At 47.1% G+C, this 42,089-nt stretch carries 39 protein-coding genes, 4 tRNA genes, 2 rRNA genes and 2 pseudogenes; 32 read left to right on the top strand and 15 right to left on the bottom strand.

What is annotated here, in order from left to right:
- From VIC_RS00630 to VIC_RS00620, 3 genes are all read left to right on the top strand, one after another.
- A 23S ribosomal RNA gene (locus VIC_RS00630) occupies positions 1–1,293 on the top strand; the annotation flags it as partial.
- A gap of 163 nt (positions 1,294–1,456) precedes the next feature.
- A 5S ribosomal RNA gene (gene rrf, locus VIC_RS00625) occupies positions 1,457–1,572 on the top strand.
- 31 nt (positions 1,573–1,603) lie between these two features.
- A tRNA-Asp gene (locus VIC_RS00620) sits at positions 1,604–1,680 on the top strand.
- 391 nt (positions 1,681–2,071) lie between these two features.
- Here VIC_RS00620 and argE read toward each other — a convergent pair.
- Complete coding sequence (gene argE / locus VIC_RS00615) at positions 2,072–3,208, bottom strand: acetylornithine deacetylase (RefSeq protein WP_006957172.1); 1,137 nt, start codon at positions 3,206–3,208, stop codon at positions 2,072–2,074.
- A gap of 154 nt (positions 3,209–3,362) precedes the next feature.
- Between argE and argC the strand changes: the two genes are divergently transcribed.
- The 4 genes from argC to argH all read left to right on the top strand — a co-directional run bounded on the left by argC (position 3,363) and on the right by argH (position 8,618).
- Entirely contained in the window at positions 3,363–4,367 is a 1,005-nt protein-coding gene (argC, locus tag VIC_RS00610; protein ID WP_039951085.1) for an N-acetyl-gamma-glutamyl-phosphate reductase, read from the top strand.
- A 23-nt stretch (positions 4,368–4,390) separates the two neighbouring features.
- The gene (gene argB, locus VIC_RS00605) at positions 4,391–5,185 is read left to right on the top strand and encodes an acetylglutamate kinase (RefSeq protein WP_006957170.1); all 795 of its coding nucleotides are present in this window, start codon (positions 4,391–4,393) and stop codon (positions 5,183–5,185) included.
- Positions 5,186–5,281: 96 nt separating this feature from the next.
- The gene (locus tag VIC_RS00600) at positions 5,282–6,496 is read left to right on the top strand and encodes an argininosuccinate synthase (RefSeq protein ID WP_006957169.1); all 1,215 of its coding nucleotides are present in this window, start codon (positions 5,282–5,284) and stop codon (positions 6,494–6,496) included.
- 247 nt (positions 6,497–6,743) lie between these two features.
- The gene (argH, locus tag VIC_RS00595; protein WP_006957168.1) at positions 6,744–8,618 is read left to right on the top strand and encodes an argininosuccinate lyase; all 1,875 of its coding nucleotides are present in this window, start codon (positions 6,744–6,746) and stop codon (positions 8,616–8,618) included.
- A gap of 195 nt (positions 8,619–8,813) precedes the next feature.
- Here the strand turns inward: argH and VIC_RS00590 are convergent, their stop codons facing one another.
- Positions 8,814–9,068 carry a DUF3624 domain-containing protein gene (locus tag VIC_RS00590; protein ID WP_039951089.1) on the bottom strand — a complete coding sequence of 85 codons (255 nt, stop codon included), beginning with the start codon at positions 9,066–9,068 and terminating at the stop codon, positions 8,814–8,816.
- A 64-nt stretch (positions 9,069–9,132) separates the two neighbouring features.
- Here VIC_RS00590 and VIC_RS00585 point away from each other — a divergent pair, with 64 nt between their 5' ends.
- A complete protein-coding gene (locus VIC_RS00585; RefSeq protein WP_006957166.1) occupies positions 9,133–9,480 on the top strand; it encodes a RidA family protein in 348 nt (115 codons plus the stop codon).
- A 56-nt stretch (positions 9,481–9,536) separates the two neighbouring features.
- On the opposite strand, the gene VIC_RS00580 is transcribed toward VIC_RS00585, so the two are convergent.
- The gene (locus tag VIC_RS00580) at positions 9,537–10,994 is read right to left on the bottom strand and encodes a dihydrolipoyl dehydrogenase (RefSeq protein WP_006957165.1); all 1,458 of its coding nucleotides are present in this window, start codon (positions 10,992–10,994) and stop codon (positions 9,537–9,539) included.
- Positions 10,995–11,144: 150 nt separating this feature from the next.
- The gene (locus VIC_RS00575; RefSeq protein ID WP_006957164.1) at positions 11,145–11,873 is read right to left on the bottom strand and encodes a redoxin family protein; all 729 of its coding nucleotides are present in this window, start codon (positions 11,871–11,873) and stop codon (positions 11,145–11,147) included.
- A 174-nt stretch (positions 11,874–12,047) separates the two neighbouring features.
- Between VIC_RS00575 and oxyR the strand changes: the two genes are divergently transcribed.
- A complete protein-coding gene (gene oxyR, locus VIC_RS00570; protein WP_006957163.1) occupies positions 12,048–12,938 on the top strand; it encodes a DNA-binding transcriptional regulator OxyR in 891 nt (296 codons plus the stop codon).
- Between the two features lie 60 nt (positions 12,939–12,998).
- Here the strand turns inward: oxyR and VIC_RS00565 are convergent, their stop codons facing one another.
- Positions 12,999–15,521 (bottom strand): penicillin-binding protein 1A, encoded by a 2,523-nt coding sequence (locus VIC_RS00565; RefSeq protein ID WP_006957162.1) that lies wholly within the window; start codon positions 15,519–15,521, stop codon positions 12,999–13,001.
- 139 nt (positions 15,522–15,660) lie between these two features.
- Between VIC_RS00565 and pilM the strand changes: the two genes are divergently transcribed.
- The 12 genes and pseudogenes from pilM (at position 15,661) to trpS (ending at position 26,454) form a co-directional block, all read left to right on the top strand.
- Positions 15,661–16,578, top strand: coding sequence for a pilus assembly protein PilM (pilM, locus tag VIC_RS00560; RefSeq protein ID WP_006957161.1), 918 nt, complete (start codon positions 15,661–15,663; stop codon positions 16,576–16,578).
- Positions 16,568–17,125, top strand: a complete 558-nt coding sequence (locus VIC_RS00555; RefSeq protein ID WP_006957160.1) for a PilN domain-containing protein — start codon at positions 16,568–16,570, stop codon at positions 17,123–17,125. The genes pilM and VIC_RS00555 overlap by 11 nt, the downstream gene beginning before the upstream one ends.
- The gene (pilO, locus tag VIC_RS00550; RefSeq protein ID WP_006957159.1) at positions 17,118–17,708 is read left to right on the top strand and encodes a type 4a pilus biogenesis protein PilO; all 591 of its coding nucleotides are present in this window, start codon (positions 17,118–17,120) and stop codon (positions 17,706–17,708) included. The genes VIC_RS00555 and pilO overlap by 8 nt, the downstream gene beginning before the upstream one ends.
- Positions 17,698–18,210: a pilus assembly protein PilP gene (locus VIC_RS00545; RefSeq protein ID WP_006957158.1), complete on the top strand. Its 513-nt coding sequence runs from the start codon at positions 17,698–17,700 to the stop codon at positions 18,208–18,210. The genes pilO and VIC_RS00545 overlap by 11 nt, the downstream gene beginning before the upstream one ends.
- A 12-nt stretch (positions 18,211–18,222) precedes the next feature.
- Positions 18,223–19,587 carry a type IV pilus secretin PilQ gene (locus tag VIC_RS00540; protein ID WP_006957157.1) on the top strand — a complete coding sequence of 455 codons (1,365 nt, stop codon included), beginning with the start codon at positions 18,223–18,225 and terminating at the stop codon, positions 19,585–19,587.
- Positions 19,588–19,763: 176 nt separating this feature from the next.
- Positions 19,764–20,282 (top strand): shikimate kinase AroK, encoded by a 519-nt coding sequence (aroK, locus tag VIC_RS00535; RefSeq protein WP_006957155.1) that lies wholly within the window; start codon positions 19,764–19,766, stop codon positions 20,280–20,282.
- Between the two features lie 31 nt (positions 20,283–20,313).
- The gene (gene aroB, locus VIC_RS00530) at positions 20,314–21,402 is read left to right on the top strand and encodes a 3-dehydroquinate synthase (protein ID WP_006957153.1); all 1,089 of its coding nucleotides are present in this window, start codon (positions 20,314–20,316) and stop codon (positions 21,400–21,402) included.
- 41 nt (positions 21,403–21,443) lie between these two features.
- The gene (locus VIC_RS00525; RefSeq protein WP_006957151.1) at positions 21,444–22,946 is read left to right on the top strand and encodes an SPOR domain-containing protein; all 1,503 of its coding nucleotides are present in this window, start codon (positions 21,444–21,446) and stop codon (positions 22,944–22,946) included.
- 69 nt (positions 22,947–23,015) lie between these two features.
- Positions 23,016–23,843 carry a Dam family site-specific DNA-(adenine-N6)-methyltransferase gene (locus tag VIC_RS00520; protein WP_006957149.1) on the top strand — a complete coding sequence of 276 codons (828 nt, stop codon included), beginning with the start codon at positions 23,016–23,018 and terminating at the stop codon, positions 23,841–23,843.
- A 102-nt stretch (positions 23,844–23,945) separates the two neighbouring features.
- A complete protein-coding gene (rpe, locus tag VIC_RS00515; RefSeq protein ID WP_006957145.1) occupies positions 23,946–24,617 on the top strand; it encodes a ribulose-phosphate 3-epimerase in 672 nt (223 codons plus the stop codon).
- Between the two features lie 4 nt (positions 24,618–24,621).
- Positions 24,622–25,301: pseudogene (locus tag VIC_RS00510) on the top strand (phosphoglycolate phosphatase).
- Between the two features lie 115 nt (positions 25,302–25,416).
- The gene (gene trpS, locus VIC_RS00505; protein WP_006957143.1) at positions 25,417–26,454 is read left to right on the top strand and encodes a tryptophan--tRNA ligase; all 1,038 of its coding nucleotides are present in this window, start codon (positions 25,417–25,419) and stop codon (positions 26,452–26,454) included.
- 71 nt (positions 26,455–26,525) lie between these two features.
- On the opposite strand, the gene trmL is transcribed toward trpS, so the two are convergent.
- The 4 genes and pseudogenes from trmL to VIC_RS00485 all read right to left on the bottom strand — a co-directional run bounded on the left by trmL (position 26,526) and on the right by VIC_RS00485 (position 29,850).
- A complete protein-coding gene (gene trmL / locus VIC_RS00500) occupies positions 26,526–27,002 on the bottom strand; it encodes a tRNA (uridine(34)/cytosine(34)/5-carboxymethylaminomethyluridine(34)-2'-O)-methyltransferase TrmL (protein WP_006957142.1) in 477 nt (158 codons plus the stop codon).
- 86 nt (positions 27,003–27,088) lie between these two features.
- Complete coding sequence (locus tag VIC_RS00495) at positions 27,089–27,706, bottom strand: superoxide dismutase (RefSeq protein WP_006957140.1); 618 nt, start codon at positions 27,704–27,706, stop codon at positions 27,089–27,091.
- A gap of 73 nt (positions 27,707–27,779) precedes the next feature.
- Positions 27,780–29,165 (bottom strand): envelope stress sensor histidine kinase CpxA, encoded by a 1,386-nt coding sequence (gene cpxA, locus VIC_RS00490; protein WP_006957139.1) that lies wholly within the window; start codon positions 29,163–29,165, stop codon positions 27,780–27,782.
- Positions 29,165–29,850 (bottom strand): annotated as a pseudogene (locus VIC_RS00485) (response regulator). The gene cpxA and the pseudogene VIC_RS00485 overlap by 1 nt, the downstream one beginning before the upstream one ends.
- Before the next feature lie 189 nt (positions 29,851–30,039).
- Between VIC_RS00485 and VIC_RS00480 the strand changes: the two are divergent.
- The 3 genes from VIC_RS00480 (at position 30,040) to pfkA (ending at position 32,804) form a co-directional block, all read left to right on the top strand.
- Positions 30,040–30,537, top strand: coding sequence for a CpxP family protein (locus VIC_RS00480; protein WP_006957137.1), 498 nt, complete (start codon positions 30,040–30,042; stop codon positions 30,535–30,537).
- Positions 30,538–30,645: 108 nt separating this feature from the next.
- Positions 30,646–31,554 carry a CDF family cation-efflux transporter FieF gene (fieF, locus tag VIC_RS00475; RefSeq protein WP_006957136.1) on the top strand — a complete coding sequence of 303 codons (909 nt, stop codon included), beginning with the start codon at positions 30,646–30,648 and terminating at the stop codon, positions 31,552–31,554.
- A gap of 287 nt (positions 31,555–31,841) precedes the next feature.
- Complete coding sequence (gene pfkA / locus VIC_RS00470) at positions 31,842–32,804, top strand: 6-phosphofructokinase (RefSeq protein ID WP_006957135.1); 963 nt, start codon at positions 31,842–31,844, stop codon at positions 32,802–32,804.
- Between the two features lie 42 nt (positions 32,805–32,846).
- On the opposite strand, the gene VIC_RS00465 is transcribed toward pfkA, so the two are convergent.
- The 3 genes from VIC_RS00465 to epmB form a co-directional block, all read right to left on the bottom strand.
- Positions 32,847–33,362 carry an MgtC/SapB family protein gene (locus tag VIC_RS00465; RefSeq protein WP_006957133.1) on the bottom strand — a complete coding sequence of 172 codons (516 nt, stop codon included), beginning with the start codon at positions 33,360–33,362 and terminating at the stop codon, positions 32,847–32,849.
- A gap of 82 nt (positions 33,363–33,444) precedes the next feature.
- Entirely contained in the window at positions 33,445–33,936 is a 492-nt protein-coding gene (locus VIC_RS00460; RefSeq protein WP_039951081.1) for a type II secretion system protein, read from the bottom strand.
- Between the two features lie 2 nt (positions 33,937–33,938).
- Positions 33,939–34,961 carry an EF-P beta-lysylation protein EpmB gene (gene epmB, locus VIC_RS00455; RefSeq protein ID WP_006957129.1) on the bottom strand — a complete coding sequence of 341 codons (1,023 nt, stop codon included), beginning with the start codon at positions 34,959–34,961 and terminating at the stop codon, positions 33,939–33,941.
- 33 nt (positions 34,962–34,994) lie between these two features.
- Between epmB and efp the strand changes: the two genes are divergently transcribed.
- The 3 genes from efp (at position 34,995) to rraA (ending at position 37,188) form a co-directional block, all read left to right on the top strand.
- Entirely contained in the window at positions 34,995–35,561 is a 567-nt protein-coding gene (efp, locus tag VIC_RS00450) for an elongation factor P (RefSeq protein WP_021458016.1), read from the top strand.
- A 114-nt stretch (positions 35,562–35,675) separates the two neighbouring features.
- Positions 35,676–36,593, top strand: a complete 918-nt coding sequence (locus VIC_RS00445; protein ID WP_006957126.1) for a 1,4-dihydroxy-2-naphthoate polyprenyltransferase — start codon at positions 35,676–35,678, stop codon at positions 36,591–36,593.
- Positions 36,594–36,669: 76 nt separating this feature from the next.
- On the top strand, positions 36,670–37,188 hold the full coding sequence (rraA, locus tag VIC_RS00440) for a ribonuclease E activity regulator RraA (protein WP_006957124.1): 519 nt from the start codon (positions 36,670–36,672) through the stop codon (positions 37,186–37,188).
- Between the two features lie 46 nt (positions 37,189–37,234).
- On the opposite strand, the gene VIC_RS00435 is transcribed toward rraA, so the two are convergent.
- Positions 37,235–38,578 carry an MATE family efflux transporter gene (locus tag VIC_RS00435; RefSeq protein ID WP_172974068.1) on the bottom strand — a complete coding sequence of 448 codons (1,344 nt, stop codon included), beginning with the start codon at positions 38,576–38,578 and terminating at the stop codon, positions 37,235–37,237.
- Between the two features lie 110 nt (positions 38,579–38,688).
- The gene (gene tpiA, locus VIC_RS00430; RefSeq protein ID WP_006957121.1) at positions 38,689–39,459 is read right to left on the bottom strand and encodes a triose-phosphate isomerase; all 771 of its coding nucleotides are present in this window, start codon (positions 39,457–39,459) and stop codon (positions 38,689–38,691) included.
- 286 nt (positions 39,460–39,745) lie between these two features.
- Here tpiA and VIC_RS00425 point away from each other — a divergent pair, with 286 nt between their 5' ends.
- Together VIC_RS00425 and VIC_RS00420 are read left to right on the top strand one after the other, a co-directional pair.
- Positions 39,746–40,093, top strand: a complete 348-nt coding sequence (locus VIC_RS00425; protein WP_006957120.1) for a 5-carboxymethyl-2-hydroxymuconate Delta-isomerase — start codon at positions 39,746–39,748, stop codon at positions 40,091–40,093.
- Positions 40,094–40,118: 25 nt separating this feature from the next.
- Positions 40,119–40,544, top strand: a complete 426-nt coding sequence (locus VIC_RS00420) for a DUF805 domain-containing protein (protein ID WP_039951080.1) — start codon at positions 40,119–40,121, stop codon at positions 40,542–40,544.
- A 49-nt stretch (positions 40,545–40,593) separates the two neighbouring features.
- Here VIC_RS00420 and coaA read toward each other — a convergent pair whose 3' ends face one another.
- Positions 40,594–41,517, bottom strand: coding sequence for a type I pantothenate kinase (coaA, locus tag VIC_RS00415; RefSeq protein WP_006957118.1), 924 nt, complete (start codon positions 41,515–41,517; stop codon positions 40,594–40,596).
- Positions 41,518–41,725: 208 nt separating this feature from the next.
- On the opposite strand from coaA, the gene VIC_RS00410 reads away from it, so the two are divergent.
- The 3 genes from VIC_RS00410 (at position 41,726) to VIC_RS00400 (ending at position 42,030) form a co-directional block, all read left to right on the top strand.
- Positions 41,726–41,801 (top strand) — tRNA-Thr (locus tag VIC_RS00410).
- A 34-nt stretch (positions 41,802–41,835) separates the two neighbouring features.
- Positions 41,836–41,920: transfer RNA gene (locus tag VIC_RS00405), tRNA-Tyr, on the top strand.
- A 35-nt stretch (positions 41,921–41,955) separates the two neighbouring features.
- Positions 41,956–42,030 (top strand) — tRNA-Gly (locus tag VIC_RS00400).
- Positions 42,031–42,089: the final 59 nt, after the last annotated feature.

The following is a 42,089-nucleotide window of genomic DNA, read 5'->3' as shown; positions in this document are numbered from 1 at the left end:
GACACAGGTGGTCGGGTAGAGAATACCAAGGCGCTTGAGAGAACTCGGGTGAAGGAACTAGGCAAAATGGTACCGTAACTTCGGGAGAAGGTACGCTCCTGTCGGTGAAGTCCCTTGCGGATGGAGCTAACGGGAGTCGCAGATACCAGGTGGCTGCAACTGTTTATTAAAAACACAGCACTGTGCAAAATCGTAAGATGACGTATACGGTGTGACGCCTGCCCGGTGCCGGAAGGTTAATTGATGGGGTTAGACGTAAGTCGAAGCTCTTGATCGAAGCCCCGGTAAACGGCGGCCGTAACTATAACGGTCCTAAGGTAGCGAAATTCCTTGTCGGGTAAGTTCCGACCTGCACGAATGGCGTAATGATGGCCACGCTGTCTCCACCCGAGACTCAGTGAAATTGAAATCGCTGTGAAGATGCAGTGTACCCGCGGCTAGACGGAAAGACCCCGTGAACCTTTACTACAGCTTGGCACTGAACATTGACCCTACATGTGTAGGATAGGTGGGAGGCTTTGAAACCGGTACGCCAGTATCGATGGAGCCGTCCTTGAAATACCACCCTTGTAGTGTTGATGTTCTAACTTAGACCCATTATCTGGGTTGAGGACAGTGCCTGGTGGGTAGTTTGACTGGGGCGGTCTCCTCCCAAAGAGTAACGGAGGAGCACGAAGGTGGGCTAATCACGGTTGGACATCGTGAGGTTAGTGCAATGGCATAAGCCCGCTTGACTGCGAGAATGACAATTCGAGCAGGTGCGAAAGCAGGTCATAGTGATCCGGTGGTTCTGTATGGAAGGGCCATCGCTCAACGGATAAAAGGTACTCCGGGGATAACAGGCTGATACCGCCCAAGAGTTCATATCGACGGCGGTGTTTGGCACCTCGATGTCGGCTCATCACATCCTGGGGCTGAAGTCGGTCCCAAGGGTATGGCTGTTCGCCATTTAAAGTGGTACGCGAGCTGGGTTTAGAACGTCGTGAGACAGTTCGGTCCCTATCTGCCGTGGGCGTTGGAAGATTGAAGGGGGCTGCTCCTAGTACGAGAGGACCGGAGTGGACGAACCTCTGGTGTTCGGGTTGTCATGCCAATGGGCATTGCCCGGTAGCTAAGTTCGGAATCGATAACCGCTGAAAGCATCTAAGCGGGAAGCGAGCCCTGAGATGAGTCTTCCCTGACTCCTTGAGAGTCCTAAAGGGTTGTTCGAGACTAGAACGTTGATAGGCAGGGTGTGTAAGCGTTGTGAGGCGTTGAGCTAACCTGTACTAATTGCCCGTGAGGCTTAACCATACAACACCCAAAGGGTTTTGATGGACTCAAAGCAAGAACTTTGAATGTGTAAATACAGAACTTAAAAACAGCTTTCCGAATTATTCGATTTGCAAGCAAATCTCACCCTAAAGGGCCGCACTAAAGTGCGTTTGAATTTGCGAGCAAATTGATAAAGAATTTGCTTGGCGACCATAGCGTTGTGGACCCACCTGATTCCATGCCGAACTCAGAAGTGAAACGCAATAGCGCCGATGGTAGTGTGGGGCTTCCCCATGTGAGAGTAGGACATCGCCAGGCTTTAAATTTAGACTTTAAGTCTAACCAGTGCGGAGCGGTAGTTCAGTTGGTTAGAATACCGGCCTGTCACGCCGGGGGTCGCGGGTTCGAGTCCCGTCCGCTCCGCCACTTATTCAGAGAAAGCCCTAACAGCGATGTTAGGGCTTTTTCGTATCTGCAGTATTGTTTTTTGGTCTGTGGCCAACGAGCCCAGTTTAAGTGCAAATCCGAACTCAGTTATCACTTATACGGTGTCTCCACCTTCTGCTACTTATTGAGAAACCCAGTCTAAGGACTGGGTTTTGTCGTTTAGGAGCAAAGCTATTCCCCTCAAGGGAACAAATCCAACTTGCGTTTGGTTGTAGGAATCTACAAACTCAATCGAACCGATGTTTATATAGAAGCCCAATCTCCAGATCGGGCTTCGTAGTTTCTAGAATATGAAATCTAAAGCCCGCTGCTGGCGCAACGGGCTTGTTTATATCTGGAGATGAGTGCTGAAGTACTCGTCTTAGGTTGGCTAGAAGCAATATTTATATATAGCTTTGGAAAGTATCTCGACAGTAGGGTCGATAAACTCAAACGCCAGAAATTCATCCGGTTGGTGAGCTTGGTCAATAGACCCCGGGCCAAGTACTAGCGTTGGACATAGCTGTTGAAGGAAGGGAGCTTCAGTACAGTAATTGACAGTTTCTGAGTCAGTGCCACATATCTCTTCCACGCCTCCTATAAAAGGATGATCATGCTGACATTCGTAACCAGGAATCGGTTCGTGTAGAGGTGTTATATCAATCCGGCCAGGCCATTTGGTCTCGATTTCTTTTAAGGCGCCACGAAGCATGTTGTCCAAGCCATCAAGGCTTATCCCAGGCAGAGGGCGTACGTCATAATGAAGCTCACAACAACCACAGATGCGGTTAGCGCTGTCTCCACCATGAATGTGGCCAAGGTTAAGTGTTGGGCTTGGAATCGCGAACCCAGGATGGTGATACTCTTTGATGAGCTTGTCACGCAACTGCATCATGGCAAAAAGGATTTCATGCATGATTTCAATGGCGTTGACTCCTAAAGCCGGATCTGACGAATGGCCAGATTTGCCTGTGACTCGAATAGCATTGGCAACATGGCCTTTATGGCCTCGTATCGGAACCAAACTAGTAGGCTCCCCGATAATGCAATAGTCTGGCTTGAATGGTGCGTTATCGGTAAAATGACGCGCACCGAGCATGGTCGTCTCTTCATCACAAGTCGCTAAGACATATAACGGCTTACTTTGTTTACTCCAGTTAACCTTCTTTACAGCTTCAAGAATGAAGGCAAAGAAACCTTTCATATCAGCCGTTCCTAGACCGTAGAAGCGGTTATTCGCTTCCGTGAGGGCATGAGGTTCGTAATTCCAGCGACCTTCATCGAAAGGTACTGTATCGCTGTGACCAGCCAGCAACAGCCCTCCTTCACCGCTTCCTATTTTACCTAGCAGATTAAACTTCCCGGGTTCGACTTCGATAATGTCGACTTCAAAACCTATGTCTTGCATCCAACTGGCAAGCTTTTCAATGACTTTTGCATTCCCTTCATCCCAACTCGGATCGGTTGAACTGATGGAAGAGGTAGAAATCAGGCCTTTGTAGACCTCAAGAAAACTGGGTATTTGCATATTAAGTTCGCTTTGCCTGTTGACATAAATCAATAATGAAGGTAAAACACATAATAAATCAGTTTTAATGAATAAAAAACCATTAAAAGCTAAGTTTATTAAATTTATAGTCACTGGTTGGGTGACGATTTTAAGGTCTTAATGGATGTCTGAGATGCTCAAAACTACAATTATTGGCGCCAGCGGTTATACCGGAGCTGAGTTAGCACTTATGGTGCATAAACACCCACAACTTACGCTATCAGGTTTATATGTCTCCGCCAATAGTGTTGATGCCGGTAAATGTATCTCTGAGCTACATGGAAAACTGGCGGGTATTATCAGTCAGCCTGTAGAGCCTTTGAAAGATATCAATGCTGTAGCGGCGGAATGCGATGTAGTTTTTCTTGCTACTGCCCATGAGGTCAGCCACGACATTGCGCCTACGTTTTTGAAACAAGGTTGTCAGGTATTCGACTTGTCGGGCGCTTTCCGAGTTAAGAAACACGGCTTCTATAACGAATTTTATGGTTTTGAGCATCAACATGAAGATTGGCTAGATAGCGCAGCTTACGGTCTTGTTGAATGGAACCACAGCGCCATTAAACAGAGTCAGCTCATTGCTGTACCAGGCTGTTACCCAACAGCCTCACAGCTTGCGATTAAACCTTTGGTCGAGGCGGGTTTGCTGGATTCTGTTCAGTGGCCAGTAATCAACGCAACCAGTGGTGTCTCAGGAGCTGGTCGAAAAGCATCGATGACCAACAGTTTCTGTGAAGTGAGTTTGCAGCCTTATGGTGTGTTCAGCCACAGGCACCAACCTGAGATCGCGACTCATCTGGGGACTGAGGTAATTTTTACCCCTCACTTAGGTAACTTTAAACGTGGCATCCTTGCGACCATCACTATGAAGTTAGCTAGCGGAGTGAGTGAGCAGCAGATCTCAAAAGCATTTAATACGGCATATGAGAATAAACCTGCGGTGCGCCTGCACCAAGCGACGTTACCCAGTATTCAACATGTTGAAAATACACCTTTCTGCGATATTGGTTGGAAGGTACAAGGCGAGCATATCATTGTCGTTTCTGCGATTGATAACTTGCTTAAAGGTGCATCGAGTCAAGCGATGCAATGTTTAAATATCCACTACGGATTTCCAGAGTTAACTGCCCTTGTATAAGCAAGTTGGTAAAGGGAAAAGTAATGACAGATAACAAACCAACTCCATTAGTGATCAAATTGGGCGGTGCTGCCCTTTCGTGTACTGAGACGTTAAGTCAGGTTTTTAGTGCAATTGCTGACTATCAAAAGCAGGCTCAGCGACGAATCGTGATCGTCCATGGAGGAGGTTATCTAGTGGACGATCTTATGGCTCAGCTTCAGATTGAAACGCTGAAAAAAGACGGGCTTCGTGTGACTCCCTATGAGCAAATTCCCTTGATAGCAGGTGCTTTAGCCGGTACGGCGAACAAGATGCTTCAGGGGCAGGCGATCAAAGACGGTTTGAATGCTGTCGGGTTATCCCTTGCTGATGGTGGCTTGTGTCAGGTTGAAGAGTTGGATCCAGAACTAGGCGCTGTTGGTAAAGCGACACCAGGTAACTCTACCGTGTTACAGGCGATTTTATCCGCTGATACATTACCTATTATTAGCTCAATTGGCCTGACTGCAGAAGGTCAGATGATGAACGTCAATGCTGACCAAGCGGCGGTTGCCGTTGCAGGTGCCTTGGATGCCGAGCTTGTTCTATTGTCAGACGTCAGTGGCGTTTTGGATGGCAAAGGCCATCTGATCAAAAGCTTAGATGAGCAAGAAGCACAAAGTCTGATCAATGCGCAGGTAATCACTGACGGCATGATCGTCAAAGTCAATGCAGCACTGGAAGCGGCTAACGATTTAGGCCGACCAATAGAAGTGGCTACCTGGCGTTATCCAGAAAAGCTCGCAGAGCTGTTTGCTGGGCAAAGCATCGGGACACAATTTTTACCTAAGAATTAGTCGCTTGTGTTAAGGCACGAGCACAACAAAAAGAACGAAAAAGTCACCCGTAGCACTGACCGCCACGCGCAGAGCCGGGATTTTGGAGAAAAGAAAATGAGCAAGTTAAAAGTAAATAAAGTAGTAGTCGCATATTCTGGCGGTCTGGATACTTCAGTGATTATCCCTTGGTTGAAAGAAAACTATGATTGTGAAGTGGTCGCGTTTGTGGCCGATGTTGGTCAAGGTGCAGAAGAATTAGAAGGCATCGAAGCAAAAGCGAAGGCTTCAGGTGCATCTGAGTGTTATGTCGCTGACCTGAAAGAAGAAATGGTCGCAGACTACATCTACCCGACGCTGAAAACAGGTGCTTACTACGAAGGCAAATACTTGTTGGGTACATCGATGGCTCGCCCAATCATTGCGAAAGCTCAGGTTGAGGTTGCGCGTAAAGTAGGCGCCGATGCCCTTTGCCACGGCTGTACAGGTAAAGGTAACGACCAAGTACGTTTTGAAGGCGCTTTTGCCGCTTTGGCCCCTGATCTTCATGTGATTGCCCCTTGGCGCGAATGGGATCTGGTTAGCCGTGAAGAGTGTCTGGACTACCTTGCTGAACGCAACATTCCTTGTACGGCTTCACTAACGAAGATTTATTCACGTGATGCTAATGCATGGCACATCTCAACAGAAGGTGGTGTTCTGGAAAATACGTGGAATGCGCCTAATGAAGACTGCTGGGTTTGGACAGCCGATCCTGAGCAAGCTCCGAATGAAGCTGAATACGTTACGCTGAAAGTCGAAAAAGGCGAAGTGGTTGGCGTGGATGGTGAAAACATGACGCCATACAACGCACTTGTTTACCTGAATGAAAAAGGTGCTAAGCATGGTGTTGGCCGTATCGATATTGTAGAAAACCGTCTGGTTGGTATGAAGTCTCGTGGTTGTTATGAAACTCCGGGTGGCACGATTATGATGGAAGCGCTGCGTGCTGTTGAGCAGCTGGTACTGGATAAGACCGCATTTGAATTCCGTGAAGAACTAGGCGTTAAGGCTTCTCATCTTGTATACGACGGCCGTTGGTTCACACCATTGTGTAAATCCATTCTCGCAGCGTCAGAAGAACTGGCTCAAAATGTAAACGGTGAAGTCGTGATTAAGTTGTATAAAGGTCAAGCTACGGTGACCCAGAAGCGCTCAGTGAACAGCCTTTATTGTGAAGAGTTTGCTACTTTTGGTGAAGATGAAGTTTACGATCAAAGCCATGCAGAAGGCTTCATTCGCCTTTACTCACTGTCTAGCCGTATTCGTGCGCTGAATAGTCAGAAAAAGTAACCCTTAACTTATCTAGCTGACGAGCCCATTTGCTTAGCAAATGGGCTCGTTGTTTTTTGGTAACCAAAACAACAGCGCTTAAAATGCCCATGAATAAATATGTAGAAATAATGAATTAATACTTTATTTTTGGTTTGAATTGCCGTAAGTTTGAACCATCAGAAAAATACTGGGTTTCACCCAGAAATAGCAATAGATCAAAAACTGTTCGCACTGACAGTGAGCACCGGTAATCAGGAGATACGCAATGGCATTATGGGGCGGAAGATTTACCCAAGCAGCAGACACGAGATTCAAAGAATTTAACGATTCATTGCGCTTTGATTACCGATTGGCAGAACAAGATATTGTGGGCTCAATCGCTTGGTCGAAAGCGTTGTTATCAGTGGATGTGCTTAATGAAGAAGAGCAACAGAAGCTAGAACTGGCGTTGAATGAACTTAAGCTAGAAGTGATGGAAGATCCTCATCAGATCCTTCGTTCTGACGCGGAAGATATCCATTCATGGGTTGAGCAACAACTGATTGGCAAAGTGGGTGACTTAGGCAAAAAACTGCACACAGGCCGTTCTAGAAACGATCAGGTCGCGACTGACCTTAAACTCTGGTGTCGTCAGCAAGGTCAACAGCTACTGATGGCATTGGATCGTCTGCAATCTCAAATGGTATCGGTCGCGAAAGAGCATCAGGCAACGGTTCTGCCAGGCTACACACACTTGCAGCGTGCCCAGCCGGTGACGTTTGCCCATTGGTGTTTGGCTTATGTGGAAATGTTCGAGCGGGACTACTCGCGCCTTCATGACGCCATCGAACGTTTAGATACTTGCCCGCTTGGTTCCGGTGCTTTGGCAGGAACGGCTTACCCTATCGACCGGGAGCAGCTGGCGCATAACCTTGGTTTTCGCCGCGCGACACGGAACTCACTGGATTCGGTTTCCGACCGTGATCATGTCATGGAGCTGATGTCGGTAGCCTCTATTTCTATGCTTCACTTGTCGCGTTTGGCAGAAGATATGATTTTCTACAACTCGGGCGAGTCTAACTTTATCGAATTGGCGGATACTGTGACCTCAGGATCGTCGTTGATGCCACAAAAGAAAAACCCAGATGCGCTGGAGCTGATACGTGGTAAGACAGGGCGGGTCTACGGCTCACTGGCTGGCATGATGATGACGGTGAAAGCATTGCCGCTCGCTTACAACAAAGATATGCAGGAAGACAAAGAAGGGCTGTTCGATGCGCTAGACACCTGGAACGACTGTATGGAAATGGCGGCGCTTTGTTTCGATGGCATCAAAGTAAACGGCGAGCGTACATTGGAAGCTGCGAAACAAGGCTATGCGAATGCCACTGAGTTGGCAGATTATCTGGTGGCTAAAGGCATCCCATTCCGTGAGGCACACCACATTGTGGGTGTTGCAGTAGTGGGAGCCATTGCGAAAGGTTGTGCGTTAGAGGAACTGTCGATTGCGGAACTGAAAGAGTTCTCCTCAGTCATAGAAGAAGATGTTTACAGCATACTGACGATAGAATCGTGCCTTGAGAAGCGTAGTGCTCTGGGCGGGGTTTCGCCAAAGCAAGTCGCTCATGCAGTCGAGCAAGCGGAAGGGCGCCTTATCAAACGGGATACCTCTGCGGTGAATGTTCGTCCTGCGCGTTTGACGGATATTGAAGCGCTAGAAGGTATGGTGACTTACTGGGCCAATATGGGGGAGAACTTACCTCGTTCTCGCAGTGAACTGGTGAGAGATATTGGCTCTTTCGCCGTTGCAGAGCACCATGGCGAGGTGACTGGATGTGCGTCGCTCTATGTCTATGACTCTGGGCTGGCCGAGATTCGTTCACTGGGTGTCGAAGCGGGCTGGCAAGGGCAAGGTCAGGGAAGCGCGATTGTACAATACTTGGTGGAAAAAGCGCGCCAGATGGCGATCAAGAAAGTGTTCGTTCTGACTCGTACTCCAGAGTTCTTTATGAAGCAAAGTTTTCTACCGACATCGAAGTCGCTATTACCGGAGAAAGTGCTTAAAGATTGTGATCAGTGCCCTCGCCAGCACGCTTGTGATGAAGTTGCGTTAGAAGTGAATCTGGTTGAGAAATCTATCGCGCGAGCAAATGTTGCTTAACGCATTGATGGTTAAGGTTTTCGAAGAAAGATCAAAAAAGATCGAATGTTTTTGGGAACCTTATTCAAAAGGCAGGGTCTATTAAAGTACCACTGCTTTTTCTTAGAAGAATCTAAGAGAGCCCCAGAATCGACGTTGATTTTGGGGCTTTTTTCTTTTCTCGTACCGAGAATGTTTCCCCAAAACCCATTACCTCTAACCTTTTTTGTTTCTGCGCCGCCAAGGTAAAATGACAAAGCGCATCCAGAGGTGAAGGAATAACAAGCTGTTAAATGCGAACCCTGCGATGATCAAAGCGATAGACTCTATGCTTAGAGGGTTATCTCTGAAGGCAAACCACCAGATAACCCAGCACAATACTGATAGCACAGTAAGCTGATCCATACATCGCTGACAACGGCCTATTTTTTTCCAGAACCAGTTGCTATTTTTACAGTAGTCGCATGTCATGAGCATCGTTTATTGGGTAACATGTGCTTTGATAATATCTCAAGCTAACGTGAAAGTGATAAAAATGATCGAACGTCAACAAACTAAACAACGTATGAGCCGTATCGTGAAGCATAACGGCACGATTTACCTATGTGGGCAAGTGTGTGCGGATGCGACGAAAGGCATTACTGAACAGACGCAAACTATGTTGGATAAAGTTGAAGAGCTGCTGCTTGAAGCGGGCAGTGACAAGGAGCATATGTTGTCTGCGACGATTTATTTGAAGGACATGAAAGACTTCCAGGAAATGAATGCGGTATGGGATGCATGGGTTCCTGAAGGTCACGCTCCAGCTCGAGCATGTGTTACTGCTGATATGGCGCGTGAAGCCTTGTTGGTGGAGATCTCTGTGATTGCAGCTGAGAAATAATGAGTCTATATGATAAAAAACGAGCCAATTGGCTCGTTTTTATTTTTTGTTTAGGGTTAGCAACCCGGTCCACAATCAAGACAGTGTTTAATCATCTCTGGGCCTAAGTGCAGTTTCGCATTCAGGTCCCGCAGAGCAGTGCGAACTCCTTCTTCAATCACTGGGTGATAGAAAGGCATATCGAGCATTTCTGAAACGGTCATCTTATTTTGATGTGCCCACGCCAGTAAGTGTGCAAGATGCTCAGCATTAGGTCCTATCATTTCAGCCCCTAGGAAACGCCCGGTACCTTGTTCACCATAGACATGCAAGATGCCTTTGTTGCGTAGCATAACGCGTGAACGACCTTGACCTTCAAATGACACCTCTCCTGTCGCAAAGCAGCCACAGTTACCTAGACGGGTTTCAAGTTGTTTAAAGGATTCACCTACCATTGCAATCTGAGGGTCAGAGAATACCGCTGAGATTGACGAACGACGTAATCCTGCTCGGATATCTGGATAGCGACCTGCATTGTCACCGGCAATTCGGCCTTGATCTGCCGCCTCATGGAGCAACGGAATCTGGTTACTGGCATCGCCGGCGATAAAAATATTGTCTACTGATGTTTGCAGTGTGTAATGGTCGGCTGTTGGTACGCCGCGTTCATCAAGGGCAACTTGGGTATTTTCAATTGCCAACTGATCGACATTTGGACGGCGACCCGTCGCAGCAAGTACATAGTCAACAATGAAGGTTTCCAGCTCGCCATCGTGATTGATGAATTGGATCTCGACTTTATCTTCACCTTCTACGCGTCGCATGCTTTCGACTTTCACGTCAGCATCAAGATAGAACTCTTCTTTAAACGCTTTGTCGGCATAGGCCATCACTTCAGGATCTGTTATCGGCCCTACTTGACCGCCGAGGCCAAACAGTTTGACCTTAACGCCGAGCCGATGCAGTGCCTGCCCCAGTTCAAGGCCGATCACCCCCGGGCCAAAGACGGCTACCGATTCAGGCAGATCATCCCAATCAAACACATCATCATTAATGACCAAACGATCCCCTAGCTCATTCCAGACACCCGGATAAGCCGGGCGAGAGCCTGTTGCAATCACAATACGTTTGGCCGTGATCTGGGTATGGTCATCCACCATCAATGTGTTGTTGTCGACAAATTTAGCGTAGCCCGCGATTTTGTCTTCAGCTGGGATCTCATCCACGCCTTCAAGTACAAAGCCAACGAAGCGATCACGCTCTCTCTTGACGCGATCCATGACTTCACGGCCATTGATGACAACCTCACCTTGCGGATGGATACCAAAGCCCGGTGCTTTTTCTATCTGATGCACGCTTTCTGCAGCCGCGATCAGCAGCTTAGATGGCATGCAGCCCACTCGAGCACAGGTTGTTCCGTATGGCCCACCTTCAATCATAACGACACTAGAGGTATGCGCTTTGGCTGAGCGATATGCGCCTAGACCGGCTGTACCACCACCAATAATAGCAACATCGACATTGAGCTGTTTCATTGTGAGTTCTCGCTTTGTCTTTCCAGGCTTCCTAGCCAACCTGGGGGATGAATTTGATTCCGCTGCCAGAGTAAAATTAAGATAGCGGCTTGGTTCTGCAATAGATTCTCCGACCTTAGGGAAAGCCGGAGAATCGAGGTAGCGATACAATTAGCCTAGGTAAGATTCAAGCTCTTCGCTGCCACCAATGTGCTTACCACCGATGAAGACCTGAGGTACCGTTGTACGGCCTGAAATAGCACGCAAACTTACTGTTGTTGCATCTTTACCCAGAATCACTTCCTCATACTGAAGACCGTGGTCGATAAGATTTTGTTTCGCCTTGGCACAGAAAGGACAGCCTGGTTTAGTGAATACAGTGATCGATTCCTGTGTTTTGTAGTTAGGTGCGATGTAATTCAGCATAGTATCTGCATCAGACACTTTGAACGGGTCGCCTGGCTCGTTTGGTTCAATGAACATTTTCTCAACCACGCCATCTTTAACCAGCATGCTGTAGCGCCATGAGCGTTTGCCAAAGCCAAGATCGTTCTTGTCAACCAGTAGCCCCATACCATCCGTGAATTCACCGTTACCATCTGGTAGGAAAGTGATGTTGTCTGCTTCCTGGTCATTTTTCCAAGCGTTCATCACAAAAGTGTCATTCACAGAGACACAGATAATTTCGTCGACGCCGTGGTCTTGAAAGACAGGGAACAACTCGTTGTAGCGAGGTAGGTGACTCGATGAACAGGTTGGTGTAAATGCACCTGGTAGACTGAAAAGGATCACTGTCTTGCCTTTAAACAGCTCATCGCTGGTGACACTAACCCAAGCATCACCTTGACGAGTTGGGAATGTAACTTGTGGAACGTTTTGACCTTCTTTTGACGCAAACATAGTAGTGTCCTTTGGTAGATTCTGATTAATTCGTATTAGAGCTTAGCGTGTTTTTGCTAAGTGACTTTGTTTCGATGAGGTTATTATTCTAAATTTCCTTTGATAGCTCTAATCGTTTAATGCTATGGTTTTGATAGATGTTTTCTATCGTATCGAGATAGGTAAATTAGCAAGATGAATATCCGTGATTTTGAGTATCTGGTAGCGCTCGCTGAGCACAACCACTTCCGTAAGGCCGCTGAAGCCTGCTTTGTCAGCCAGCCGACACTGAGCGGACAGATCCGTAAATTGGAAGATGAATTGGGTACTGCCTTACTGGAACGTAGCAGCCGAAGAGTATTGTTTACCGATGCTGGTCTACAGCTGGTGGATCAGGCCAAACGTATTCTGTCAGAAGTAAAAACCTTTCGTGATATGGCGAATGGTCAAGGTGAAGCCATGACAGGGCCAATGCACATAGGTTTTATTCCAACAGTTGGTCCTTATCTATTGCCGAAAATCGTACCGACGTTGAAGGAACAGTTCCCAGAGCTAGAACTGTTCTTGCATGAAGCACAGACTCACCAGTTGGTACGTCAGTTGGAAGATGGCAAGCTCGATTGTCTGGTTTTAGCATCGGTAGCAGAAACGGCCCCATTCAAAGAGATTGCAGTATATGAAGAGCCATTGAGCGTGGCCGTACCGTGTGATCATGAATGGTCTGCTCTTGAAGAGATCGACATGCTGGAGCTGAATGGCAAAACCGTGCTTGCACTGGGTGATGGGCACTGCCTGCGTGATCAGGCGCTGGGTTTTTGTTTTGCCGCTGGGGCAAAAGATGATGAGCGTTTTAAAGCGACGAGTCTTGAAACTCTGCGTAACATGGTTGCTGCAGGGGCAGGTATCACTCTGTTACCCGAGTTATCGTTACCGAAAGAAAAGCAAAAAGATGGTGTGTGTTATGTCCGAGCGACTAACCCAGTGCCTTCTCGTAGCATTGTACTGGCGTACCGCCCTGGTTCGCCGCTGCGTGCTCGTTTCGAACAGCTGGCTGAAGCAATAAAGCATCAGCTTGAAGCTAAGTAAATCTTAGCTAATAAAAAAGGGCGGATGTCATGACATCCGCCCTTTTTGTTTTGATGCTGGTTAAAACAACTCTTCACTTTCAGCAGAGGTATAGATGCTGTCAGTAATTTCATCAGTGACGTATTCAGTCGGCTCCGTCCCTTCAAGGAAGTACTCAAACATCGAGCTTGAGTCGAACTTGTTGGTCAATAGCCCTGAATCACGGTCAATTCTTACGCGAACAATATTCGGCGGTATGACTTTCTGCTGAGCAGGTACACCCGCTAGGGCGGTGTGCATGAAGTCAACCCAAGCTGGCTGAGCGGTTTTCGCGCCGGCTTCGGCGCCGGAAATTTGCCCTTTGCCCAAATTGCTGTTTGGCTTGGTGCGGCCGAGCTTACGGTTGTGGTCATCAAAACCGACCCAGGATACGGCAACCATGCCTGGTCCATAGCCGTTGTACCACGCATCTTTCGAGTCATTAGTGGTACCCGTCTTGCCGCCCACATCGCGACGCTTCAGTGCTTGTGCTCGCCAGCCGGTACCGTTCCAGCCAGTACCATCGCGCCAGTTACCACCACCCCAAATGTTGCTGTACATCATTTCACGCACGAGGAAGGCGGTCTGCTCAGAGATCACCTGTGGCGCGTATTGAGGTGTTTGACCATCTTGAGGATCAACGTCTTGTTCCTGGAACTCGTTAGTGACGGTTTCTGTCGCCGTTTGTTCACAGTCTTGACGACAGATGGATTTCGGTGTCGCTTCAAACTCTACATCACCAAATGGGCCTTCCACTTTACTGATGTAATGTGGTTCAACGTAGTAGCCTCCATTGGCAAACACTGAGTAGCCTTGTGCCATCTTCATTGGTGTCAGACTGCCAGCACCAAGAGCAATTGTCTCAGAGCGTGGTACCTGATCAATATTGAAGCCAAATCGAGTCAGATACTGGCGCGTTTCATCTAAGCCCACTTCACGCAGCACGCGCACTGCCATGACGTTTTTAGATTGCGCTAAGCCGATTCTTAATCGAGTTGGGCCGATATAAGTTGGAGGCGAGTTTTTCGGGCGCCATGCTGTCCCTTGACTCTTATCCCACTGGTTAATCGGTGCATCATTGACCAATGTTGCCAGAGTCAGACCTTTATCGATAGCCGCCGAGTAAATAAACGGTTTGATACTGGAGCCAACCTGACGCACGGATTGCGTCGCGCGGTTGAACTTATTGTGAACGAAGTTGAAACCGCCAACCAGAGACAAGACTGCGCCATTTTCTGGGTCCATGGCAACAAACGCTGTATTGGCATTTGGCACCTGGCTTAAGTGCCAAGCAGTTTGTGTTTCGCCATCTTCAACAGGTGTCTCTACCTGACGGACCCAAATTTGCTCACCTTCTTCCAGTACATCCGTGGCCGCTTTTGGTGCTGGGCCTTGGCGGTCATCGGTGAGGAATTTACGCGCCCACTTGATGCCATCCCATTCGAGCGTTTTGACGCCTTGGTTTTTCACCCAGACAGTCGCTTGTCGGGCTGTGACTTGTGTGACGACCGCAGGGAGAAGGGAGCCGTAAGTTGGCACTCGGTCCAAAGTGTCGTCAATTTTTTCTTCATCGAATGCTGTCTGACCTGCTTTCCACAGGACTTTTTCAGCGCCGCGGTAACCGTGACGTTCATCGTACGCTAGCAGGTTATTGATGGCAGCTTCATTGGCAGCAGACTGCAGCTTAGAATCCACGGTGGTGTAGACATTCATTCCTGAGCTGTAAGCTTCTTCACCGTAACGCGCGACCATCCATGCACGAGCCAGCTCTGCTACATAAGGTGCACTCAGTTCAATCTCTGCGCCATGGTAGCGCGACATGATCTCTTCAGCACGGGCCTGTTGATACTCATCTTCAGTGATGTACTTTTCATCCAGCATACGCTTAAGGACAACGTTGCGACGGCTGGTGGCACGCTGAAGCGAGTAGATAGGGTTCATGGTTGACGGGGCTTTTGGCATGCCTGCCAAGGTGGCAATTTCACTCAACGTTAGGTTCTGTAGATCTTTGCCAAAATAAGTCTGTGCTGCTGCGCCAAAGCCATACGAACGGTAACCTAAGAAAATTTTATTCACGTACAGCTCAAGGATCTCTTCTTTACTCAGCAGTTGTTCAATGTGAATAGCGATAAAGATCTCTTTGATTTTTCGCATGATCTTTTTGTCATTGGACAAGAAGAAGTTACGTGCCAGCTGCTGAGTGATCGTACTCGCACCTTGCTTGGCCGAGCCTGAAAGAGCAACGACAACAGCAGCACGTGCGATACCAATAGGGTCGATACCGGGGTGATCGTAGAAACGGCTGTCTTCTGTCGCGATCAGCGCTTCAATCAGGTGTGGGGGAATTTCATCATAGGTGACCGGAATACGTCGCTTCTCACCAAACTGTGAGATCAGCTTGCCGTCTTGAGTGAATATCTGCATTGGTGTCTGCAGTTTGACATCTTTTAAAGTCGCCACATCGGGCAACTCTGGTTTTACGTAGAAGTAGAAACCAACAATGGTCCCGACCCCAAGTACCGTGCAAACCAATACGAAAATAAACAATCGCTTTATGAACTTCACCGGAGAATCCCTGATTAATTAAGCTTACGTTATGCAAACCTAGGTAGTTTAAGCTAAAACGTAGCTCAAATCTGTTTATGTGCTTACTAAATCAACGATTTAAGCCTAAGCGCTAAGCAAGTTTATGGAGCTGAGCTATATGGGTAAATCACTAATTACAGGCATAGATATCAGCCACCAGAGTATCAAAGCGGTGGTCTTAAAACCTGAAAAAGACACTTTTGCACTTGTTGGTTATCACCAAATGCCAGTCGAAGCGGACATTTTCACTGATAACTACAGGTTAAATTATCAGAAAATTGTAAAGAAACTCAAAGAACTAAGAAAGGCTTTGCCACTATTTAGTCGCAAAGTGTGTCTGAGTGTTCCTGATAGTTCAGTAATAAGTAAGCAATTACAAATAGATAGCAATTTGAGTGACGCCGAATGCCAGTTCGCGATTACTCAAGCTTTTGCGAGGCAGTCGTCTGTGGATGTGGAAGCGCTGTATTTGGATTTTACCTCACTGTCCCACGATAAGGCGCAAGACTATCAAGTCTACGCGGTGAGAAAAGGGTGTGTGGATAGTCGGGTTGCGCCATGCCTTAAAGCGGGTATGGAGCCTGTTCTGATCAACCCCTATTCACATAACCTTGCTCAGTTATGGCGACGTGCTGCAAAACAATATCAACAGTCAAATTGGTTACTGATTGACTTCAACTGGCACAGTATCGCGTTGTATTGTGAAGCTGAGCCATTACGCCTGATAGACAAAACGTTCAGCTTGGAAAGTCTGGAACATGACGTTATTTGCAAAACGTTAGAAAAGTTAGTTCTCCATATTCGGCTACTGGATATCAAACCTGACGGGATTTGGTTAAGTGGTGAAATCCATTTTTTCTCTTCGTTTATCCAAACAATGCAGTCCGATGCGGGACTGGCGTGTATTCCGCTTAAGCTGGGTGATTTGTTCTGCTGCAAGCAAGAAACGAGAGCAGACTTCGGTCCTCAATTCTCCCAAGCACTTGGGCTAGCGTTAAGTGGTGCTTCTTGGTTGGAGAAGCATAATGCAGCTTAATATTAATCTGCTGCCTTGGCGTGAAAGACAACGTCAGATGCAAATCCGTCGATTCCTGCTGAGTCTTTTTGCAGTAAGTGTTGTTGCTGTGCTTAGCATCGCGAGCGTGAGCCGATATTTGCAGTTACAACTGGATATTCAACAGGGGAGAGTCGAGCAACTGACAAGGTGGGATAGCAAGCTCGGGCAGCAACAAGCTCAGTTAAGTGCCATCGAAAAAGAGATAGAAGAATTGAACAGTGAGTTTGCTGCTTTGCGCAATCTGGATGCTAGACGCTATCTAATCGCCCAGCTAGAGAGCCTATTGCCTAGCGTACTTCCAAACCACGTCTATCTAGAGCAGATGCACACCACAGGAAAACAGGTCAGGCTTCATGGCATTGCATCCACAACAGAGCAGTTGTCTACGCTGTTAGCGCAACTTGATCGGACGCCTATAGCTGAGTCGGTTGCCATGCAATCGGTGTTACACCATCAGTCACAGAGTCAGCAAAACTATCAGGTTTTCACATTGACCTTTGAGCTAGTGGAACCAAAACATGATTGATCTACGTGATATTGACCTGGTGACGCTAGCTCAGTTACCTAAGCTCCAGAAGCGTATCATGTTAGGTGCTTATCTATTGGTATTGTTGTTATTGGGCTACGCCCTTTTTCTGTCCTCACAACTCGCGCGATTGGATTCGCAACTGGCCAAGGAGAAACAGCAACTAAGTGCTATTCAGTCTAAAAGTCACAATGTGTCGTCTCTAGAACAACGTAAAAGTGAGCTAGACTCTCTGCGGAAAAGAAATAACTTGCTGGAAAAACAAGTACTGCAGCCGATGGAATTACCCCAAGTTTTGAGTGATCTTCATCGGATTGCGGAGCAACATGATTTGGTGTTTCCACGCATAGTTCAGGGAAGTCAAACACATGCAGATTCCTACCTACAACGCTCGCTGCAATTTGAGCTCACAGGGCGTTACCGTCAAATTACGGCCTTCTTTCGATCAATCTTAACGTTATCTTATCCGGTTCACTTTGATGCCTTGCACTGGCGACGAGTACAGGCTGGCAGTAATAGACTGCATGTCAAAGGCCGCATCTATCTCTTTCAATCTAACCATGAGGTGAGTGATGCCAACTAAGTTCGCCATGCTATTCATTATATTGGTATTGCTAGGATGTAGAGCCAATCAACAGCCTATTGAACTGCTTGTGCCTAAAGCTGCTCAGCACCAACAGGACGAGAGCTCGGACTTTATCTCTACTATTGATAAACCTCATCTACTAGTGGTTTCTGATTTTCAATCAGAGCGAGATCCTTTTGCATTACCTGAGAGCATTTCACACGTTCGTACCGAGAAGCCACTTTGTCAGTCGAACCCTAACGTCGCTTCAAAGGGTGAGCTGGTAGGTTATCCTCTTCAGCAACTGCGACTGGCCGGTACGATGGGCAAAGAGCGTGAGCAAACTGCACTGATCGAGCTTCCTTCTGGGAACATTATAAAATCTAAGCTCGGGCACTCAATCGGTGTCAATAAAGGCACCATCACCAGCATTTCCTCAGATGTGATTCAAATTCGTGAGATGGTGAAAGATCATCAAGGGTGCTGGACTGCCAGAAATGTCAGGTTAGCGATGAACTAGGTGATATCGAAAATGGTTTTTAAGAAAGCAAGGTTGCTCGGTGTGCTGCTGTTTAGTTTGGTGATTACGCTTAATGCTGCAAGCAGTGAGGAGATGAAGCATGAACTTGAGATAGAGGGAAAGGTGTCAGACAAGCTTTCCGTCAATTTTCAGGATATTCCGGTGCGCCAGGTATTGCAGCAGATTGCGGATTACAACGATTTTAATCTGGTTGTGTCAGATGCCGTGTCTGGCAATCTGACCCTAAGAGTGAAGGAGGTTCCGTGGCCACAGTTACTCGATATCATTTTGCGTATGAAGGGATTAGAGAAGCGCATGGATGGCAGTGTGTTGCTGGTGGCAACGGCGGCTGAAATTGCTCAGTTCAGACAACAAAAGTTGGAACAGGAGAAAGTCACGGCTGAGCTTCAACCGTTAGAATCTGAGATTATCGCTATGAGGTTTGCCAAAGCGGCAGATATTGCGGCATTACTGAGCGATAGCGCTGCGACGCGGATGTTGTCTGAACGAGGGGCGATTTCAATCGATACTCGAACCAATAGCCTGTTAATTCGCGATGTTGCTATCAATATTCAAGCGATGAAGGCGATCATTACGGCATTAGATGTGCCGGTGAAACAAGTACAAATTGAGGCGCGCATAGTCAGCTTGAATGAAGGTGATTTACAGGAGTTGGGTGTGCGTTGGGGGTTCAGTTCGACCAACGGCAGTCACAGTGTGGGAGGCTCGATAGAAAATAACTTAGCCAATCTCAATCTGTATGGGGATTCGGACTCGTCACTGGACGATTTTCTCAACGTCAACTTAGCGGCGACGTCCGTGAACGCTTCGACGATTGCTTTTCAGGTCGCTAAGCTGGGCAGTGACACTTTACTGGATTTAGAATTGTCAGCGTTGCAAAGGGAATCGAGAGCAGAAGTTATATCCAGTCCGCGTCTGATTACCACCAACAAGCAACCTGCTTACATTGAGCAGGGGACTGAAATTCCTTATTTAGAGGCGGCCTCAAGCGGTGCAACCAGCGTGAATTTTAAAAAAGCAGTGTTAAGTTTAAAAGTCACCCCGCAAATCACATCGGATAACCGTTTGATTCTGGATCTGAATGTCACCCAAGATAGGCCGGGTCAAGTGGTCAAAACCGGCACTGGGGAAGCTGTTGCGATAGACACGCAACGTATCGGTACTCAGGTACTGGTCAATAATGGCGAAACCATTGTTCTGGGAGGCATTTATCAGCACAGTGTTTCGGATACGGTCGATCAGGTTCCGTTGTTAGGCGACATTCCTTTGCTAGGTGGGCTTTTTCGACGAACTTATCAGCAAATGGGTAAGAGCGAGTTGTTGATTTTTGTAACGCCAACAGTGGTTGCGCCTTAATCAATCAACAAACAGGCAAAAATAAATTTGCATTAGTGTCACCTTATCTAGATAATTTCGGGTCTTATCACGAATTATCTGTGAGGAATAGGTGCCACAAGCATATCTTTGACCAGAGAAATCTTGGTTTTCTTGTGGCGATGTCATTGAATTAACGTTGTAAATTACTGCTGAACATGGCTGAAAAACGCAATATTTTTCTTGTTGGCCCAATGGGTGCCGGCAAAAGTACAATTGGTAGACACTTGGCTCAACAACTTCATATGGAGTTTGTTGACTCGGACACTGTGATTGAAGAGCGCACTGGCGCAGATATCGCTTGGGTATTTGACGTTGAAGGCGAAGAAGGCTTCCGTGTCCGTGAAGAAAGGGTGATCAACGACCTGACAGAAGAACATGGTATTGTTCTGGCAACAGGCGGTGGCTCTATCAAGAGTAAAGAAAACCGCAACCGTTTATCGGCTCGCGGTATCGTCGTTTATTTAGAAACAACGATTGAAAAGCAACTTGCACGTACCAACCGTGACAAGAAACGTCCTCTGCTACAGACGGATAACCCTCGTGATGTGTTGGAGTCACTGGCTGGTGAACGCAACCCTCTTTACGAAGAAATCGCGGATTACACAGTACGTACTGACGATCAAAGTGCAAAAGTGGTAGCCAACCAGATCGTAAAAATGCTAGAAGAACGTTAATACGTTAAATTTTAGCAACTGGAGAATACCCATGGAACGGATTACGGTCAGTTTAGGTGAGCGTAGCTATCCAATCTCAATTGGTGCCGGATTATTCAATGATCCGGCCCACCTTTCATTTTTATCAGCGAAACAAAAAGTTGTCGTGATTACCAATGTCACGGTAGCGCCTTTGTATGCCGATAAAATCTTATCTCTTCTTGAGCAAGTGGGCTGTGAAGCCTCAGTTCTTGAGCTACCAGATGGCGAACAGTACAAATCGCTGGATACTTTCAATACCGTGATGAGCTACCTTCTCGAAGGTAATTTCGCTCGCGATGTTGTTGTCATTGCCCTTGGTGGAGGTGTGATTGGTGATTTGGTTGGCTTCTCTGCAGCGTGCTATCAGCGTGGCGTCGACTTTATCCAAATTCCGACCACTTTGCTGTCTCAGGTGGATTCGTCGGTTGGCGGTAAAACAGCGGTGAACCACAAGCTGGGTAAGAACATGATTGGTGCCTTCTACCAACCAAAGTCAGTGATCATTGATACCGACTGCCTAGCGACGTTGCCTGAGCGCGAGTTTGCTGCTGGCATTGCTGAGGTAATCAAGTACGGCATCATCTACGATCAGGACTTTTTTGTCTGGTTAGAAGAGAACCTTAACAAGCTGTACGAACTCGACGAGCAGGCATTGACTTATGCCATTGCACGCTGCTGCCAAATTAAGGCGGAAGTGGTGGCTCAGGATGAAAAAGAGTCCGGCATTCGTGCATTACTGAACCTAGGTCATACATTTGGTCATGCGATCGAAGCTGAGTTAGGTTATGGTAAATGGCTACATGGCGAAGCGGTTTCTTCCGGCACTGTGATGGCAGCAAAAACTGCGCAGCTTCAAGGGCTTATCACAGAGCAGCAAGTAGAGAGAATTCTCTCTATACTGAAGAGAGCACATTTGCCTGTGCATACACCAGACACTATGACTTTTGACGACTTCATGAAACACATGATGCGCGATAAAAAAGTGCTCTCTGGTGAACTGCGTTTAGTGTTGCCAACCAGCATCGGCAGCGCAGAAGTAGTTAAAGGTGTGCCTGAATCGGTCATCAAGCAAGCGATCGATTTTTGTCGCGATATCTAAGTTCTTTTCTTTAGACAGTGGACTGTCATTAGGATGGTTGAATGAGTTTGACGCATGAATCCCGTGTGTTGGAGTTAGATTCTCAAGTAGAATTGCTTGAGCGAATGCAATTGCTGACTAACTTCGGGTCAAACTTAGTCACTGTTGGCGGTGCATCAGGAGCCGGTAAATCTTGGCTCGCCCAACGATACCTTGAAGCGTGGGCGTCAGATAAAAACCAATCGCTCCTGATGTGTCATCCAAGTCAGGATGACCAACAACGCCGCACCATGATTCTGACTCAGCTCTTTTCTGAGCCGATGTTCAATCCTGCCGACCCATTAGCCGAAAGTTTTGCCCGCCAGATGGAAGGGGAAAGCTGCGATGCTGTTATCGTCGTTGATGATGCCGATTTACTGCAGGAATCCTTTGTCTCTGAATTGTGGATGTTGATTCTCGAAGCGCAGGAAAATCCGGCTTGGACAATCAACGTGGTTTTGTTCGCTCAGTCCAATAGTCTTGATGTGTTGTTGACCCGCCTTAGCTATGGTCAGGATCACAAGCCGATTGATTTAGAGATTGAAGCGCTGACCCAGGCTGAAGCGGATCGATTCTTTGAACACCTGGTGATTCGCTTTGTCGAAGATGAGAGAGAGAAGCGTGTACGTAACGCATACCGAACTGTTGCCCGTCGTCCGGGTGAGATTATGGCTTTAGGGGATCATAAAGTGGAAAAAAGGATCATTATCCGCTCAATCATTGGTTCACCAATCAATATTGCATTGGTGGTGATTACGTTGCTGGTGCTGATAGGTGGTGGTTATTGGTGGATGATGGGCCAACCTTCGCCAGATGACAAAGCGCAACAGATGACAGACTCTATCGAGCAGACTGTGATTCCAACGTTACCGGTTGATGCTCAATCTGATACTGAACAGCAAGGCTCAATAAGTGAAGAGCCGATTTCTGATCCTATGTTGTCTTCGGCAGAAGATGATTCGGAATCCCTTCCTCCGGCAGTGACCGAGCAAACTTCGAGTGTAGGTAATGCTTCGGATGATCATCAGCGCGTTGTGATTACCTCAGAAGTCGTAGATGCACTGTTGGAAGGTAAGCCTGAGAAAGTCGACACGACAACGATACAAGAAGTGGTTGAGCAATCAGTCCCTAAAGTGGATGTACCTGACACAACAGCGAGTGCGGTGGCTGAGCCTGCCGCACAAACTGAGGTTGCCACTCAGGTAGAAAAGCCGATTGTGAAGTTTTCTTTCACGAAAGATGAGCTGAAGAGCTTCTCCCCTCGCAGTTATACCCTTCAATTAGCCGCTGTGCGTTCTCTGGAGGATGTACAAGTCTTCTTAGATAAGCATAATTTGGCTGACAATGTGTATATATACCCGACTGTTCGCAACGAAGTAGAGTGGTTTATCATCACTTATCAAAACTATCCAACCATTCAGGTGGCGAGAGATGCCGTTGAAGCGCTTCCAGCTGATATACAGCAGCTGGATCCTTGGGCTAAATCTCTCAGTCAGGTCCACCGTGAAATTGATCGAGTGAAATAACGCTGAGCTTAGCGGGAAAATATGTTACATTCCGCAGCCTTAATTTGTGGTTGATAGATAGAGCAGTAGATGAAGAAGCAGCGTGCCTTCCTGAAATGGGCAGGTGGAAAATACGGACTTGTCGAAGATATCCAGCGATACTTGCCTGAAGGGCGTAAGCTGGTTGAACCGTTCGTTGGCGCTGGTTCGGTTTTCCTGAATACTGACTATGAGCAGTACCTACTTGCAGACATCAACCCAGATTTGATTAATCTCTACAACTTACTCAAAGAGAGCCCGGAAGCGTATATTTCCGAAGCAAAGCGTTGGTTTGTGCCTGAGAATAATCGCAAAGAAGCTTATTTGTCGATCCGAGCGCAGTTTAATGCGACGGACGACGTGATGTACCGTTCTTTGGCTTTTCTGTATATGAACCGTTTCGGTTTTAACGGCCTCTGTCGCTACAACAAGAAAGGTGGTTTTAACGTTCCTTTTGGCTCGTATAAAAAGCCATACTTCCCTGAAGCTGAGCTGGAATTCTTTGCCAAAAAAGCCAAGAAAGCGACGTTTGTATGTGAAAGCTATACCGATACCTTTAAACGTGCTCGTAAAGGCAGTGTAGTGTATTGCGACCCGCCGTATGCGCCACTGTCTAATACCGCCAACTTTACCTCCTATGCCGGTAACGGTTTTACGTTAGATGATCAGGCAGCCTTGGCGGATGTAGCTGAAAGAGCGGCGAAAGAGCGCCATATTCCGGTGTTGATTTCTAATCACGATACCACGCTCACCCGCCGCTTGTACCACGGTGCGGAACTCAATGTTGTTAAAGTGAAGCGCACCATCAGCCGCAATGGCGCTGGGCGTAATAAAGTGGATGAACTACTGGCATTGTTTAAGCCAGACGATCAGCACTAACGACATTTCTCTTATCTCATCTATCTTCTGGCCTTTAGCTTCGGTAGAATTGCGCTCAACTTGTATTCAATGGTTTTGCCCAATAAATTCTAGAGGTCAGGTATGAAAGATTTCCTTATCGCTCCATCCATTTTGTCTGCAGACATGGCTCGTCTTGGTGAAGATGTTGAAAAAGTGCTCGCAGCGGGTGCAGATGTGGTTCACTTCGACGTTATGGATAACCATTACGTTCCTAACCTGACTTTTGGAGCTCCTATCTGTCAGGCTCTGCGTGATTACGGTATTACTGCACCGATTGATGTGCATCTGATGGTGAAGCCAGTCGATCGTATTATTCCGGATTTTGCCAAAGCCGGTGCGTCTATGATTACCTTCCACATTGAAGCGTCTGAACACGTTGATCGCACACTGCAACTGATCAAAGAACATGGTTGTAAAGCGGGTGTGGTACTAAACCCAGCAACACCACTTTCTCACCTTGAATACATCATGGATAAGATCGATATGATTCTTTTGATGTCAGTGAACCCAGGTTTTGGTGGTCAATCTTTCATCCCTAAAACATTGGATAAGCTACGCGCAGTGCGCAAGATGATCGATGAGTCTGGCCGCGATATCCGTCTGGAAATTGATGGTGGTGTCAAAGTGGACAACATTCGAGAAATCGCTGAAGCGGGTGCGGATATGTTTGTGGCGGGTTCCGCGATCTTCAACCAACCTGACTACAAAGAAGTCATAGACCAGATGCGTGCTGAATTAGCAAAGGCAGAGTAATTGAATGAGCAATATTAAACTTATCGCGTTTGACTTGGATGGAACGTTATTGGATAGCGTGCCTGACCTAGCCGTGGCTGCTGACCAGGCTGTACAAGCACTAGGTTACCCAGCAGTAACGGAAGAGCAAGTTCGTGACTACGTAGGGAACGGCGCTGATGTTCTTATTGGGCGCTCGCTGAGTCGCAGTCTAACGGTATCGCCTGATTTGGATCCAGAACTGCATGCCAAAGCTCGTGTTCTTTCGATGATTATTATGAGCAAAGCGGGCACAAGCTAAGCCACCTTTACCCTGCGGTTAAAGAAACCTTGGCCGAGCTGCACAAAGCGGGTTTTACAATGGCGCTGGTGACCAACAAGCCTTCGAAGTTCGTACCTGATGTGTTGGCAAAGCACGGCATTGATAAGTACTTTGTTGATGTGATTGGTGGTGATACTTTCCCAGAGAAAAAACCGAACCCAATGGCATTGACCTGGTTGCTTGAGAAACATGGTTGTCAGCCACAAGAAATGTTGATGGTGGGCGATTCCAAGAATGACATTCTGGCAGCGAAAAATGCGGGTTGCGCTTCGTTCGGTTTGACTTACGGATACAATCACGGCGAGCCAATTTCGCAGTCTCAACCGGATTTTGTTGCAGACACAATCGCAGATCTAGTGGATGTGGTAGCGGTTTCCGCTTAGTGGCAACAAAAGATCTTCCAAAATACTCGTTAATGAGTACACTGAGTGAACCGTGTGGCTAGAATCCACACGGTTTTTTTCATTTTTTAGATAAGAAGTCAAAGGAACTATTCCCATGAGCAAACCCATTGTATTGAGTGGTGTTCAACCATCAGGTGAACTAAGTATCGGTAACTACTTGGGTGCTCTACGTCAATGGCAACAGATGCAAGACGATTACGATTGCCAATATTGTGTTGTAGACCTTCATGCGATCACGGTTCGTCAGGAGCCGAAAGCACTGCATGAAGCGACTCTAGACGCATTAGCGATCTGTCTGGCAGTTGGTGTTGATCCACAAAAGAGCACGCTATTTGTTCAGTCACACGTACCAGAGCATGCTCAACTTGGTTGGCTTCTTAACTGTTACACCCAGATGGGCGAGCTGAGCCGTATGACTCAGTTTAAAGATAAGTCTGCCCGCTATTCGAAAGACAGCTCAAGCCAGTTTGGCGACGTGAACGTTGGCCTGTTCGATTACCCTGTACTAATGGCAGCGGACATCCTGCTATACGGTGCACACCAAGTACCTGTGGGTAGTGACCAGAAACAGCACCTTGAGCTAGCTCGTGATATCGCTAACCGATTCAACAATATCTACTCGCCTGAGCAGCCAATCTTCCAAGTGCCAGAACCGTACATTCCGACTGTGAATGCACGTGTTATGAGTCTTCAGGATGCGACGAAGAAGATGTCGAAATCAGACGATAACCGTAAGAACGTGATTACTCTGCTCGAAGAGCCTAAATCGATCATCAAGAAGATCAACAAAGCTCAGACAGATGCAGAAACGCCACCACGTATTGCCCATGATTGGGATAACAAAGCGGGTATCTCTAACTTAATGGGTCTTTACTCGGCAGCAACAGGTAAGAGCTTTGAAGAGATCGAAGCGCAATACCAAGGTGTTGAGATGTACGGTCCATTTAAGAAAGATGTGGGTGAAGCGATTGTAGCGATGCTCGAGCCTATTCAAGCTGAATATCATCGTATTCGTGCAGATCGCGCATACATGGATCAAGTGATGAAGCAGGGTGCTGAAAAAGCCTCAGCTCGCGCAGCTGAGACACTAAAGAAAGCATACGAAGCGGTTGGTTTTGTGGCTCGCCCATAGACCTGTCTGAATTTCGGTAAATATAAAAAACGGACTCATTTGAGTCCGTTTTTTATATCCAATTTTTGATGCTATTGAGCACCTTCAAAGCCCATCTGACGCCAAGCTTCAAAAGCGATAATGGCGACTGCGTTAGATAAATTGAGGCTGCGAGCATCGGGCATCATTGGGATGCGAATGCGCTGTTCCATTGGCATACTCTCAATCAACTCTGCTGGCAGGCCACGGGTTTCTGGGCCAAACAATAGAACATCGCCTTGTTGAAAATTTGCGTCGACGTGATGACCAGTTGTTTTTGTCGTACAGGCAAAAATGCGGAAGGTTTGACGCTCTTTTTCTAGGTACTCAACAAACGCTTGATAGTTTTTATGGCGAGTGACACGTGCTAAGTCATGGTAGTCTAGCCCAGCGCGGCGGACTTTTTTCTCTTCTAAATCAAACCCTAATGGCTCAATTAAATGCAGGTTTGCACCACAGTTAGCACACAGGCGAATGATGTTTCCTGTATTTGGGGCAATTTCAGGCTCATAAAGGGCGATATCGAACATAGTGTTAATTTCTTATCATCTGCTGGGAAGCTAAGCAGTATAAGGCGGCTTTAAAATGCCGCCAAGCCTGAAATGGTGAGTTTTTGCTATGCGTTTTGCGCTAGTGCTACTGCATAGTTCTCGCTAACCACATCCCAGTTAACCACATTCCACCAAGCGTCAATGTATTCAGGGCGACGGTTTTGATAGCTGATGTAGTAAGCGTGTTCCCATACATCCAGCGCTAAAATAGGCTCACCTTGAACGCTCGCAACATCCATTAAAGGGTTGTCCTGATTGCTGGTGGATGCAATGTGCAGCTTGCCATCTTTGACAACTAGCCAGGCAAAGCCGGAGCCAAATGTATTGATGGCTGCTTCGGCAAACAGAGATTTAAACTGCTCGAAGCCACCGAAAGTAGCGTCAATTTCCTTGGCTAATTCACCTTCAGGTTCACCACCTGCACCGGGTGCCATGCAATTCCAGTAAAGGATATGGTTGTAGTAGCCACCACCATTGTTGCGTACAGCAGGAGAGTGCTGAGATATATTGGCGAAGATGTCGCTTAGTGAGGCATCTTCCAGCTCCGTCCCTTTGACCGCAGCAACGAATTTGTCGAAGTAAGTGCGGTGATGCTTGCTGTAATGGACTTCCATGGTTTTAGCATCAATGTAAGGTTCGAGTGAGTCGTATGCGTAAGGTAATTCTGGGAAAGTGTGAGACATAGTAAATCCTCCGTAATTGAAGGATTTACTTTAAGTGATAATGAGATCCATTATCAACTGTGTTTTTATAAGGTTATTGCATGGGTACGAGTGGTAGACGAATTTCTACTCTCAAGCCTCCGAGCTCACTGCGCAGTGCTTGTATGGAGCCACTGTGCTGTCGAATCGCGTTTTCGGTGATCGCTAATCCTAAACCTGTACCGCCGCTGTGGCGATCTCGTGCGGTCGAGACCCGATAGAAAGGTCGGAAAATGGCTTCCAGTTCTTGCTCGGGAACACCTTCGCCATTGTCATCGACAGCAATTGTGAGCTGATCAGAATGGATGCTCAGTGACACCTGAATGACGTCTTTACCGTAATAAATGGCGTTACGCACAATATTGTCAACAGCACTCATCAGTAATTTAGGATTGCCCGAAATGGTACGCTCTGGAATAGCATCGTAGCGGAGTGTTTTGTGCATCTGTTCGGCTTCAAATTGCGCATCAGAGAGTATCGCTTCCCACAGGCTACCAATAGGTTGTTGTTCACGCTCAACATGGCTGTCGACTTGCATTCGAGACAGCTCGAGAAGTTCGCCGATCATCTGTTCTAATCGCTGTGCCTCGGTATCAATTCGATTGAGTTCAGGGCTCTCTCCTTGCTTGCGTGACGCTAAGGCCGTGGCCATTCTCAATCGAGTCAGTGGAGAGCGTAACTCATGTGAAATGTCGGATAACAAGCGCTGTTGACCAGAGATCATCTGATTTACTGCTTCAACCATCTGGTTAAAGCTTTTACCAGCCTGACGGAATTCAGACGTGCCTTTTTCCAGTTGTGGGTCGACAAAAAATTCGCCTTTCGCGACCCGTTTAGCAGCGCGCTCCAACTTACGAGCGGGTTGACTTAACGCCCATGCTAACCAAAGCAGTAGAGGAGTGCTGACCAGCATCACTGCGAACAGCAGCTGAAATGGTTTATCAAACAGGCGAATCAAAAATGGTGATGGTTGATTCCACTTCATGCCGACGTAGAGCAGAAGATCTCTCTTAGCCAGAGTAATGGGAAGTGGGCCTGCCACCATATAGTGGCCATACAATCTTTGCTTAGGATGTTCAGGGTTTTCGATACTGGTGATAAAGTTCTGTACGGCTTTGAGTTTGAAATCTTTGCGGTCACGCGTGGTCAGAATATTGCCTTCCAGATCTGTCAGAACAAAGCGAGGGTGGGGATCGCGTGGTGAACGCTTTGGACCTTCAAGCTGGAATATAATCCGGCGAAGATCCTGTTCGCGCGCAAAGTTCTTCTCTATCTTCTGTTTGATCCCGATGAGTTTTTTATAATGATCGGTCGGAATATCCCTCGATTTTCTTGGATCCAAATGAGGTAACGACAGCACGGCGATCAGCACCAAAAACATGGTAAACCAGAAGATGGCAAAGATACGCCCGTATAGGCTGGTGATCTTAGGCAGACGCATCAACTTTCCTCAACCAGCAAATAGCCGCGTCCGCGCAGCGTTTTAATACGAGACTTGCCATCTTCGCGCTCAGGCAGTTTTTTGCGTAGGTTGGATACGTGCATATCAATGGCGCGGTCAAATGCTGCTAAGCGTTTGCCCAGAACATCTAAGCTGAGCGTTTCTTTGGTCAGCGTTTCGCCTGGATGCTGGACAAAGTGGCTCAGGAGTGCGAACTCCGTGGTGGTCAGATCTAGGTACTGCTCTTGGCAGTAGGCTTCCTGCTGCCCGGATAGATTTTGATGTCCTGATACTGAATACAATCACTGTTTTTGTTGCCGCCTTTCGATTGAGTGCGACGTAAAATAGCACGGATTCGGGCCAGCAATTCACGGTCACTGAAAGGTTTTGGTAGATAATCGTCAGCGCCTAGTTCCAAGCCAATGACACGGTCAATTTCTTCGCCTTTCGCAGTCAGCATCAAGACAGGGGTTTCCCAGTGTTCACGCAAGCGCTTAAGGGTTTCCATTCCATTCAGCTTAGGCATCATGACATCGAGCAGCACTAAATCTATGCTGTCGTTAATGGCTTCAAGCCCTGCTTCTCCGTCGTTGGCTTCAGATACGCGATAACCTTCAAATGTCAGTACTTCTTTGAGCAGGCTGGTCAGTTCGGTGTCATCGTCAATCAATAGGATGTTGGCCATGGAATACGTCTCTCAATCATATCGGTTACACTAATATTACTGATTATTCGTCGAGAGCTTTAGTTTAATTTTTGCTCTTTACGATTCTTTACGCTCTCTAGACGTCACTTTACGTTGCAGTTCGTAATCTACACTCAAGCGCTGTCGAGACAGCTTGATTCCATCCCTCTGGATATGAAAGGTACGATTATGAAAACTGCAAAGAAACTGGTATTGGCTGCCGTTGTTCTTCCCCTCACATTAGGTACCGCGAGTGCATTTGCTTACGGTGGTAAAGACCACAAGAAAGGCCCACATGGTGAATTTGGCTTTGACCGCGGCATTATGCGCCAGCTGGACTTGACCGATGCGCAAAAAGATCAACTGAAAGAAATGCGCCAAGCCAACAAAACGGAAATGAAAGCGAAGTTCAAAGATAACTTTGAAAGCCATCATGCAGAGATGCAGGCTAATAAAGAAAAGGTTCAGGCGTTGCTACTCGCTGATACATTCGATGAAGCAGCAGCCAACGAGCTGGCTAAGCAAATGGTTGAGAAGCAGACTGAGCGCAGAGTGAAGATGCTTGAAAAGCAACATCAGATGCTGAGCATTCTGACACCGGAGCAGAAAACCAAATATGTTGAGCTGCAGAAAGAGCGCTCTGAAAAGCGTTTAGAGAAGATGCAGGAGCGTTTTAGCGACAGCTGATATTTGTATGCAGATTCAGGCGGCCAATTGGCCGCCTTTTTTTGTATCATTTTTATTCAATAATTTGCGGGTTATACTTAAGGTAATGTTTTTCAAACGCTTTACTTTATGAAACACGAATATGCGCGCTTGGTGACACTGGCTGCTTGGACAGCTACGATTGTCGCGACGTTACTGCTGGTGGTAAAACTGGCGGCGTGGTGGGTAACGGGCTCGGTCAGCTTACTCGCCTCATTGATTGACTCTATGCTTGATATTGCCGCTTCTCTGGTCAACCTTTTTGTCGTCAGGTATTCACTGCAACCTGCCGACAGGGAACACACCTTTGGCCACGGCAAAGCGGAGTCTCTGGCTGCATTGGCTCAGGCGATGTTTATCTCTGGCTCTGCGGTATTTCTTATTCTCAATGGTGTTGAGCGCTTCTTCAGGCCTCATGAATTGCAATCTCCCGAGTACGGGGTGTACGTCAGTATGTTTGCCATTGCGGTCACTTTCGCTCTGGTGCAGTTCCAGAAACATGTTGTGAGGAAAACGGGCAGCCAGGCCATTGCTGCGGACTCTTTGCATTATCAGTCCGATTTGTACATGAACGCTGCGATTATGTTGGCGCTTGGTTTGAGTTGGTTCGGTGTAACTCAGGCAGATGCCGTGTTTGCAGTGGGCATTGGTCTGTACATTCTTTATAGCGCTGTGCAGATGGTACGGGAAGCGATTCAGACCTTACTGGACCGTAAGTTGCCAGATGAAGAGCTGGAAGCGATCAAAGCATGCTGCCTGTCTGTCGATGGAGTCTTAGGAGTTCATCAATTGAGGACCCGTATGTCAGGTCCAACACGTTTCATTCAGCTGCACTTGGAGCTTGAGGATCAGATTCCTTTGATTGAAGCACATCGCATTTCCGATCAGGTTGAGAATCAGCTACTTGAGCTATTCCCCCATGCCGATGTATTGATCCACCAGGATCCTTATTCAGTAGTTTTCGGGCCAGAGAAAGAGCAAAAAATCCAAGATTGGTAAACCAGGATTAGGAAGGGGTAGCCCGCAGCGACAAAACCGCGCTTATTGACTATCTTTTCATCGGGACGACAATTCACTGTGATCCTGATATGTATCAAATCAGTGAAAGCGCAAAGCTGTAATACTCTTACATAAGTAGAAAAGTTACATAATTTCGTGCAAATAAAAGTAGTATTCCTTGCCCGTCAAGGTAACATATTGCGCAGCTATAAGAATCTTGTCAGTAATTTGGCTGAAAATTGCTGACGTAAAAATTGAAATAAGATTCCCAAAAATCGAGGGTGAGCATGATTAAGAAGATCGGTGTTTTGACAAGTGGCGGTGACGCACCAGGCATGAACGCGGCAGTACGCGGCGTGGTTCGCACAGCTCTATCGGAAGGTTTAGAAGTTTTCGGCGTTTATGATGGATACTTGGGCCTGTACGAAGACCGTATCAAGAAGCTTGATCGTTCAAGCGTATCTGATGTGATCAACAAAGGTGGTACTTTCCTAGGCTCTGCACGTTTCCCTGAATTCAAAGACGTTGCTGTGCGTGAAAAAGCGATCGAAAACCTTAAAAAACATGGTATTGAAGCGTTAGTTGTTGTTGGCGGTGACGGTTCATACATGGGTGCGAAGAAACTAACAGAAATGGGTTACCCATGTGTTGGTCTACCAGGCACCATCGATAACGATATTGCTGGTACTGATTACACTATCGGTTACCTGACGGCGCTCAACACTGTTATTGATGCGATTGACCGCCTGCGTGATACCTCTTCATCTCACCAGCGTATCTCTATTGTAGAGATCATGGGTCGTCATTGTGGCGATCTGACTTTGATGTCTGCGATTGCTGGCGGTTGTGAGTACATCATCACACCAGAAACGGGACTGGATAAGCAGAAGCTGATCAACAATATCCAAGACGGCATCAAGAAAGGTAAGAAGCACGCGATCATTGCTCTGACTGAGCTGATGATGGACGCCAATGAGTTGGCTAAAGAGATTGAAACGGCAACAGGCCGTGAAACTCGTGCGACAGTATTGGGTCACATCCAACGTGGTGGTCGTCCAACCGCATTTGACCGTGTATTAGCTTCTCGTATGGGTAACTATGCTGTCCACCTACTGATGGATGGTAAAGGCGGCCGTTGTGTCGGTATCCAGAAAGAACAACTGGTTCATCACGATATTATCGACGCGATTGAAAACATGAAACGTCCAGTACGTGAAGACCTTTACAAAGTTGCGGAAGAGTTATTCTAAGCAGCAATGAATAAAAGAAAACCACCCAATTGGGTGGTTTTTTTATGTCTCGCGCGAGGGGGAATTCTCTTTGATGTTTGAGCTCCTGCGCCGCTGAATTTTCTGATGCACGCCACGACGTAGGGCCTGAATTCGATTCTCGGCTTTATCGACCCCGAGCAAAACAATCAGTGCCAATACTGTAATGACAACAGATTGCTGCAAATAGCCAAGACCAATCATAAGTCCCAAGGCTGCCAGCAACCAAATCACGGCAGCTGACGTTACGCCATGGATTTTACCGTCCAATGTCATCATCACTCCAGCGCCTAAGAATCCAACACCAGTAATGATCTGACCCAGCACTCGCGCTTGATCTAAGGTGTTAGGCGAAAGAGAGGCTGCCATTGACATAAACAGATAAGTACCAGCGATGATCAGAATGGAAGTTCTTATACCGACTGGTTTGCCCCTTGTTTGACGTTCGACACCAATGAGAAGGCCATTTATCGCGCAGCACAGGAGGGCATGCCAATCAAAGGGGCCTAAGTCGAGCAAGGAATCTTGCAAAATGTACATAGTGTTCTCCTAAACCGCGAAGTATGCAGAGTGGTCTCGGTTTAGGCGAACAAAAGATATTTGTCTTAAGGATAAATAGCGGTTAACAGCCGGAAGTGGTCAGGCTAAAGCTCGGTTCTGAGGAGGAGGTGGCTTCACTGTATTGCAGGTAGCAATTTTGTGCTGTCTGACGGCGGTCGGCTGGGAGGTAAAGAATCACACCATCATTGGGATCGGTATTGCTGAAATACCAATCGGCACCGTCTGACCCAAATGTGGCGTCTTCAATGGTGGTTTCCAGTAATTGTGACCAAGCGTTAGCATTGTCTGCTTTCGGGTAACCGTAAACGATCGCGACGTCATCGCCTTCAATGGTTAGTGTTGCGCTGGAAAGCGCATTTAGATTCTCTACTGATGCCAGACCAATCACCTGCTCGTTGGCACCCTGCATGGCTCCTTTCAAACCTTGCAAAGCCGAAGTGCGGGCATTGGACTGCAAATTGAGCAATCGAGGCAGGGCCGTCACGGCCAAAATGCCGAGCACCACAATCACGATCACCAGTTCAATCAGAGTAAAACCTTGTTTGTTTTTCATCATTATTCTAAATGTAAATCCAGTGGCGTTTTACTGGCTCGGCCGCCGATTTCACGGGTGAGTTTCGGTACCAGATAACCAGAAACCCGCTCAATGACGCCCGCCATGATCTGTTTGGCTTGCTGATCAGAGATAAAAAAGTGCGCCGCGCCCTGTACCTTATCTAATACATGAATGTAGTAGGGCAGCACGCCCGCATCAAATAACGACTCGCTGAGTGCCACTTGAGCTTCAACACTGTCATTGACACCTTTAAGCATGACGCCTTGATTGAGAAGAGTAACACCCTCACGGCGGAGTGAACTTAACGCATCTCTCAGTTCCTGATTGATCTCATTGGCATGATTAATGTGCGTGACGAGAATGACCTGCAGGCGAGTACCGGCGAGCAGCTTGGTGAAGGTGGTGGTGATGCGAGCTGGAATCACAACAGGTAGGCGAGAGTGAATTCTCAAGCGTTTAATGTGCTGAATATCTGCAATTTGCCCGATGAGCCATTGAAGTTCTTCATCTTTGGCCATTAGAGGATCCCCTCCTGAAAGAATGATTTCGTTCAGCTCTGGGTGCTGTCGTACATAATCTAGGCTCTGCGACCATACAGATTTATTGCCTTTGTTTTCGTTATATGGGAAATGACGACGGAAGCAATAGCGACAGTTGATCGCACACCCTCCTTTCACGATCATCAATGCTCGGTTACGATATTTATGCAGTAGCCCCGGTACCTGATTGTCTTGTTCATCGAGAGGATCGGTTGAATACCCAGAATGCACATCGAATTCTTCTGAGAGTGGTAAAACCTGACGCAGCAAGGGATCAAACGGATTGCCTTTCTCCATTCGATCAACAAAACTTTGCGGAACTCGTTGGGCGAATAGCTTGCGCGCTTCAAACCCGCTCTGCCACGGAGAAGGATCAATTTCCAGTTGCAGCAGAAGTTTTTCAGGATCAGAGATCCCATTCGCTAGCTGTTTGAGCCAGTTTTGCTCAACAGATTCGACTTTTCGGGTTATGATGTGCGGCATTAAATTTAACTCGAAGAATGGTAAGAGGAAAAAATGGCTACTGTTAGCACGAATGAATTCAAAGGCGGTCTTAAAATTATGCTTGATAATGAGCCTTGTGTCATTCTCGAAAACGAGTATGTAAAACCAGGCAAAGGTCAGGCATTTAACCGCGTTAAAATCCGTAAACTGCTTTCAGGCAAAGTTCTAGAGAAAACATTTAAGTCAGGCGACACTGTAGAAGTTGCGGACGTAATGGATATCGATCTGGACTACCTGTACAACGACGGTGAATTCTACCATTTCATGAACAACGAAACATTCGAACAAATTGCAGCGGATGTAAAAGCAGTTGGCGAAAATGCGAAGTGGTTGGTTGAAAACGACTCTTGTATGCTAACTCTTTGGAACGGTAACCCAATCGTTGTAACGCCACCAAACTTCGTTGAGCTGGAAGTAACGGATACCGACCCAGGCCTTAAAGGTGATACTCAAGGTACAGGCGGTAAGCCAGCAACACTAACAACGGGTGCTGTTGTACGAGTGCCTCTGTTCATCTCTATTGGTGAAGTGATTAAAGTGGACACTCGCTCTGGTGAATACGTAGGTCGCGTTAAGTAAGCGTAAACTTACTCAAGATTTAGAAAAGGTCACTTCGGTGGCCTTTTTTTGTTTCTACGCTAACTTTGATGTGCCACAATTCTAGCACTCGATTATGAGACTACACTAGTCAGTATGAAACAGTCCTTACGTATCTGGCTCGACGCTGCTCGACCAAAAACACTGCCATTGGCACTGGTATCGATCTTAACCGGTAGTGTGCTGGCATATTCTACTCATCAGTTTTCTTGGATGATTGCTATCTTAGCGTTTCTCACTGCGACGTTATTGCAGATCCTGTCCAACTTAGCCAACGATTATGGTGATGCGGTAAAAGGCACAGATAACGACAAACGTCTCGGGCCAATGCGCGCGATCCAGTCGGGCGCTGTGACTCAGGCTGACATGAAACAGGCGATCGTGATTAATATCATTTTGACCATGCTTGTTGGTTTAGCCCTCGTTTTTTATGCACTCGACAGTCTACAAAGTATTTTGGCTTTCATCGGCTTAGGTGTGCTGGCAATTGTTGCCGCCATCGCCTACACCGTGGGTAATAAGCCTTATGGTTATGTCGGGCTGGGTGATGTGTCCGTCTTTATCTTTTTTGGTTTGCTTGGCGTCGCCGGCACTTTCTTCCTCCATACTGGTATCGTCGCGCCTTTGTTGGTTTTACCCGCTATAGGTTGTGGTTTACTCGCCGTCGCTGTGTTGAACATTAATAATATGCGAGATATTGAAAACGACGAAGAATGCGGAAAGCGCACAGTTGCGGTGCGCCTTGGGCAGAAGAATGCGAAGCACTACCACACGATGCTATTGGCAGGGGCTGTCGTTGCGTTTATTGTCTATCTGCTGCTTCAGCCGGTACCTGTTTGGCTGAGCTTACCGTTCTTATTGAGCGTGCTGGTGATTTACAAGCATGGTAAAGCCGTGTGGCAGGCAGAGCAGCCTGCGCAAATCGCCCCTATGATGCCAGTCATTGTGAAGTGCTCGCTGGTGACTAACTTATTGTTTGCTGGTGTGGTTATAGCTCAAACTCTGGCCAGTTAATTGAGTCTTGTCATTGCAATGACTTAATGTCCCTATATACTCGATGGAGATGACGAACCGTATGGGAAGGAACACTATGGAATACAATACGTCGGCTTTATGTGACATTTACTCAGAACAAGTAGATGTAGTAGAACCTATGTTTAGCAATTTTGGTGGCAGCGCCTCATTTGCTGGACAGATCACGACGGTGAAGTGTTTTGAAGACAACGGTCTGATTCGAGAAGTACTCGAACAGGATGGTTTAGGTCGGGTACTGCTGATTGATGGTGGAGGTTCATTACGTCGTGCTTTGATTGATGCAGAATTGGCGTCACTGGCTGAAGAAAACGAATGGGAAGGCCTAGTCGTTTATGGCTGTGTTCGTGAGGTCGATGAACTGGAAGACATGAGTATTGGCATTCAAGCTCTCGCTTCAATTCCGGTTGGGGCGGTATCGCAGAGTGTGGGTGAGGTGGATGTGCCAGTGAATTTCGGAGGCGTCACCTTCATTCCCGAAGATTACCTCTACGCTGATAATACTGGGGTCATCTTGTCTCAAGAACCGTTGGATGTTGAGCTCGACACCGAAGAAGATGAGCTTATCGCCGACTAAGCGGTAAAGAATCAAAAAAACACCGACCTTGAAGGTCGGTGTTTTGCTATGTGGCTTCTGCTAAGAATTGGCGTCGGACTCTCAACGCGTAAAGATAGCCCAGGACGCCACCCAATATATTGCCGAGCGCAATGCCTATAAATAGCCCTTCAATATCGTACAGGTAGCTACCAATCCATGCACAAGGCAAGGTAAAGATGAACAAGCGCATAAAGCTCCATTGGAATGCTTTGAGCGGCTCATGCAGTGCATTCAGGCCAGACACCAACATCATGATGATTCCCTGAAAACCGTAACTAAATGGCACTACAAGCAAATAGTGCCAAAGCAGATCTTTCACCGCTTGTTCTTGAGAGAAAAGCGCCGCGAGTGGAATGCTCAGCGGAACCATCATGATAAAAATCCCAAACTGGAAAAGCAGCGAAAAGCGCATGCTGAGGAATAGCCCAGCGAAGCTACGTTGAGGGTTATTCGCCCCAACATTCTGAGCAATAAATGGTGTCAAAGTTGAAGTTAGCGACATCAATACAATGATGAGGATGGATTCAACCCGCTGGGCAGCACCATAAGCGGCCACTGCCGCGGTGCCGTGGCTGGAGAGTAGCATCATCAGAATGGCACCGGACAACGGGTTCATCGCGTTGGAGAGAGCTGCCGGAGTGCCAATTTTTAGGATTTGTCGCCAGTCAGCCCATAGTGTTTTGAAGTGGGGTAAGGCGAGAAGTTTTTCTCTTTTCACCAACACATACAGTGAGCCGATTAAGGCGCCAAACCAGCTTAGGGCACTGGCGATGGCGGCACCCTGGATCCCAAGTTCAGGAAATGGCCCATAACCAAAAATCAGTAATGGATCGAGCACGCCATTGATTAAGCCCGCAAGCATCATGATTTTGGCGGGTGTTTTGGTATCCCCGGTCGCACGAATTGCGCTATTGCCTGCCATGGGGACAACAAGTAATGGAATCGTCAGGTACCAGATGTGCATGTACTGGTTTATCAGGGGCAGCAGTTCTTGTTCTGCACCAAGAGCAAGGAACAATGGGTCAATGGTGAAGTAGCCTAAGCCAGATGCAAGCGCGACTAACGTCACCGCTAGAACCAATCCATGACTTGAGAAGCGTGCTGCATCTTCGGATTGTCCTTGCCCGAGTAAGCGGCCGATATTGGCTGATAGCCCGACGCCAATCCCCATCGTGATGCAGTTGACCGCGAAGGTCACCGGAAAAGTGTAGCTGATGGCAGCAAGGGCTTCAGTTCCGAGCAGAGAGATAAAAAAGGTATCCACTAAGTTGAACATCAGAATAGCCACCATGCCGAAAGTCATCGGAATGGTCATCTGACGGAGCACGAGAGGGATGGGGCCAGTCAAAAGGCCGTGCTTATCCTGCATTCGGTACAACTACTTTTGGGGCGGAAAAGCGTAGGATACTTGATTGATGTGTGAGACACAAAAAAGGCCAGCTTGCGCTGACCTTAATAAGAATTTTCCTAAAGGAAAAATTACGCTTTAGCTGCTGCCGCTGCTTTAGCAATTGCTGCAAAGCTCTTCGCATCAAGAGAAGCACCACCCACTAGAGCACCGTCGATGTCTGGTTGTGAGAAGTAAGCTTCAGCGTTTTCTGGCTTAACAGAGCCACCGTATTGGATGACAACTTGAGCTGCAACTGCTTCGTCTTTCGCTGCGATTAGTGCACGGATAGAAGCGTGGATGCGCTGTGCATCTTCAGCAGTTGCTGCTTTACCAGTACCGATAGCCCAGATTGGTTCGTATGCGATGATCGCATCGTTAAGTGCTTCAACACCGTATGCATCGATAACTGCGTTGATTTGACGAGCACATACTGCTTCAGTTTCACCAGCTTCGTTTTGAGCTTCTGATTCACCGATACAGAAAACAGGCTTCAGGCCGTTCTCTTTTAGGAAAGCAAATTTCTTCGCGATGAACTCGTCAGATTCGTTGTGGTATTCACGACGCTCAGAGTGGCCGATGATGATGTGAGAAGCACCGAAGTCTTTCAGCATTTCTGGAGACATGTCGCCAGTGAATGCACCGCTGTTGTTCAGGTCAGTGTTCTGAGCACCTAGGATGATCTTGTTACCGCCTTCTTCGATAACGCGCTCAGCAAGATCAATGTAAAGCGCTGGTGGAGCTACTGCTACGTCAACACCTTCAACACCTTCAAGTTCCGCGTTAAGGCCAGTTAGCAACTCTTTTACCATTGCTTTGCTGCCGTTAAGTTTCCAGTTACCCATCACTACAGGACGACGCATAGGAATATCTCCCTTTGTATTTAATGTAGAAAGTTCATTAATGTAAAAAATCTTCGTAGGAATATAACAGATTAAAGCGACCAAATCATGACTAGTGTCATGTCTTGTTCGGTTCTGACTTAATGGTTACCGCTATAGCCGCGCATAATTGGTATAAGCTCTGCTCTCAGCAGTGATCCATAATGCATTATGCTGGTTTTTCGCTCGGAAATAGCAGCTGAAATTGGTAATAGTGATGGAGTATTTTTAGTGATTTTTTGAAACTCTCTTACATTTGAGGACTACAATGCCAAATTTAGTAATGGAATACTCTAACTCCGTCGATGAACGCGTGAATGTGCAAGGTCTATTGGAGGACCTGCATCAAGTGGCGCTTCAATGCGGGCTTTTTGACGCGCCTTCCGTGAAATCCCGAGCGCTACGCTGCCATAATTGGCTGATTGGAGAAGATGGCGATAACGTTGACTTTATCCATATTAGTTTTGAACTGCTTGACGGGAGAACAGCGGAGCAAAAGCGAGACCTCTCACGCCAGTTGATGGATGTGTTGCAGGAGCAAGCCAGTCACGTCCATAGCTTGACGGTGAATATTCGAGATATGGATAAAGAGTGTTTTCAAAAAGTGCTAAATTAACATTTTGATTTTTAGGTAAGGAATCATGTCGATGAAAGAGCTGTTGTTTTCATTTCAGGGGCGAGTAGGGCGAAAGATCTACTGGATATGGAATGTGGTCTATTACACAATAATTGTGGGCTTTGCCGCTGGCATGAATGTGTTGTTTCCCAGTCAGGCGCATTTGCTTTTGCCCGTGTTTTTGATTGTTGTTCTGATCCCAGATTTAGCAATAACGGCCAAGCGATGGCATGACAGAGGTAAATCGAGCTGGTGGCTACTATTGAATGTTCCCTTGGTGATAGGGCGCATGACAGTACCAGCTGGCGATCCCACGCAGATGGCACAATCAACCACGTTGCAAGCCTTCAGTTCATTGGCTGCATTGATATGTGGTGTTTGGATTCTAGTTGAGTGCGGTTTCCTCAAAGGAACAGAAGGTGAAAACCAGTACGGCGCTGAGTTGAAATAGAACGTCGAGAAGGGTTGAGGCTATGTCATCAACCCTTGATAGATTCTCGCTATTTTCGCAACAGTACTTCTTCGACTCTGTGGTCGCGAGCTTTCTTCAAGATAAGGTGAGCACGACCCTTGGTCGGCAAAATATTAGCCGTGAGGTTGATGCCGTTGATTGATTGCCAGATTGAGTGCGCTTTCTCTATCGCCGCTTTCTCAGTCAGTTCGGTATAGTGACTAAAGTAAGAGCCGGGTTTGGTGAAGGCACCTAAGCGGAATTTCAGGAAGCGTTCCACGTACCATTGTTCAATAACATCACATTCTGCATCGACATATAAAGAGAAGTCGAGGAAATCAGAGACAAACACACGATGGGGATCGTGTGGATAGTCCATACCACTTTGCAGAACATTGAGTCCTTCAATGATCAACACATCTGGGCGGTCTACTACTTTGACATTGTCGGTAATGTCATAAGTGATATGTGAGTAGACGGGAACTTCAAGATTGGGCTTGCCAGCTTTCACATCCGAAACAAATTCGACCAAACGCTTGATATCATAAGATTCAGGAAAGCCTTTACGATGCATGATCCCGCGATCGTTCAATACCTTTTTAGGGTAAAGAAAACCGTCTGTCGTCACCAGTTCAACCTTTGGGTGATTTTCCCAGCGCGAAAGTAGCGCTTTAAGTAGACGAGCCGTTGTGCTTTTCCCCACCGCGACACTGCCTGCAATGCCAATAATAAAAGGCGGCGCACTTTCCTGATTGTCCAGAAAGTTGTTGAGAACAGAGTTACGACTTTGTCTGGCGGCAACATACAAGTTGAGTAGACGCGCAAGTGGCAGGTAGATCTCAACCGCTTCTTCCATGGTTAGGCTTTCATTGACGCCCTGTAGCTCAATGAGATCCTCTTCGGATAGCGTCATCGGGACGGAATTACGCAATTCGGCCCATTGCTGACGATTAAAAGAGAGATATGGCGTCATAGTCTTCCTAACTGAGATTCGCGATAGAGAGCTGCGAAAATACAACAACCCGCGCAAATTGCCAAATAACTCGGCGGAGATAAAACGCTTTTATCGAGTAAATTGTGCGATTTTTCAGCAAATAAGCAGAAACTGGTTAAAATCGCATTTTTTTTTAATTTAGCTATTGCAAGGTAGAGATTCCTTCAATAGAATGCGCACCACTTATGCCGACTTAGCTCAGTAGGTAGAGCAACTGACTTGTAATCAGTAGGTCACCAGTTCGATTCCGGTAGTCGGCACCATTTCTCCTTTATGAGTGAAATGGATTAAAAATTTGGAGGGGTTCCCGAGTGGCCAAAGGGATCAGACTGTAAATCTGCTGGCACTGCCTTCGATGGTTCGAATCCGTCCCCCTCCACCATATTCTTAAGGAAATAGCTCACAGAGTTACGTGTTGCGGGCATCGTATAATGGCTATTACCTCAGCCTTCCAAGCTGATGATGCGGGTTCGATTCCCGCTGCCCGCTCCACTCTAATTTGAGTGCTGATATAGCTCAGGTGGTAGAGCGCATCCTTGGTAAGGATGAGG

Source organism: Vibrio coralliilyticus ATCC BAA-450, from assembly GCF_000176135.1.
Taxonomy (GTDB): domain Bacteria; phylum Pseudomonadota; class Gammaproteobacteria; order Enterobacterales; family Vibrionaceae; genus Vibrio; species Vibrio coralliilyticus.
The sequence above is the reverse complement of the archived record's forward strand: the minus strand, read 5'-3'. Positions and strand labels throughout refer to the sequence as shown.

What these genes read in the sequence shown, in the direction of transcription:
- argE (WP_006957172.1), bottom strand. Translation starts at nt 3,208, where the DNA reads ATGCAAATACCCAGTTTTCTTGAGGTCTACAAAGGCCTGATTTCTACC.
- argC (WP_039951085.1), top strand. Translation starts at nt 3,363, where the DNA reads ATGCTCAAAACTACAATTATTGGCGCCAGCGGTTATACCGGAGCTGAG.
- argB (WP_006957170.1), top strand. Translation starts at nt 4,391, where the DNA reads ATGACAGATAACAAACCAACTCCATTAGTGATCAAATTGGGCGGTGCT.
- VIC_RS00600 (WP_006957169.1), top strand. Translation starts at nt 5,282, where the DNA reads ATGAGCAAGTTAAAAGTAAATAAAGTAGTAGTCGCATATTCTGGCGGT.
- argH (WP_006957168.1), top strand. Translation starts at nt 6,744, where the DNA reads ATGGCATTATGGGGCGGAAGATTTACCCAAGCAGCAGACACGAGATTC.
- VIC_RS00590 (WP_039951089.1), bottom strand. Translation starts at nt 9,068, where the DNA reads ATGACATGCGACTACTGTAAAAATAGCAACTGGTTCTGGAAAAAAATA.
- VIC_RS00585 (WP_006957166.1), top strand. Translation starts at nt 9,133, where the DNA reads ATGATCGAACGTCAACAAACTAAACAACGTATGAGCCGTATCGTGAAG.
- VIC_RS00580 (WP_006957165.1), bottom strand. Translation starts at nt 10,994, where the DNA reads ATGAAACAGCTCAATGTCGATGTTGCTATTATTGGTGGTGGTACAGCC.
- VIC_RS00575 (WP_006957164.1), bottom strand. Translation starts at nt 11,873, where the DNA reads ATGTTTGCGTCAAAAGAAGGTCAAAACGTTCCACAAGTTACATTCCCA.
- oxyR (WP_006957163.1), top strand. Translation starts at nt 12,048, where the DNA reads ATGAATATCCGTGATTTTGAGTATCTGGTAGCGCTCGCTGAGCACAAC.
- pilM (WP_006957161.1), top strand. Translation starts at nt 15,661, where the DNA reads ATGGGTAAATCACTAATTACAGGCATAGATATCAGCCACCAGAGTATC.
- VIC_RS00555 (WP_006957160.1), top strand. Translation starts at nt 16,568, where the DNA reads ATGCAGCTTAATATTAATCTGCTGCCTTGGCGTGAAAGACAACGTCAG.
- pilO (WP_006957159.1), top strand. Translation starts at nt 17,118, where the DNA reads ATGATTGATCTACGTGATATTGACCTGGTGACGCTAGCTCAGTTACCT.
- VIC_RS00545 (WP_006957158.1), top strand. Translation starts at nt 17,698, where the DNA reads ATGCCAACTAAGTTCGCCATGCTATTCATTATATTGGTATTGCTAGGA.
- VIC_RS00540 (WP_006957157.1), top strand. Translation starts at nt 18,223, where the DNA reads ATGGTTTTTAAGAAAGCAAGGTTGCTCGGTGTGCTGCTGTTTAGTTTG.
- aroK (WP_006957155.1), top strand. Translation starts at nt 19,764, where the DNA reads ATGGCTGAAAAACGCAATATTTTTCTTGTTGGCCCAATGGGTGCCGGC.
- aroB (WP_006957153.1), top strand. Translation starts at nt 20,314, where the DNA reads ATGGAACGGATTACGGTCAGTTTAGGTGAGCGTAGCTATCCAATCTCA.
- VIC_RS00525 (WP_006957151.1), top strand. Translation starts at nt 21,444, where the DNA reads ATGAGTTTGACGCATGAATCCCGTGTGTTGGAGTTAGATTCTCAAGTA.
- VIC_RS00520 (WP_006957149.1), top strand. Translation starts at nt 23,016, where the DNA reads ATGAAGAAGCAGCGTGCCTTCCTGAAATGGGCAGGTGGAAAATACGGA.
- rpe (WP_006957145.1), top strand. Translation starts at nt 23,946, where the DNA reads ATGAAAGATTTCCTTATCGCTCCATCCATTTTGTCTGCAGACATGGCT.
- trpS (WP_006957143.1), top strand. Translation starts at nt 25,417, where the DNA reads ATGAGCAAACCCATTGTATTGAGTGGTGTTCAACCATCAGGTGAACTA.
- trmL (WP_006957142.1), bottom strand. Translation starts at nt 27,002, where the DNA reads ATGTTCGATATCGCCCTTTATGAGCCTGAAATTGCCCCAAATACAGGA.
- VIC_RS00495 (WP_006957140.1), bottom strand. Translation starts at nt 27,706, where the DNA reads ATGTCTCACACTTTCCCAGAATTACCTTACGCATACGACTCACTCGAA.
- cpxA (WP_006957139.1), bottom strand. Translation starts at nt 29,165, where the DNA reads ATGCGTCTGCCTAAGATCACCAGCCTATACGGGCGTATCTTTGCCATC.
- VIC_RS00480 (WP_006957137.1), top strand. Translation starts at nt 30,040, where the DNA reads ATGAAAACTGCAAAGAAACTGGTATTGGCTGCCGTTGTTCTTCCCCTC.
- fieF (WP_006957136.1), top strand. Translation starts at nt 30,646, where the DNA reads ATGAAACACGAATATGCGCGCTTGGTGACACTGGCTGCTTGGACAGCT.
- pfkA (WP_006957135.1), top strand. Translation starts at nt 31,842, where the DNA reads ATGATTAAGAAGATCGGTGTTTTGACAAGTGGCGGTGACGCACCAGGC.
- VIC_RS00465 (WP_006957133.1), bottom strand. Translation starts at nt 33,362, where the DNA reads ATGTACATTTTGCAAGATTCCTTGCTCGACTTAGGCCCCTTTGATTGG.
- VIC_RS00460 (WP_039951081.1), bottom strand. Translation starts at nt 33,936, where the DNA reads ATGAAAAACAAACAAGGTTTTACTCTGATTGAACTGGTGATCGTGATT.
- epmB (WP_006957129.1), bottom strand. Translation starts at nt 34,961, where the DNA reads ATGCCGCACATCATAACCCGAAAAGTCGAATCTGTTGAGCAAAACTGG.
- efp (WP_021458016.1), top strand. Translation starts at nt 34,995, where the DNA reads ATGGCTACTGTTAGCACGAATGAATTCAAAGGCGGTCTTAAAATTATG.
- VIC_RS00445 (WP_006957126.1), top strand. Translation starts at nt 35,676, where the DNA reads ATGAAACAGTCCTTACGTATCTGGCTCGACGCTGCTCGACCAAAAACA.
- rraA (WP_006957124.1), top strand. Translation starts at nt 36,670, where the DNA reads ATGGAATACAATACGTCGGCTTTATGTGACATTTACTCAGAACAAGTA.
- VIC_RS00435 (WP_172974068.1), bottom strand. Translation starts at nt 38,578, where the DNA reads ATGCAGGATAAGCACGGCCTTTTGACTGGCCCCATCCCTCTCGTGCTC.
- tpiA (WP_006957121.1), bottom strand. Translation starts at nt 39,459, where the DNA reads ATGCGTCGTCCTGTAGTGATGGGTAACTGGAAACTTAACGGCAGCAAA.
- VIC_RS00425 (WP_006957120.1), top strand. Translation starts at nt 39,746, where the DNA reads ATGCCAAATTTAGTAATGGAATACTCTAACTCCGTCGATGAACGCGTG.
- VIC_RS00420 (WP_039951080.1), top strand. Translation starts at nt 40,119, where the DNA reads ATGTCGATGAAAGAGCTGTTGTTTTCATTTCAGGGGCGAGTAGGGCGA.
- coaA (WP_006957118.1), bottom strand. Translation starts at nt 41,517, where the DNA reads ATGACGCCATATCTCTCTTTTAATCGTCAGCAATGGGCCGAATTGCGT.